The following is a 54571-nucleotide window of genomic DNA, read 5'->3' as shown; positions in this document are numbered from 1 at the left end:
CTGCCGAAGCCGAAGAACGTTACTATGCCATGCTGGACGCGCCAGCCATGGCCGCATAACTTAAACCAAACGGCCTCCGGCAAACCCGGCGCGGTTCACGCCTTAGTAATTTTCAATTGTTCCATCCGAAAACGCGACCCGCTCTATTTGCACATTCGCTATTGCTCTGCCGGTCGATATAGGGCCGATAAGTGCGTCGAAGTCACTTTCACTTGCAGGGTTCTTTTCCCAAAAATAGTATTTTGGGCTTTGAATGATTTTTCCGGCCGGAATTATAATATCCAAGTCCTTCTTCGTTACTATGATGTCCTGACCGAAAGCGTTGGTTATTCGAAGATTGAAGGTTAGCGCCACAACCTCCTTGTTCGAAAAGTTTGCAAATGTTGGGGTAAATCGAACGCGAGCGAAGGTTGTGATTCCTTCGTTGTCAATCGCAAATCTGCCCAGGGAGAAACTCACCGGTTGGGATGGCTTGATTGGCTGCTCAGCCTCGTTGGCGCTGCTTGGCGGCACTTCAACAGAATCAAAGCAGGCAAGGCGCCGCATGGGATCGCGCTCAGACCTACATGCTCTGAAATTACTCAGATAGTCGGCTTGAACGACCGAAGACCACAAACTGAAAAATGTCAACACAAGACCAAGGCAAATAGCTCTTTTCGGCATGCGGAATTCGTTACCTTCTAACGTCGAGCGACCACATTCAGCAAAGGCATATTTATACTCATATGAGGGTAAAAATAAACCTATTAATGGCAAAAAATGCATCGTGTGACGTAGACGGTCAGTATGATCACGTCACGTCAAATACGGGCCGCGAGAGCGCTCCTTGGTTGGTCCCAGCAGGACCTGGCAGATAAAGCTATCGTGTCACTGAATGCCGTGGTGCGCATCGAGACTGGAAAAGTGGACCCGCGAATAAGCACGCTCAATGCGATTGAGACCGCGCTTCGCAAGGCAGGCGTGGAATTCCTGACGGCAGGGACTAAGGGGGAAGGCGTTCGATTAGCTGCTGCCGATCATTCATAATTTGTTTGCTGGCATAGTTCGCAACTTCCATCTTCGGCAAAGTAGCTCATGCAACCTCCCCGCAGAAGAATTCGCTTAACGCCCGATGAGATGCGCGAGCGCGAATGCTGTGAAGCCGCCGTCTTGCTACAGCTTCCGGCCCTGAAGTGGACATTCCTCGTTGTGGAAGGGTGCGGCTGCTTCGCGCCCGCAATTCAGTCGCCCACTCTGACCGTTCGGACTCCTGAAAGCTGCCGGTCGGCTTGGCTGGCTGGAAAGACAACTAAGGGGTCGTTGTCGCCCGCCGCGGTCTCGCAGTCGCGTGCCGCGTAAGGAGATCGGTCATCGCGACGAATAACCCTTGAACTCCTCACCCGTCTTGATGTTGGGAAACTTGGTCACGCTCCGTTCGAACTTTTCGATTTGTTCGAACACCGGGCGATACACCCACCCCATGTCCAGCGATACCTCCCAGAGATTGAAGTGCTCGCCGGGATCACCGATCAGGTTAAACACCATAGGGACTTGGACGTCCGTGATGGGTTCATCGATGCCGTCGGACTTTCGGAAAACGACCTTGAAGTTCTTCCATTTCACCGACATTAGCCTGCCATCAAGACCGAAAAAGAGGACCGAATCCCTGCCTGAGGTTTCCTGCTTGCCCAGCACAAAGTCAGCGGCATTGATACCATCGATAGGACGGTCGGTGGGAACGCGGGCCGACTCCCCTGCCAGCCCTGCGAGGGTCGGCAGCCAGTCCTCGGCGGTCATCAGTTCCTGGCTTTGCCGCCCGGCTGCGATATGTCCCGGCCAGCGAACCATGGCGGCTACGCGGTAACTTCCTTCGAATGGCGGATTGAAGAAATCACCCCGCCACGGTCCATTCGAACCGCCATCAGATGCGCCCTTGAGGGGGCTCGTGGCGTTGTCGCTACTGAACTCGACGATTGTATTGTCCGCAATACCGGCAGCTTCGATCGCATCGAGAATCTGACCAACACGATGGTCCATCTCGGCCAAGCAATCCGCATACAGCCCACCGCCTGATTTCCCCGCAAAATCGGGGTGCACACCCATCGGAGGATGAATCTGCAAAAAGGCGACATACATGAAGAAGGGTTCTTTCGCCTTGGCTTCCTTATCGATGAAGGCCACCGCGTGCTCTGTAATCTTCTCATCGCCACGGTCCTTGGCTGGCTTGTCGAAGACACCGGCTGGCTGCGGCGGCGCGCCTTTTTTGCTTTCCCACCATTGAGGTTCCGGGTAACCAATGTCCCGAAAGAGCTTATAGGAGGAATAGCCGGCTTCGTCGGAGCTGTTCTTGATCCCGAACCACTCATCGAAGCCCTGGTCGGTAGGCAATCGGCCTTGCACCTCGCCCAGGTGCCACTTGCCGAAGGCGGCGGTTGCGTAGCCTGCATCCGAGAAGAGCTCTCCCAACGTATACTCCCACGGTGCGAGGCCAAAATCGCCTTCGCCGGGATACGGTACCCGCATCGTACCCGACCGCACTGGCAGCCGGCCGGTCATGATGGCTGACCGCGATGGCGTGCATTGCGCCTCGACGGTGTAGTTGTTGAAGCGCAGCCCATCCTTCGCAATGGAATCGATACGCGGCGTTGGGACGGTCCCGCCATACGCACTGAAATCGCCCCAGCCGGCGTTGTCCACCAGCACGAAGACGATGTTGGGTTTGGGCTGTTGGGCCACAGCAACGTCAGAAATTGTGAGTGAAAGTCCGACTAGCGTCATAGCCAAGAGCGCGCTCTTCATATGTCCCCTCCAGAGTTTTCCCTGCGTCGGTCGAGCTAAGCAAATCCAATGGCCGTCTGCCAAACTGTATGCGATTTCCGATTGAGATTAAAGGTATTTGAAACTCGAGGGGCGGTCATGGGTCGCAACTTTCTGACCTTGATCGCTGTGGCCGTGCGTGTTCGACAGGCGGGTAAAAAGGGGTTGTGGCTTGTGAGACACACATACTCCCGAAAACCGCGTAGTCACTTGAATATCACCAACGGCTCATGGACGAAATAGGCTGTTCGAGAGTTTACTTCGCATCTCTCGGCATGACCGAATTGTCTACCGAGAACTAAGACAGCGTAACGAAATAACGGGGGGATGGGAGATGCAGAGTTCTGTGATTAGGCTTGGCCTCGACACTTGGCGAGCGAGGCTGGGCGTTGGAGCGTTTTCGCTTCTGTTAGCATTGCCGCTTCAAGGCGCCCGTGCCGACGAAGCGGGAGTTTCGTTCTGGCTTCCCGGACAATTTGGCAGCTTGGCCGCAGCGCCCCAGACACCTGGTTGGTCGCTCGGGGCGGTGTATTTTCACACCTCGGTCCACGCCAGCGGTGGTGTTGCCGCCGCTAGGCAGATTGAGATCGGTGGTGTCCCAGCCACCGCTGGTGTTAGTCTCGACACGAAATTGCACTCGCGCGCCGACTTGTTGCTCCTGGCTCCAACTTACACTTTTGACACCCCTGTCTTGGGCGGACAATTGGCAGTCAGCATGAGTGGCATCTTCGGGAGAAACAGTACGAGCATCGACGGAACGCTAACGGCTGCAGTCGGACCGATCGTCGCTGGCCGTACAAGAGAAATTTCCGATGCGGTCACGTCCTTCGGTGATCTTTACCCGATGGCGACATTGAAGTGGCAGGACGGTGTCCACAACTGGATGGTCTATGGCACGGGCGACATTCCTGTTGGCGATTACGACTCGACGCGTCTCTCCAACCTCGGTCTTGGGCACGGAGCTATCGATAGCGGCGGCGGCTACACCTATCTCAATCAAAAGACGGGGCGTGAATTTTCTGCAGTCGCCGGCCTCACATACAATTTCAAGAATCCGGACACGCAATACCGGAGTGGGATTGATTTTCACGTCGACTGGGGTGCGTCGCAATTTCTTAACGAGCACGTTTTCGTCGGCCTCGTCGGATATGTCTACCAGCAGCTTACCCCCGATACCGGTCAACATCCAATTCTCGGGTCTTTCGAGTCGAGGGTTGTCGGAATTGGTCCCCAGATCGGATACATTTTCCCCATTGGAAAATCGCAAGGCTACTTGAACTTGAAAGGCTACACGGAATTCGATGCCGCAAACCGGCCATCGGGTTGGAACACGTGGCTGACATTCTCGATTTCAGGGGCTCCGACCGCTTCGAACTGACACGCGGACGAGCCGCCAGTTTTCATCGCTATGAGTCTGCAACGGGACAAAAGGCCTCGAGCTAGCCGCCGCCAGCACTGTGGAATTCGGTTAGGTTCGGCGCTGGCGGATTGGGATAATTTTTTGACTGTCTCCAAATATTCATCGACCAACAAAGGCAGGAAGTCCGCGGCGTTCATCGATACCGCGGTGGCGGGTCGCCGCGAGGTGGAGCGACTCAATACTCAGCGAGGAGAGTACCAGAGACTGGCTTTTTTTCTTCGTATCTCCTTACCCCAAGTTAGTTAGCGAGGCCTCATGATAAGCCGCTAGAGCCCCATGAAATTTTTAACAGAAATCGCAATTTCTGCAGCGGAAATCGGTGTCTGTTGTCTTTTTGACAGTATTCTTAAGAAGATACTGCGACAATACCAATGCTGGACAGAAGATGCCCCTCATCGACCTTTGCCGACACGTCGATCCGACTGCCACTTTTTGCGCTGCAGAACGGCAATTCATACTCCATTTGGGCGTATCAGCCCGTCGGAATCACCATATTGGGTTATGAGTTGGCCGGTTCTAACCACCCAATATATTCTTAATCATGTTATTCAAATAACATTCTACTGCGCTTTGGATGTTATCATCATATTCTCTGTCATACGTTCCCCCGGCATGCAATTTTTGTTCTCGCTTCATTCATGCATAAATTAGAAACATCTTATGGTTGAGCGGCAAATCAGAACTAACAGGGAACAATGAGCCTATGCTTATCCATTCATTTTGCCGTACAGGCGGCTACTACCAAAAGCTTATAAGTCCGCGCATGTGTTGCTTTCTGGAGCATTGAGGATCAAATGGCGGCGGCATATCCATAAATCGCCTAGTTTTTAACCGTCGACACCCATTTTCCGAGGTTTTTGTGTCCCTTGATGTCATCGCGCTCGTTCTCTTCGGCGCCCTGCTGCACGCGACCTGGAATGCGATCATCAAGGCCGGAACGGACAAGTCCTTGGATGCCGCGCTGGTTGCAGCGGGCGGAGCGGTCACAGCCCTGCCCTTCTTGGCGTTTCTGCCGCTGCCGGCTTCCGCCGCCTGGCCCTTCATCGGCGCATCGGCGATCCTGCAGTTCGCTTATTTCCAGTTGGTGGCTGCCGCTTATCGCGCCGGCGACATCGGCCTCGTATACCCGCTGATGCGCGGGGTCGCGCCGCTGATCATCGTTTCGACCAGCGGCTTGATCCTCAAAGAATCCTTGTCGGGCGGAACGCTGATCGGCACCTTGACCATTTGCGCCGGCATATTGACGCTCGCTTTCGAGGCGCGAAAGGGCGGCCGGCAGTCGATCATCCTGGCGCTTTCCAATGCCGTGGTCATCGCCAGCTACACCTATGTCGACGGCATCGGTGCCCGGATATCCGGCAACTCCATTTCCTATACGCTGTGGATGTCGCTCTTGCCGCCGGTACTGCTATTTGCGTGGGCGATCTCGCGGCGCGGCATAAATGCCGTTGTCGCCCATGTCCGCTACAACTGGTGGCGCGGACTGATCGGCGGCGGAGGATCCATCGCGTCCTATGGCCTTGCGCTATGGGCCATGACCAGGGCGCCCGTCGCCACGGTGGCGGCGCTGCGCGAAACCTCGATCCTGTTTGCGCTGGTGATTTCCGTGGTCGTTCTGAAGGAGCGATCGAGCATCTGGCGCTATGTAGCTGGCACCATTATCGCAGGGGGGTATTGGTTATTAAGCTGGCCTGAAGGCGAGAAATATGTGGTACAAGATTACCGTATATTTAACATATTGATTCTAAACATGAATTTTTCCAGCCGCAAAACCGTGCCTTATTGACCTTCTTACCTATTCCCTTTATAAACCGCGCCAGATCGCAGCCTTCCCGGGCTGCTTTCTTTTTGGCGCGCGTTTCGCTCGCCAAACCAAGCAACAAGAAACGCCCTGACGCCTTCGGGTCCAGGGTCCCAAAAGAGAGTATTCAACATGGCAACCTTCTCCCAGAAGCCTGCAGAGGTGGAGAAGAAGTGGGTTCTCATCGACGCCGAAGGGCTGGTCGTTGGCCGTCTCGCTTCTATCATCGCAATGCGTCTGCGCGGCAAGCATAAGGCTACCTTCACGCCGCACGTCGACGACGGCGACAACGTCATCGTCATCAATGCCGACAAGGTCGTCTTCACCGGCAAGAAGTATGAAGACAAGGTTTACTACTGGCACACCGGTTATGCCGGCGGCATCAAGGAGCGCACCGCTCGCCAGATCATCGAAGGCCGCTTCCCCGAGCGCGTCCTCGAGAAGGCTGTCGAACGCATGGTTCCGCGCGGCCCGCTCGGCCGTCGCCAGATGAAGAACCTGCGCGTCTACGCCGGCTCCAACCATCCCCATGAAGCACAGCAGCCGGTCGTTCTCGACGTGGCCAAGCTGAACAAGAAGAACGTAAGGAGCGCCTGATAATGGCTGATCTCTCTTCCCTGAAGGATCTCGGCACGACGTCGGAAGCCGCTGCTCCGGTTCACGTCCGCAAGGTCGATTCGCTCGGTCGCTCCTACGCGACCGGCAAGCGCAAGGACGCCGTCGCCCGCGTTTGGGTCAAGGCCGGCTCCGGCAAGATCATCGTCAACGGCAAGGACTACACGGCATATTTCGCCCGTCCGGTTCTTCAGATGATCCTGCGTCAGCCGATCGTCGCTGCTGCCCGTGACGGCCAGTTCGACATCGTTGCAACCGTTGCCGGCGGCGGTCTCTCCGGCCAGGCCGGTGCCGTTCGTCACGGCCTGTCCAAGGCTCTGACCTACTTCGAACCGGGTTTGCGCTCCGTCCTGAAGAAGGGTGGCTTCTTGACTCGCGACAGCCGCGTCGTCGAACGCAAAAAGTACGGCCGTGCCAAGGCACGTCGTTCGTTCCAGTTCTCCAAGCGTTAATCGCTTATCCGAGATCGGATTTTGGAAAGGCCGGGTTTTTTGCCCGGCCTTTTTATTTGTGCGGTTGTCAGAACGGCGCCGTCCTGACCCCCAAGGTTTCGGCCGAGGTTCACCATCGATGCCAAGATATGTCAGCGCCTTTTTGCCCTGTCGTCATATGATCGATTATAGGGATACCGGACAGGAACCACTCAGGGGCGAACATGAGATCTACGGGATTGGGCTTGATCTCTTTGCTGGCGTTTGCATCGCTCAGAGCAACCGCGGCTTTTTCAGCGGACGCCGCAACGACGAACGAGGCGGCACCGGCGCCTATGGAAAGCATGAAGGACTTCATGCAGGCCAATCCGGATTGCCAGCAATTTACCGACCAATGTTCGATCTGTGCGGTTGTCGACGGAAAGGCGCAATGTTCAACGCCGCAAATTGCCTGCCTGAAGCAAGCATATCAGTGCACGATCCCGCCAAGCAGATAGCCTCCAGTTGAACGCGCTTGCAATCCGTACCTCCAGTCCCCTATTTCTCTTCGTCACCAGGAGACACGCCATGACCGACGGTAGAGCATCGCCTTTCGCAGCAACACCGCAGCCGCCCTACTATATCGTCTCATTTTCTTCCATCCGTAACGAAGGCGATCATGGCTATGGCGCAATGGGAGAGAAAATGGAGACGTTGGCGAAGGCGCAGGACGGCTGCTTCGGTCTCGAGAGCGCCAGGCGCGCGGACGGTTTCGGCATCACTATTTCCTTCTGGCGTGATGAGGAAAGCATCCTGGCCTGGAAGAATGTCGTCTCTCATATGGCAGCCCAGCAGCTCGGCCGCGAACGTTGGTACGAACAATATCAAGTCCGGGTTGCTCGGGTCGAGCGGGCTTATGGTTTCCATGCGAGCGAAGGAGACTCCCTTGCCCAGCACGTCGATTGATCACGCCTTTACTGCCGCCAGCCTGACCTCGGCGGCCAGCGACCCGACATTTGCGGGTGCGCTCTCATTCATGCGCCGGCGTTTCACCAAGTCGCTCGAGGGCGTCGACGCCATCGTCTGGGGTATCCCTTTTGACGCCGCGACATCCAACAGGCCGGGAACACGGTTCGGGCCACAGGCGATCCGCCGCGCCTCCACGATCTTCGACAATGATCCGCAATATCCTTTCCATCGCGATCTCTTCGCTGAAATGGCCGTCATCGACTATGGCGATTGCCTGCTTGACTACGGCAATCATCAGGAAACGCCAGCGGCGATCGAACGGCAGGCAAACACGATCCTCGATGGCGGCGCCTTTATGCTGACGCTCGGTGGCGATCATTTCATCACCTGGCCATTGCTGAAGGCACACGCGGCAAAACATGGTCCCTTGGCTTTGGTGCAGTTCGATGCGCATCAGGACACCTGGTTCGACGACGGCAAGCGTATCGACCATGGCTCCTTCGTCGCCCGTGCAGCGCGCGACGGGCTGATCGATCCGGACCGCTCCATCCAGATCGGCATCCGCACGCATGCGCCCGAAGATTTCGGCATCCAGATTCTCTATGGTCATCAGGTCGAGGACATGAGTTCGGCAGAGATCGCTTCGACGATCATCTCCCATACCCGGGGGGCGCCCACCTACGTGACCTTCGATATCGACTGCCTCGATCCTGCCTATGCGCCAGGCACGGGGACGCCCGTGGCAGGCGGCCCCTCGAGCGCGAAAATCCTGTCGACGCTGCAGCGGCTTCATCAACTCGACATCAGGGGCGCGGATGTCGTCGAGGTATCGCCGGCCTATGACCATGCCGACATTACCGCCATTGCAGGGGCGACGGTGGCGATGTATATGCTCGGTCTCCACGCCGAACGGCGCGCGGCAGGTCGCTAAAGTATGGTCCCGAAGAGTGTGACGCAGTTTTCGCACAAGATCATGCTCACTCGAAGCCAGCCGTTATCATTTTGAATCAACTCCATGGCAAACTGAGTCCGGGAACACTCCGAACCGATTGAAAGAGCAGGAAAAATGGCACCGAAAATCTTCATCGATGGCGAAGCTGGAACGACGGGTCTGCAGATCCGTGAACGTTTGGCCGCGCGCCGCGATATCGAGATTTTGTCCATTCCGACCGAGAGCCGCAAGGATAAGGCGGTGCGCGCGGAGCTGCTCAATGCGGCAGACATCGCCATCCTCTGCTTGCCGGACGAGGCGGCGAAGGAAAGCGTTAGCCTGATCGTCAATGACACGACACGCGTGATCGACGCCTCGACGGCGTATCGCGTTGCCGAAGGCTGGGCCTATGGCTTTCCGGAGATGAGCAAGGACCAGGCGGCTGTCATTGCCAAGGCGAAGCGGGTGGCTAACCCCGGTTGCTGGCCGCAGGGGGCCATTGCCACGCTTCGTCCGCTCGTCGAGGCCGGGCTCGTCGCAGCAGACTATCCGGTCACCGTCCACGGAATTTCCGGTTACAGCGGCGGCGGACGGACGATGATCGAGGACTATCAGGCGAAAGGTGAAGACGCTCCGGAATATATGCCCTACGGCCTGACGTTCAATCACAAGCATCTGCCGGAGCTAAAGGCTTACGCCAAGCTTTCGCGCATCCCGCTGTTCCAGCCGATCGTTGGCAATTTCGCGCAGGGCATGGTTGTTAGCGTGCCGCTACAGCTTTCGGTGCTGTCGACAATCCCCAAGGGCGCTGAATTGCACGCGGCTATCGCCGATTATTATGCGGGGCAGAAGGGCGGCTTTGTCGAAGTCGCGCCGTTTGACAATCCCGAGCGAACGCCCGAGCTCAATCCGGAAATATACAACAACACCAATCGCATGCGGCTGCACGTCTTTGCCAACGACGACAAGGCGCAGGCCATGTTGGTCGCTGTCTACGACAACCTCGGCAAGGGCGCATCGGGAGCCGCAGTTCAGAACATGGACCTGATGCTAAGCGCCTGAGGTTTCAGCCCAATTGACATCTGCAAAATTGAAAGAGCCCAGCCGATCGCTCCATCAAAGTCGATCGGCTGGGCTCGATGAAGCGATTTCAGCGCACGGCAATTCAGGGCCATAACGGCTCACTGGCTGCAACGGTTTGAAACGGCGCAGTGGCGTCGATCCGGCCGGCCGCCCGCTTTCCTATGTATTTTATAGAACTTTATTAGCCATCATTAATTTTTTGTCACAAATCAGCCCATATCGCCTGTTTCGGCTTTTGGCGCCGCAATATTCGCGGTCATCAACATACCAGTTCCAAGATCGGGTCGGCGTAAAGGAATTGGTTACCATAATTCGGCATGCTTTCCGACAGCCGGCAAAGTGACGGCCGGACGCAGTTCTGCGTCCCGGCGTAGGCACTTTTGTGAGCCGGTGGGTGCGTATATAGTTTGGATAACGAGTATCATGGCGTTTGCGACCGAGACCTTCGGTAACATCAATTCCCGTTCCGGATATTCTTCGCGCCGGAAAAAATCTCCGGGGATCAGTAGCGGTACTGTCATCACCGGCATCGCAGTGGTGATGTTCGCATGGGTGGCCGCGACGCTGATCACCACGCAATCGATGGTCCTGTCCCTCCCCCGCACAGATATATCATCAGAGGATTTGCTGACGCCGAGAGCGTCTGCCTTCATCGTGCCGCAGGGGCGCAACCTGCATCCGGCGCGCCTTGCCAGTCAGACCGTGCCTATGGGCGGAAGAATACGGGTAAGCGGTATGTCCGTCGATGCGGACAAGCAAGAGGCCATCACACGTTCCAAAGCGATCCTAGCGCGCGCGCTCGTCAAGCAGCAATTGGCGAGCGCACTGTCACGGCAGGCCTCAGATCTCGCACGGGCTCAGACCGCTTCGGTAGTTGCCGAGAACGCCGCATCGATCTCGCCGGCAACGAACCAGGGCGATGTTGCGGCCCTCGCCCCGAAGAATGCCGCGAAGCCCCTCGTACAGAGCAATATCGCTGGCGCGGCAGCCTCGACCACGGCTCCCACCAGTTCCGTGCCGCAGCCGGCAGAGATTGCACAGAGCAAGCCGGCAATCCAGGCCACAGGGCCAAATACGGCTGCCCTGGATCATCCGGGCAAGGACAGTCTGCCGACTCCAGCTTCCGCAAGCGATGCATCGCCTACCGAGATGGCCTCGGCCGCTCCATTGGCCGGAACGCTCGACCGCGCGGTTGCGGAGAGCCTTGCGACGACCGCTTCCAGCGACCCCACGTCGCAGCCTTTCGACATCGTCCCGATGCCGCGTCCGGACCAAACGGCCGCCATGGATAGTGCCGCATCGTCGGACGCCGAAACCATCGATCTTGCAGAAGCAGAAGACGCGTCGACTGCCGAGGAACTACCTACCGTCGTGCCGCTGCCACGTCCGGCCCACGTCGTTGCAAGGGCCGCCGCCGCGGACAGCGCAAGCACGCCGGACGCTTCTGACACGTCGCCTGCGCAAGTTCTGGCCTATGCTAAGCCGGACGAAGAGGTCAAGCGGACGCGACAGTTCCTCAACCCGTTCGCCGCCCTTAGCCCGCGAGGCGCAACCGCCATCTACGATATCTCAGCCGGAACAGTGTACCTGCCGAGCGGTGAACGCCTCGAAGCACATTCCGGCCTCGGCTACATGCGTGACAATCCCCGCTATGTCGACCGCAAAAACACCGGCCCGACGCCGCCTGAAACTTATGACTTGACATATAGGGAAAGCCTGTTCCATGGCGTGCAGGCCCTGCGCCTGACACCCGCAAACGGCTCGCGAGTCTATGGCCGCGTCGGCTTGCTTGCTCACACGTACATGCTCAGAGGCGGCCGTGGCGAATCGAATGGCTGCGTGGTCTTTAGGGATTACCGCCGCTTCCTGGCAGCTTTCAAGCGCGGAGAAATCAAGCGTCTGCAGGTAGTGGCGCGTCTGTCATCAGCGTCGAGCAACAGCAATGTTGCGTCGCGCTGAGTTTTCGAAACAGGAAGGAGAGGCGATCATTCGCCTCAATTCCTCACAGCAATGACCGTCTGGTGCGGGTATTCGCCATAGAATCCGCGCCAGTTGGCGATAGCAAAGCCGAAGACAATGAGGGCGCCGGCTTGGTGGGTTAGCGCCAGATGCAGCGGCACCTGCAAGAGCAGCGTCGAAATGCCGAGAATCGCCTGGATTAGCACCAGCATGAACAATACCACCGAGCGACGGGCATGCGTCGTCTGCGCGGCTGCGCGCAACGAGATGATCATGTTGATCGCAACCACGGTGAAGAGCGCATAGGCGCCGAGGCGGTGGACATATTGCACCATCTTCGGATTCTCGAAGAAGTTGATCCAGGCCGGCGATTGCGCGAACAGCCCACCCGGCACCACGGCACCGTCCATCAGCGGCCAGGTATTATAGGAGAGGCCGGCGTCGAGGCCGGCAACCAGTGCGCCAAGATAGATCTGAAACAGCGCCATGAACGCGATGAGGCCGGCAAGCTTTGCCGAATAACGCGTCGGCGCCGGGTCGTTCGAATGCGGCGACAGCGCACGCATGAACCACATGCAGGCAGCAAAGATCAGGCAAGCGGTAACAAGGTGAGTGGCGAGACGATACTGGCTGACGTCGGTGCGCGCTTCGAGGCCGGACGAGACCATCCACCAGCCGATCGCGCCCTGCAGGCCACCGAGAACGAAAATGCCGCCGAGCGGCAGCCGCAGCTTCCGCTCGACGCGGCCGGTCAGAAGTAAGAACAGCAAGGGTAGGCCGAAAATGACGCCCATGGCGCGTGCCAGCAGCCGATGCGCCCATTCCCACCAGAAGATCCCTTTGAACTCATCGACCGTCATCTCCTTGTTCAACTGCTGGAACTGCGGGATCCGTTTGTAAAGGTCGAACTCTTCCTGCCATTCCTGCGCGTTGAGCGGCGGGATGACCCCATGGATCGGCTGCCATTCGGTGATCGACAGGCCGGAATTGGTCAGGCGCGTCGCCCCGCCGACGAGCACCAGGCCAAAGAGTGCCAGAAGTACACAGGCAAGCCAGATGCGGATGGCGCGGCGATTGCGGCCCTGGCGGGCCACTTCGTTCAAAATGGCCTGTTCCGAGGTGAAATTAGCGACAACCATGGGATCTCCCTTCAATCCGGCTGTTGATTTGCCTGATAGGGGCGTGCAAAACAAGTCCCGAGACTTTGCGGCATGCCGTCGCGGCACGCCGTCGAGAGAGGAGAGATCACCCTTGCCCCTTCGCCTGCGCAAATTCGTTGGCATGATCATGCTCGTGCTACTGGTCGTCATCTATGCGATCGTGGCGATGATCGTGGCGGTGCGCACTCTAGGCGATCAGCCGAGCTGGGTGCATTTCCTCTATTTCCTCTTCAGTGGCCTCATCTGGGTATTGCCGGCTATGGGGATCATCAAGTGGATGGCCGGACCTCGTCCGCAATAGAGGCCATCATATTCAAGTCATTTCGGATTTACGTTGAGATAACCTTGATCAACGCGAAATCTGCCGGGACACTTCGCCTTAAACGAAAAATAAGCCGCCTGGCGGGAAGACTGCATGCGAATGGTGTCCGATTGGAGACGCTTGAATGCAGGCGCAAAAGGTGCAAACACAGAAGCTCGACGTTGCGGGAATGCCCATTGCGGCCGGATTGCCCGGAGACACAGCTTCTACCGCTGCTGCGAAGTCCGTGGTGCGTGGCGGCATGAGCGTCGAAATCTTCGACAGCATGGCTCCGTTGGAGACCGAATGGCGGACGCTGGAGCGGGACGATCTTGCCTCCCTTCATCAGAGCTACGACTGGTGCGCCGCCTGGGCCGAGACCTTTCGGCATCCACTTGCCATCATCCGCGGCTCCTTCAATGGCCGCACCGCTTTTATCCTGCCGCTCGAAATCATCCGCATGCAGGGCATCCGGCACGCCGAATTCATCGGCGCGCGTCATAGCAACATCAATACCGGCCTGTTCTCCACCGAATATCTGAAAACCGCAGATAGTGGCCTGTCACCATCACAGCAGGCAGAGATCGCGCGGGCATTGCGGGGCAAGACTGACCTGATGGTCCTTCGCAACGTGCCGCTGGATTGGCGCGGCCGCAAAAGCCCCCTCGCCTCGATCCCCGCCGTCGAGAACCAGAACCGTGCTTTTCAATTGCCCTTCCTCGGTACGTTCGAAGCGACGCTGAAACAGGTGAACGCCAAGCGGCGGCGCAAGAAATTCAAACATCAGACCCGCATTCTTAATGACAAGGGCGGATATGACCATATCATCGCCGCGCCTGATCAGCGGGACGCGCTACTCGATCTGTTCTTCCAGCAGAAAGCGGTTCGCTTCGAAGCGGCTGGCCTGCCGGATGTGTTTCAGGATGCACCGACCCAAACGGCACTGCACCGGCTTCTGGCCCTTCGAAATGGCGAGGGGTCCTATGCCGCATTGGAGATGCACGCCTTGCGGTTGAAGGGCGAACATGAGGGGCACATTCCCGCAATCGCCGCCCTGTCACGCAAGGGCGATCACGTCATCTGCCAGTTTGCCTCGATCGACGAGGCATTGGTTCCTGAGGCCAGTCCCGGCGAACTGCTGTTCTGTCTGATGATCGAGCGGTTTCACCGCCAGGGCGTTGCCCTCTTCGATTTCGGCATTGGCGACCAGGGCTACAAACGTTCCTGGTGCCCAACGGAAACGACGCAGCACGACCTGATCCTGCCGATTTCGCGGATCGGCCATGTCGCGGCCTTCGCTCAGCGTGGGGTGACGCGCGCCAAAACGGCCATCAAGGCCCATCCAAGGCTTTATGGATTCCTTCAACGACTGCGGGCGCGGCAAGGCGGCAGCGACGCTTCCGCGGAAGAGGCCGAGAAGGATTGATCAGGCCGCGTGCTGACGGGCGTCGGGGCCTTGCTCCTCGCGCCAGCCGGACATCAATATGATATGCTCATAGCCGGCCTTCTGGAATTCCGACATTGCCGTGATGAACTGGTTCTCGTCCGGTTCCGGCATGGAGAGGATGATTTCCGTATCCTTACTGCGCGTCAGTCTTGCCACACCCGAGACATCGGCTGCACCGCATTCCACCAAGACGATATCATAGGCCGAGCCGAGCGCATCGAGGATTAGCGACAGGCGATCGGCGCCACGCATGGCGCGGGTGACGTCGCTGGTGCCCTGCGGCACGAGATGCGCATCGGAAAGACGGTCGGGATGAATAGTGTCCGCAAAGGCAGCCTCTCCGCAGAGCAGATCGGTTACACCGAAAAGACCGGCGGTTTCGGCCATTAGCCGTGACGGGCAGCCAGTTCCGGTCATATCGACCAGTACGATGCGGCGCCCGGCATCGGCGACGGTGCGAGCCAGCATCACGGTCGCCGTGGAACCACTGTCCCCAGTCGGTGATATGGCGATGGCAAGGCGAGAGTCGCGTTCAATCAGATAGTCGGCGACCGACTGGATGGAAAAATCCTCTTCCTCTTCCGTCGCCTCGACAGCCTCGTCTAGCCGATGCCCAAGATCAACTGCTCCTTCCATTTCTCGCACCAACGTCTCATCGGCGACGACGGAGAGCATGCTTGCCGGTACTTCGCCTTGGCGCGGCTCAGCGACAACTTTCGCGGGGACAGCTTCGATTACGGTCTGCGAATGAGCGTCCGTTTCCTCCCGGACCGTGATGTCACGCTCGACCGGGCCGACCGGACGCAAGGCGCGGCCGCTGAAGAGTTCGGCAAGCATGATGACGATGGAGGTCAGAACAAAGGTCGCGAGCGTGGCGACGACGACGATCGGTCCGATCTTCGGGAAATAAGGATCGACTGGCTCGACTGCCTTGGAGACCACGCGGGCATCAGCCGGGCTCGAATTCTTGTCGATGCGGGAAGCGGCCTCGCGATAGCGGGCGAGATACGTTTCCAGCAATTGCCGTTCAGCGGCCGCTTCGCGTTCCAGGGCATTGAGGCCGACTTCATTTTCTCCTGCCCGGGCGCTATCGGCTTTCAGCGTATTCGACTGCGCCACAAGCTGCTGCTCGCGTAGCTGTGCCACCTTGGCTTCATTCTCGATGCTGGCAAGGATCTTCTTTGTTTCGCGGTCGACCTGCTGGCGGATATCGGCAAGCTGGGCACGCAGGCTCTTCAGCTTGGGATGGCCATCCATAAGCGACGTCGAAAGATCCGAGATCTGCGATTCCAGATTAGACTCCGTCGCCTTTAGCCGCTGGATGGTCTGCGAGCCTGAAACGTCAGCGAGCGTATCGGTGGAGCGGCCGGTGGAGAGCGCGTTGCGCACGGCCTCAGCCCGTGCCTCTGCATTGGCCCTCTCGCCACGCACCTGCGCCAGTTGACCGGAAATATCGGCAAGTTGCTGCGCCGCGAAAGTATTGTTGTCGCTGGTCTGCAAGAGACCGTTAGCGGAGCGATAGTCGGCAACCTTCTTTTCGGCCTCGTTGACCTTCTCCCGCAGATTGGCGATCTCAGGCTCCAGCCAGCGCGTCGCCTCGGTGTTGGAATCGAGCTTGGCGCCGCTCTGCATCGACAGATAGACCTGAGCCATGGCGTTCGGGACGCTGGCAGCCAAATCCGGATCGCGGGACGTGAAGGTGATGCCGATGACGCGCGAGCTGTTGATCTGGTAGACCTGAAGCTGATTTGTGAAGGCGTCGAGCATCCGCTCTTCCGGCGCCTTGTCGAGCGAGCTCTTTTTCAGATGCAGCATCACGAGAATGTCGGAAAGGGCCGAGTTCTTGTTGGCGGCGGCGAATTCCGGACGCTCATAAAGTTTCAGGTTGGTAATGACCTGCTTGATGAGATCGGCCGATTGCAGGATCTGCACCTGGCTCGCGATGTTGAGTTCATCGAGCAGCGGACCGGAGCTGGCATCGTTCTGCGTCGTTGTCGCGAAAGCCGGCGCGCGCTGCTCGATCAGGATGCGGGTCTCACTGCGATATTCAGGTGAGACGACCTTGGCTACGGCAAACGCTAGACAAGCGCCCACGAGCGTGATGGCGATGACGCGCAGCCGCCGCTGCCAAACGGCCCGAAAAAGCTGTGCGAGGTCGATATCGACATCCTGCTGGCTGTTGTTGGCGCCGGGCATATACAAGAACTCCGTAATATAAAGCCAAAATTAAGCGTAAACGACTATGGTAACCCAAGCGTTAATAGTAGTTTCCCGGTATTATTTTCATCTTACCTAATAAAGAGTGGAGAATTTTCTCTGGTCTTTACCGGCCGTTAACCCTAACGGATCGATAACGACGTCAATGATTTTCCTCTCCTGTGAGCGCGAAATGCCCTTCGCAAAGCCAAAGATTGTCCTGGCACTCGGCATGGCTGCCGTGAGCGCCGCGCTCAGCGGCTGCAACACCTATCAGCCGGCGCCGAGAGCCTTCAGTGAAGCAACGATTCAGCCCTATACGTTGGACAGCGGCGACCGCCTGCGCATCACCGTCTTCGACCAGGAGGGATTGACGAATACCTATACGATCGATCAGGCCGGTTATATCGCCTTCCCATTGATCGGCCAGGTTCCTGCCCGCGGCCGTACGCTGCAGCAGCTTTCCGGCCAAATCGCCCAGAAGCTTCGCCAAGGCTATATCCGCGATCCCGACGTCACCATCGACATCGATCGCTACCGGTCGGTCTATATCATGGGCGAAGTTGGACAGCCCGGTCAGTATTCTTACGTGCCCGGACTGACAATACAGAACGCCATCGCAGTTGCCGGCGGGTTCACCAGCCGCGCGAACCAATCCAATGCCGACGTTACGCGCAAGATCAATGGTCATGTAATGACCGGGCGGGTCGGCATCTCCGATCCGGTCCTGGCGGGCGATACGATCTATGTCCGCGAACGGCTATTCTGACCGTTCCTGACCATGGCAAAACCGCTCCGCATCCTTCATTGCTTCAGATCTCCGGTCGGCGGGATATTCCGCCACGTCCGCGATCTGGCGGAGGAACAGAGCAAGGCAGGACATGAGGTAGGCATTCTCTGCGACAGCCTCACGGGTGGGGCGCATGAAGATTTACTGTTCGATGATGTCAGGCCTTTCCTCTCGCTCGGCGTAACGCGCCTGCCAATCCGGCGTCAGATCAGCCTGTCCGACGCCACGACGCTGTGGAGCAGCTATAAGAAAGTCAAAAGTTTGCGGCCGGATGTGCTGCATGGGCACGGCGCCAAGGGCGGCCTGCTTGCACGCATCCTCGGCTCAGCCCTGCGGGTGAACAAGTATCGCGTAGCCCGCCTTTACACCGCGCATGGCGGCAGCCTGCATTTCTCGCGCGCCTCGCCACAGGGCCTGCTGGTCCATACCCTGGAGCGGCTGCTGGAATTTTTCACCGATGGGTTGATCTTCATCTGTGAATTCGAGCGCCGAAGTTACGAAAGCAAGATCGGCAAACCGCGGACGCGCGCCGCGATGATCTATAACGGCATCAGCGAGCGCGATTTCCGAAGAGTACCCACACGATCGGACTCGGTGCACTTCGTCTATATCGGCATGCTGCGGGACCTAAAAGGTCCCGATCTGTTTGTGGACGCCTTCGCCAAGACCGAACGGCGGGTCGGTCGGCCCCTCTCAGCACTGATGATCGGCGACGGGCCGGACAAGGACAAATACCGCTCAATGATGACCCAGCGTGGCCTTGGCCACCGAATAGGGATGCTTCCGGCCATGCGCGTGCATGAAGCCTTTGCCATGTCGCAGAATGTCGTCGTCCCCTCGCGCGCCGAGGCAATGCCCTATATCGTACTCGAAGCCCTGGCCGCCGAAAAAACGGTGATCGCGGCGCGTGTCGGGGGTATCGCCGAAGCGCTAGGTGAGCATAGTCCTGCACTGGCCGAGGCAGGCAATGCCGACGACCTCGCGCGGATTATGGCAGTCGCGATAACCGAACCGAAATGGCGGCAGCAGACCATGCCTGATGCCGCTGCGATCCGATCAACATTTTCGGCCGGGCTCATGGCGAGAGATACTATAGAGTTATATTACGATATACTTGAATACAGCAACGAACATTAGAATACAAATAAGTGTTGTAAGCGTTTTTTAGCTCATATCTGCTAGGCCATCTCCGGTAACGACCGGATGAATTGCCATGAGCCATATTGAGAAGTCCGAGCAATTTGACTTGGACAATCTTCGCAAGCAGGTTTCGGAAATACGCACGCGCGGCGCTGAGGAACAAAGCGACGACCATCAAGCTGGCGACATCAACGCCTATGCCCGCCAGATCGCCGAACAGTTCCGCGAGGGCAATCAGACGCCGGCGATCATCCTCGGGCAATACCGGCTTTTCGAATTCCTGTCGTTGCTCGCGGTCGGGCTTGCGGTTCTTTTCTTCCAGACCACGCCCGGCGCCACCCCCTTCCTGACGGAAGCGGCCGTGACCATCGCGCTCGCCGGTCTCGCCATCGTCTTGTTGCAAGTGGCTGATGCCTACCAGATCCCGATATTGCGCGCACCACACCGTTCTCCGCACCGTATCCTGGCGTCATGGGCGGCCGCGTTTGCCATGATGAGCCTTGCCCTATTGCCACTCGATCTCGGCCATATCTATTCGATCCGAGTCCTGGGGATCTGGTTCGCCGCCGGCGCGGTCTTCCTCGCCGTCGCGCGCGCCGTGTTTGCCTACGGCATCCGCAACTGGGCGCGCAACGGCGTGATGGAAAGACGCGCCGTCATCGTCGGCGGTGGTGAACCGGCCAAGGAACTGATACGCGCGCTTGAAGATCAGGCCGACAACGACATCCGCATCTGTGGCATATTCGACGATCGCGGCGAAAAGCGTTCGCCCGTAATGGTCGCCGGTTACCCGAAACTCGGAACCGTCGCCGAACTGGTCGAATTCGCCCGGCTGACTCGCGTCGATATGCTGATCATCGCACTGCCGATCAGCGCCGAGGACCGCATTCTGCAGCTCCTCCGGAAGCTTTGGGTCCTACCCGTCGATATCCGCCTGGCGGCACATGCTAACAAGCTGCGCTTCCGCCCGCGCGCCTATTCGCATATCGGCGCGGTGCCGATGCTCGACATCTTCAACAAGCCGATCCGCGATTGGGATGGCGTCGCCAAGCGCGTCTTCGATGTCTTCTTCAGCCTGCTGGCGCTTTGTCTGCTCTGGCCGATCATGCTTGGCGCGGCGATCGCCGTGAAGATGACGTCCAAGGGGCCGATCCTCTTCATGCAAAAGCGCCACGGCTTCAACAACGAGATCATCAAAGTCTTCAAATTCCGCTCGATGTACACCAATATGAGCGACCCGACGGCCCGCAATGCCGTCACGAAGAACGATCCGCGTGTTACGCCGTTCGGACGTTTCATCCGCAAGACCTCGATCGACGAATTGCCTCAGCTCTTCAACGTGCTGCTCGGTAGTCTCTCGCTCGTCGGCCCGCGTCCGCATGCCGTGTTGGCGGCAAGCCATAATCGCGTTTATGCCGACGTGGTCGAAGGCTATTTCGCCCGTCATCGCGTCAAGCCCGGCGTCACCGGCTGGGCGCAGATCAACGGCTGGCGCGGCGAGATCGACAGCGACGACAAGATCAAGTTCCGCACGGCTTACGATCTCTACTACATCGAGAACTGGTCGCTGTTCTTCGATCTGAAGATCCTTTTTCTAACCCCCTTCCGTCTTCTCAACACGGAAAACGCCTATTGACCGCGATCGATCTCTCCTATCGGCGCGTCGACCGGCCTCAGCTCGCAGCAATGCGGCTGATCGGCACCGCTTGCGTCGCCTTTGGGGTCTTTCTGTCGGGCTTCGTCATCGCCGAACCAGCGCCTTATGAGCTGTGGGTCGCTTTTCTTATCGGCATCTGGTTCATCCTCGGGCTGAAGATCTCACGCAATGTCGCGCCGCTTCTGGCGCTGTTCCTGACGTTTAACGTCGGCGGCATGCTGTCGCTGACGCAGATGCGCGATTTCGGCGCAAACGCCCATCTCGACGGGCCGATATATGTCGCCGTCTCCACCTTCCTGGCGCTGAGTTCGGTCTTCTATGCCGCGATCATAGATGATAGCGAAAAGCGGTTGAAGCTGATCTTCAATACCTGGGTGATCGCTGCGCTGATCACGGCAAGCCTCGGCATACTCGGCTACTTCCACGCCTTTCCAGGCGCTGAAATATTCACCCGCTACGATCGCGCCATGGGAGCGTTCCAGGACCCCAACGTCTTTGGTCCCTACCTGGTGACACCGACCATCTACCTGATGCACGGCATCCTGATCGGTGACCTGAAGAAGGCGCCGATCAAGGGGATAGGACTGTTCCTTCTGGCCTTCGGTATCTTCCTCTCCTTCTCGCGCGCCGCCTGGGGATTGTTCTCCTTCGCTTCCGTGATGTTAATCTTCTGCATGCTGCTGAAACACCGCAGTAATGCTTTCCGGCTGCGCATCCTGGTGATGTCGCTGACGGCGATCATTCTCATGGTCATTCTCCTGATCGTCGCGCTGCAGTTCCATCAGGTGAGTGACCTGTTCTCGACGCGCACACAACTCGTGCAGGACTATGATGGCGGTCATCTAGGCCGCTTCGAACGTCATCGCATCGGCTTCATGCTGTCGATGGAAAGACCGCTCGGCATCGGTCCGCTCGTCTTCTCCACCCTCTTTCGCGAGGACGAGCACAATATCTGGCTGAAAACACTGACCACCTATGGCTGGCTCGGCTTTTTCTGCTGGGTCAGCATGATCTGCTGGACCATCTATATCGGCTTCCGCAACCTTTTGAAGGAACGGCCCTGGCAGCCTTACTTGATGATCGCTTGGATCGTCATTCTTGGCCATGTCGGCATCGGCAACGTCATTGATACCGACCATTGGCGTCATCTCTACATGCTGATCGGTATCGTCTGGGGCTGCGGAGCACTCGAGCAACAGTATCAGCGTAGCTTGGTCCGAAGGGAAGCAGCACCGTGAACATGAACGTCGGCATCAAACGCCTATCGCTGCTGCAAGTTCTCGAACCAAGCGGCGGCGGTTCCGGGCGGCATTTTCTCGACCTCTGCCGCGCCATGCAGCGTCGCGGCCATTCGGTGACGGCGATCTATTCGCCCGTGCGTGCGGAAGCGGCTTTCGTCGCTGAACTCGAGGGCATGGGCCTCGACAGCGTCATTCCCCTTGCCATGCGGCGCGCGCCGGGACCATGGGATGTCATCGCCTGGTGGCAAACTCGCAAGATCATTGCCCGGCATGGGCCATTCCATCTGATTCACGGCCACAGTTCCAAGGCCGGAGCGCTGACGCGGTTGAGATTGCCGGGTCCGCATATCCCCGTGATTTATACCCCGCATGCCTTCCGTACCATGGATCCGACGCTCGCTTCCAAAGGCCGGATGATCTATGGCGGCATCGAGAGACTGCTCGGCACGTGGCTATCCGACCGCCTGATCTGTGTGTCCCGCGATGAATATAATCACGCGCTGTCGCTTGGCATTCCGGAAGCTCGGCTGCGTATCGTCGTCAACGGCGTAAGTGCGCCGCCATCCGGTCAACGCGCCGCCATCCGTACACGCTATGGAATACCGCAGGACGCACTGCTTTTCGGTTTCGTCGGCCGGCTGACGCCGCAAAAGGCACCGGAGCGGCTCGTTGAGGCTTTTGCCCTCGTAGCCAAGAAGTTGCCACAAGCGCACCTGCTGATGATCGGCGTCGGCGAATTGGCCGAGACCGTCAGCAGCATGATCAAGGCCGCTGGCCTCGGCGGTCGCGCCCACCTCGATGGTGCTATTCCCGGCGCCACCGCCGTGGACGCCTTCGATGTCGTCGTCATGCCGAGCCGTTATGAGGCCATGTCCTATGTGATGCTGGAAGCTGCTGCCGGCGGTAAGCCGCTGCTTTTGACCGATGTCGGCGGCGCGGGCACGGTGATCGAGCCTGGCAAGAATGGCTTTATCATCGCCAACAGCGACGATTCCTCGGAACTAGTCGCAGCGATGACGCGCTTTGCCGACCCGCAATTACTGCGAAGCTTCACCGCCGAGGCGCGGCGGCGCAAAGATGGCTATACGCTCGCCGGCATGGCCGATGCTACCGAGGAAATCTACTTCGAATTACTTGGCTATCGCGCTCCTAACATCCTGAGAGCGCCCGAAAAATTGGTGCTACGCAGCGCTTCCTGAGAGATGCGGGAAGACTGCAGCGCCATTTCAAGTTCGCACATGTTTCCCATCCGAAAATCGGTTCCGATTTTGAGGTTTATGCGCTAAATTTGAGTCATGATCACATCAGCGCAATTACGTGGCGCACGCGCCATGCTCGGACTGACAACACAATCGCTTGCCACTGAGAGCAAGCTGCCCGTGACAACTATTGAAGCGCTCGAAACGGACGTCAGTTCGGTGGAAGCGAAAGCGCTTGTAGCGGTTCGTTCCGCTCTCGAAGCTCTTGGCATATCGTTCATTGCCAGCGGAAGCGACGAAGCCGGCGGCGCCGGCATCCGCTTCAAGCATTGGGCAGAAGACGGCGGCATCCGGCCGGAAAACCTGAACGCCACCAACGACGATTGAAATCCCCTGCCATTGAAGGCGAGGATTGCCCCACCCGGTCTAGGCTGGGTCTCGGGCTATGATTTGGCCAGCCCCCAACTCCGAGCCAATTCCGCCGGCGCGGAGATTGCGGCCGGCAAAATGAAGCGCTCTGTATCGTTGGCCGGCCCCCTGCCCGCAACGCCGGGACCAATCGGCAAGCCGTGGCCGAAGTCGTTCAGGGTCACCAACTCCAGCACCTTATCGCCATAGTCGTTACACCACTCGCGCCGCTCGCCGCCTTCGAACAGGCGCAACCGACCCTTGGTCTGCGGACGCTCGTGTATGGCCAGCCACTGCGCCACCGACGCTTCGGCATTGCCAAACGACACGACGTCGTCATCGGTCCCGTGCCAGATGGAGATTGCCGGAAACCGGGGCGCATCCGGCGAAACCTCGCGGACGAGTTCCGCCCATTTTTCGGCCGGGCGAACAGCTGCTCTCTTCATCACATCCAGCGCGGCCATGGCATCGCGGGCGGCGCCGAAAGGCAAGCCGCCGATGACGGCGCCGGCTGCAAACAGCTCCGGATAGGTGGCAAGCAGCGCCGAAGCCATGGCGCCGCCAGCCGACAGGCCCATCACGAATATCCTGCCGTCGTCGATTTTGTGTATCTGCCTGCTAAAATCGATCATCTCGCGAATTGACCCCAGTTCGCCGCGGTCACGCGTCACCAGGCTCGGGCGGAACCAATTGAAACAGAGATTGGCATTGTTGGAATGCTTCTGAACGGCGTAGAGCACGGCGAAACCATGTTGGCGCGCCAAGGCGGTCCAACCGCTGGCGCGATCGAAATCCTCGGCATTCTGATGACAGCCGTGCAAGACAACAACAAGGGGCATCGGACCTTCGACGCCTGGCGGCACGTATTCCAACATGCGCAGGTCGCCAGGATTACGCCCGAACCACAAGACCTCGGTGAGACGCTGCGGCACTAGCTGCGTCGATACGCGCCGGCGGGCCGGCTGTGATTGCGGCCGCGTCATGGGAAATTTGAGCTGTGGCAACTCGACCGAATCGACGAGCAAACGGCGAAGCCGGCTCGGAACTTTGAAATTCATCATGGACCTTTCAAATTATCCGCGCCCGCCGTTGTTGATTTTGTTTGGTGGGCCACGGCCGCACATCAACCCGCAGGGGTAAGCAATCGAGCAATCGATTTTGTTTGTGCGATGCAGCAAATATAAGGCAGAGAAAAGGATTCGAACAGGCACAAAGCATCATTGCTGCTATGTGAAATCGGCTTAAATCGATTAGCGGGCTGACGGCGGCAAGCGTCAGAGATAGGCTCTCGCAAGCGCGAGAAGCTTTGCGTCTTCCTTTACGCCGTGACGATAGAGCTGAATGATCAGGGCGCCGAGACGCTCGGCTTCAGAGCTGCGGAAATTGATGCCGCGATCCTCGCAGACAGCATCCAACACTTTTTCCAAACGATCCAAATCGTCCGAAAAAAGGGGTAAATCCTGAGGATGGATGGAGGTTTCCAACATAGGCGCCGCCTCGACCGTCGGGCAGACGCAAACACACTCGCCGGTGCCCGCATTTAAACCGACGAAACATAAAGTGACTATGCGCTTTGCTTGGGGGCTTGGCAAGAACGGTTTTGTGGGTGCGGTGTTTAATGTTGAAGCAGTGCTGTTTCCGAGGGATTCATGCACAATCTTCACGACCCTACAATTTTAAGTTACGCAATCACCAAGCCTTTATCAGAGCCTGGCATGAGAGGCCGCAGAAACGAAGACCTCCTGATGAAGAAGCATATGATCTCGGCGGCACTGCTCCTGCTCGGCGCAGCGGCGCCGGCCTTTTCACAGTCACTTTCGGCACTGCCGTTGCGCAATCCCCATCAGCTTCTCGACGGCTATATTTCCGTACAATCCGGGATTTCGCTCTCCATCCCGATTGTTGAAGGCAATGATGAAAAACAGCAGCAGGATGCGATCAAATCCTTCTATCGGATAGCCCGCAAGCAATTGCACTGTACTTCTCGACACCATCGCGGATGAGTGCCAGGTCAACGGCCTCTCGAGTAACACCGATGTCATCAATATCGATGGCCGCGGAGCGAAGCTGACGCTGCGCGGCCAGGTGACAATGGCGGTCAAGCTGAAACCTGCGGCTGCCGCCACGAGGTGAACAAGTGTCCGGCGCGATGCCGGCAACCGGAAAGCCAACGGATCGGTAAGAAATCTTGGCGATAATTCCCTCGTAAATCGAGGAATGAAGCCATGGCAAAAGCGAAACGGCGCACGCGGCGCAAGCCACAGTCCAAAGCGGGCAATTCGATGTGGCTATGGGGCATAGTCGGTCTGGCGGCCGTGGCGGGTATTTTCGCCCATGAGCATCGAAGGGATATGCCGTCATTTCAGGCCTACACCGGCTCCATCGGCGCTCGGAATGTGCCGCAGGAGGCGCCGTTTCCAACTGCCAAGCCGAAGATAAGAACGGCGGCGGCCGTTCCCGAACGGCCAGCTTCTACGCTGCCGGTTCCCCCAAGAATCATCCCCATTGCCGTGCCGGCGGACCGAACGCTGACGGCTGCGCCGCCCGAGAGCGCCGGGCGATTCGGCCTATGCGGCGGCGAAAGCGGAATGAACTGTGTCGTCGATGGCAACACTTTCTGGCAGAATGGAATCAAAATTCGACTGGCAGACATCGACGTGCCAGATGCCGAGCCGTCGCACTGTGCCAACGAACGGCAAAAGGCCACCGCCGCAAAACTGCGGTTGCAAGCCCTTCTCAACGACGACACTTTCGTGCTCTCCGCCAGCGGGCGCGGTGACGACCAGCATGGCGGCGTGTATCGCATCGCCATGCGCGCTGGTCGCTCCATCGGAGATCGGTTGGTGGCTGAAGGGTTGGCCCGCCACTGGACGGGGCAGACGGCGTCGTGGTGCGGCTGAGTGACTGATCGAGGCCCAAACAACAGGCATCCGTCAATTGCCCTGCGAAACTTGCCGAGAATAGACATGGCAGCGCCGTTTGTTCCATTTTTATTCCGGCGATCGCATTTTCCACTTGCATCCTGAATGCCGAAACCATAAACGAAACAAGCCTTTTCGGCAGGTCGGGGCGTAGCGCAGCCCGGTAGCGCACTTGACTGGGGGTCAAGGGGTCGCTGGTTCGAGTCCAGTCGCCCCGACCATTAAAATCAATCACTTAGCCCCCAGATAAGTGATTTGGCTAAGAATATTACAGCCGGTAGTGAGTCATCATAAATCGTGTGAGATCTTCTCGATCGAGAGGTGGGTAGTAGTTCGCGCTGCGTCGAGACACGCGAGTGGTTGGCCGAAGCCACGTATGAACTTCTCGTTTCGAACTTACGCAAGACCGGGAGCGACCGAACATAGTGTTCGATTCGACTGACACGGCACATCCGGGCATGCGAAAAAGCGAGAGTGGGCGGCCAGATCGTGTTGGGCACTTAGACCTGACCGCCGGGGCACCGCGAGGGCTGCGGCAGTTCCTACATTGCCAGACGAAAATTATGCGAGCCTTAGGAAACTCAACTTCCACGGGCCGCCAGAGAAAAAAGTCCTGCCGACAACTAATAGTGTCGTCGAGAACATGACTCAGAAAACTGGCTCCTCATTGGGTAAGACATCCCCAACGCTCCACCACGTTTTCGGGCACCGGAACATTTGGTGCAGCCAAAGGTTTATGCTGTGGAGGAATATTACCATGAGCAACGATTCCAATGGACCTGGCCCAGACCTGAGAACGACACCGCTTTCGCGTCGCCCTCCTTGGGCGCAGTGGCTGGTTATCTTGGCAGCGATCGTCCTGGCTGCGCTAACGTGGAGCCTCTGGCCTCGCACAAGCCCGACAAACACAAGAGCTCCACCGGCTGAGACCACCACGACGCAGCCGCCAGCAACGGCAACGCCGCCTGCGGCGGCACCAGCACAGCAAGCACCTGCGCAGTAGTAAGGAAAGGCCGCTGGCATTGGGGGGTTTTAGATGGAGGCGCAGCGTCTGAAGTCCCTTGATGTTCATGAGTGTCATCACAATATTTTAGGTATGATTGACATTCAGCCACCACTTGTCGCGCAAACCGACCCTGATCGTTATTCTTGGTGCCAATTCGCACTGCATTCTGCTTTTGCGGAAGTAGCCAAGCGCGCCGTTAAAGCGGGGTGGGACGAGCGTGAAGTTGCCGCGGCTCTCGTCGATCTGGCCGATCGTCACATGCTGGATCTCATCACGACGGGTGAACTTGAGGCCATAATAGAGGCGATCAAAAAACAATCCTGATAGAGCCCAAGGGCGAAGACAACTTATGGCAGCGTTCACGAGGATCAACCTCCCGTCGCCGAAGCTCCTCACGACGACAAAATCCGCCAATGTTAGGAACGGCGGGGCTCGTTGACCGCCGGTCGGCTCACCGGCATTGGCGCCGAGGCCCGTGGCTCGGCTGGTACGTGTTGTCCGATGCGCGGTAGGATTGATGGCGGTCGGCGCAGGCCTGCGCGTGGTTGTCGTAATAGCCTTCTGTGCGCTGTCTGTTGAAGAGCGTGCCGGTCACGAAGGACTTGAACAACACGCCGCTGTCAGAGTCATCGTCGTAGTAGCCGTCGAAGCCATGGTTGTTGTTGTGTCCGCCGCGAATACGGTTGTGGTTGTGGCCGTGATCGTGGACCTGGATGATGTCGGATTTCTCCGGTACCGTCAGCGTAGGCATGGTGAAGGCACCCGCAGGCATGGTGGCGCCTGCCGCCAACAATAGACCAATACCCGCCGCAGCCGTCGACCTGATGATCGTTCGCATGTGTCACTCCTTCCAATTGCAATGGCGACGGATCCAAGCACATCTGCGTGAAAACCTTGCCGCCAACCGCTCCGGCATTACGTTTATATAGTGGCTTCTAGCCACACTCACAGATGCTTTTCCGTCTTTCTTCGAAGGCGGTTTTTTTGTTGAATAAGAAGTGATTAGAAAGTTACGGCGATGAAGCCACTTATTGCCTTTTTGCTATGCGCGCCGCTGCTTGCCGCATGCACGACAACCGAACAATCTCTGCAGCCGATTCCCGGCAGCATCACCTATGGCGGCCAACCGCGAATGAAGCTGACGCAATCGCCCCCGGGCACGCGGTTGTCGCACCATTTCACCAATCAGTGGGGCCAGGATGTCTATGAAACCTATATTGTCCAGTCCGATCGCAGCCTGAAGCTCGTCAGCAGGGAAGAGATGACCCGACCGTTCTAGGCGGGTTCAACTTTAGCAAATCACGGTCGAACAGGCGCTTCGTGCTTCCCGAAGGCCGAACAACAAAAACTCCGAGTTTCATTTTTGAATCAAGCTGATTGCCCGACTTACCAACAGCGATAGCAACGATGATAATAGGGACGGCCGTAATAGCCGTGGTGATAGTGATTGTCACTGACCGCGGCGCCGACGAGGACGCCGCCGACGATACCGGCAGCTATAGCTGCGGCAGCCTGATTTTCCGCCTGCTGCGCCTGAGCACGGTTTGCCTGGTAGGTGGTACCGACGCAGCGGCCGTAACGTTGCGTACCCGGACGCAAGCATTGCGCCTGGCAGGTCATTTCGCACTGGCAGCGGATTGCTCCGGCGTCTGGCAGCTAGATAAAATGATCGATATGGCGAAGAGACTTATCGTCATGAAAACATGTATGCGCATATTCTTCTCCGGCAATTTAAAGTAATATTTCACACAGCGAAATACAGCCACAAGTAAGTGCGCGCAAGCCTCCACTATCCAACTGGTTAATTGGATGACACTATCGCTCCGGTATTTTTCCATTGAATCCCGACGCCGTCGGCCGAGGGCGGATTGGACCAACCGTGCTATTAAAATGACTTTAAAAACAAAGAGTCCGGCGCCATGGCCGGGCCCCTCTCCCACTTTCGAATCGCATATCGTGGCCGCATGAAATGGGCGCGCTTCGCGAGATCATGCACCAGCAATCGAAGATCGGTCTGATCAGAAATTCCGCTCGAAACGAAGGATGCCGGCGACCGTATCATCATTGATGAAGTCATAGTGCATGTAGGTCAATTCCGGTTCGATGAGCAGATCCTTGACCGGATTGAACTTGACGTTGGTCGTGGCCTCGAAAATCTTCGAGTCGGTGTAGGCAAGCTGCAGGTTCCACTTCAACTTATCATTGATCGGTGCACCAACGCCGCCCCATACGGCCCAGTCGCCCCAGCCGCACTTCGCCCCATGGACGACGCCGTCTGAGGTCGTGCAGGCGGATTCATCTTGATAGGAGCCGGCATACTGGTTGAGCTTGTCGCCATCCGTGTTCCAGCCGCCCATCAAGAAAGCTTCCACGCCGCCAAACTTGGCATCGATGCGGGCTTTGATGGCACCTTCCTCGACGATGGAGTCATAGCCACCGACGACCTTGAAGCCGAGTGTGTCGGTCTTATAGCCGAAGCCGGCGACGACGTTCGGTGCGTAATGGTTTGCCTTCGAGGTAACCCAGGCGCCGCCGTAACTGTCGGAATCCGTTGTGGAGTTGGTGTCTTCCAGCGAGATGACGCCGCTAAAGCCGGTGCCGTTATCATATTTGTAGGTCAACTGATTGAGTTCGTACGGACCGTCATAGATCGCGTCATCGTTGATGACATCGCCAGCATAACCTGCATAGAGATTATACTGCGAGTCGAGCTTGCCCACGGTAAAGCCGCCAAGGCTGATGTTGGCAAACAGCAGTTTCGAAGCTGTGTCCCCTCCATCATTCCATTCCCAGCGGAAGATAACGTTGGTCTTCAGGGCGCCATATTCCGTGTCGGTCGCAGTATCGACCTTGAGCTCGGTGCGGTCATGCCAGAGCGTGCCGACCCTGCTCTTCGGATTGTAGGCATCGTACCATTGGCCTTCCGTGCGGACCTTGCCGCCGATCTTGAGGCAGGTTTCCGTGCCCGGAATAAAGAAATAACCGGTACCGTAGGCATCGCAGATGCGCACATATTGCAGCGGCTCGGGTTCGGCCGCGACGATAGCGTCCGCTGCATGAGCGCTGGTCACCACTGCCATCGCAGTGGCGGAGCCGAGAAGAAGGCTCTTGATATTCATGGTGTCTCCATTCGAATGTCCACCAGGGATGAGCTCTGCGGCGAATAATGTCGGGCCGCGCCATAACCTGATATGCGCCCCCCTCGCGATGAGGGTGAAGCAACGAAGCTTCGCCATGGAAGCTGAACCCGGCACCGCGACGTTGCAAGTTAATAAGCAAAGCACACTAATCGTCACATTAATGTAGAATCTTATAAGTGATAAAAATGCTACGCGCATTTGCTCAGACCGTTAGCATTTACTCACTTTGAGCGCTCAAAAGTGTCCGCTCTTCGTCGGGACCTATTTTAGTTGTATTGAATGACCGCGATAAATAAATACAATCCGCGGGCCGGGATTGTGATGTCTGTGGCTACCGGACTGCGGTGCAGGCGACTAAATCAGCAGGAAACGCCCATGTTTTTCAGAATCTTAAGCGTATTTCTCCTCACCGTCGGCGTGGTCACGACTGCAATAGCAGCGTCGTCCAGCGGTCATGGAGCTGGCGGTGATCGTGGCGGCTGGGGCGACAGTCCGGGCGCGGAAGACTATGGCAACTATCGCAACACCATTGTCGGTGACGGGAACGTCAGCGACACAGAGGAAAAAGACCCAAACGCGTGCTGGACACTGCCCCGCTCTGCTGACGGTAAATCGATCGTCGCGCCGAGCCAGGCAGGCCCCGTCGTTCCACGCAAATGTAACTGATTTCCAAGAAGGGTCGGGAAGGAAACAGAAGAGTTCTTCAGGGCGCGGTTGTTGCCTTACCGCACCTGATCGAGCAGTCGCTTGCATTCCAGCAGATCATAGAGTGTCTCCTGCAGCAGGGCCCGATCCTCCTTGCCGACACTCGATTTACCGATCGAAACATCAGGAACCTCGTCTTCACCGCTGACGAAATTAAAGAAGCGGCGGCTGATCGGCGCTTTGGGACGGCCGACTATTTGATCGTCATCGGGAGAGCCGACGCGTGGCTCGGCCACAGCCGTCTCTTGCGCGGCAGAGGCGAGTGCCTCGACACTCGCGAGATCGCCATGGCCGACAGCGATGACAAATTTGTTGCCATTGGTTTTCAGAAGCTTCTGAACACCCTTGATCGTATAGCCGTGGTCATAGAGCAGATGGCGGATACCGTTCAGCAGGTCGACATCTTCCGGACGATAGTAGCGCCGGCCGCCGCCGCGCTTCATCGGCTTGATCTGTGGGAAACGGGTTTCCCAAAAACGCAGGACATGCTGCGGCAGATCAAGGTCTTCCGCGACTTCGCTGATCGTGCGAAATGCATCCGGGCTCTTGTCCATCGTCATACTCCCACAGCATGAGCCCAGCGCCATTCAGGCCGGACCATGCGAAACCGGATATCCGCACCGCGGTTCATCGCGATACGACTCATCACATTTCAACGGTTTGCCGGGAGAAATTCAAGTCGTCTCTTCAGCTCTTTCACAAGCAGGCCGAAAAATAACCGCGAAAGACCTGGAAAATGACGTACCAGCGCGGGTGCCGCTGCCGCAGCCGATGTCTGTCAAGCGTCGATCAGGAAACGGGGTTTACCGGCCGGGCTTTTGCCTTGCGGCTGGCATGGGCCTTCAGAATGCGCGTCTTCAAGACATTGGACGCTTTGAACGTCATGACCCGACGCGGAGAAATAGGCACTTCCTCGCCAGTCTTCGGATTACGACCAATGCGTTCATTCTTATCGCGCACCTGAAACGTCGCGAAGGAGGAGAGTTTCACTGTCTCGCCACGCACGATGGCGTTGCAAATTTCATCGATCACCGTTTCGACGAGTTCCGCCGACTCTGTCCGGGAGAGGCCGACTTTCCGAAATACCGACTCCGCCAAGTCCGCGCGCGTCACTGTCTTGCCCGTCATAGTTCCCCGCCCATATTGCTACGTAATTTTATCCAAGCTGCAAGAGACTATTGCCCTTGCACCAAACGGTCAAGCTCTTGTTAGGAATCGGATTTTAGAGACGCGGCCTACCAGCGCAACAAGACGGCGCCCCAGGTGAAGCCGCCACCCATGGCTTCCAGCATCACCAGATCACCCTTCTTGATTCGGCCGTCGCCTGCCGCTACGGCAAGCGCGAGCGGGATCGACGCCGCTGAAGTATTGCCATGAAGGTCCACAGTTACCACAACCTTCTCGGGAGCAATTCCGAGCTTTTTTGCCGAGCCGTCAATGATGCGGCGGTTCGCCTGATGCGGCACCAACCAGTCGAGATCGTCGGCCTTCACCCCGGCTGCATCGAAGGTCGCCTGGATGACATCGGTGATCATGCCCACGGCATGTTTGAATACTTCCCGGCCCGCCATGTGCAGCACGCCGACCGTTCCTGTCGTGGAAGGGCCCCCGTCAACATAGAGTTTGTCCTTATGGGCCCCATCGGAGCGCAGGCTCGCCGTCAGCACGCCGCGGTCGGTGCTCGCGCCGGTACCCTCGCCTGCCTCCAGGATGAGCGCGCCGGCGCCGTCGCCGAAGAGAACGCAAGTCGTGCGGTCCGTCCAGTCGAGGATGCGAGAGAATGTTTCGGCGCCGATGATGAGCGCGCGCTTAGCGATACCACCGCGAATATAGGCGTCCGCTGTCGTCACCGCATAGACGAAGCCAGAGCAGACGGCCTGGACATCGAACGCGAAGCCATGATGCATGCCGAGACGGTTCTGGATGTTCACCGCGGTCGCTGGAAAGGTGTTGTCCGGCGTGGAGGTGGCGACGATGATCAGGTCGATATCGTTAGCTGTCAGGCCGGCATTGGTAAGTGCTGCCCGCGCCGCCTGCTCACCGAGCGAGGCGGTGGTTTCGCCTTCGCCCGCAATATAACGCTGGCGAATGCCAGTGCGCTGCATAATCCAATCGTCACTGGTGTCGACGACTTGCTCCATCTCGCGATTGGTCATGGCGCGCTTGGGGAGCGCCGACCCAAATCCGCGAACAACTGAACGGATCATTCTTGTTTTACCCCGTCGCTCCCGCCGCTTCCGGTCCGATCGGCGGCTGCCGTTTGGCATGATATTTTTTCAGATCGTTTTCGATTTTTTGAGTGAGGCCGTTTTTGGCCATGTCATAGCCGACATCGATGGCAGCCGCAAAGGCCTCGGCATTGGCGCCGCCATGACTCTTGATGACGATACCGTTGAGACCAAGGAAAACACCACCATTGACCTTGCTCGGATCGAGTTTCTCACGCAACAGGTCGAAGGCGCCCTTGGCGAAGATGTAACCGACGCGCGCGAGCAGCGTGCGCGTCATTGCGGCGCGCAAATAAGCGCCGATCTGCTTTGCCGTGCCCTCGGCCGCCTTCAGCGCGATATTGCCGGAAAAGCCCTCCGTCACCACCACATCGACCGTGCCCTTTCCGATATCGTCGCCCTCGACGAAACCGGAATATTCGAGCGATTCAAGGTTGGCTTCGCGGATCAGTCGGCCGGCTTCCTTGACGTCTTCCTGGCCCTTAATTTCTTCGACACCGACATTCAGGAGGCCGATGGTCGGCCGTTCGATCTCGAAGAGCGCGCGCGCCATAGCGCCGCCCATCAAGGCGAAATCGAGCAATTGCTGCGAATCAGCGCCAATCGTTGCGCCGACATCGAGCACGATGCTTTCGCCCCGCAATGTCGGCCAGATCGCGGCGATTGCAGGACGTTCGATGTTGGCCATGGTGCGCAGGCAGAACTTCGCCATAGCCATCAGCGCACCAGTATTGCCGGCCGAAACGACGACATCGGCGTCGCCAGTTTTGACCGCTTCAATCGAACGCCACATGCTGGATATGTAGCGGCCGCGGCGCAGCGCCTGGCTCGGCTTTTCATCCATGCTGATGGCGACATCGCACTCGTGAAAGACGGATTTTTCGCGGAGTTTCGGATATTTGGCGAGGACCGTTTCGCAGCGATCCTTCTGTCCATACATGATGAATGTGATATCGGGATGCCTATCCAGCGCCTTGGCCGCGCCAGGAATAACAACCTCAGGGCCGAAGTCGCCACCCATTAGGTCAAGAGAAATTCTGATCACGCGTCCCTAGTCCTTTTTGTCCGCCGCGCCTGGCGAAATTGGCGTCAAAATACCGGTTTCTCCCCGCGTTACAACTGAATTATCTTCAATTACCAGGGGGGTCTATTCCTTTTTCCAGTCTTTCAAGACCGCGAATGGTGAGGGTTTCTTGTCATCTTCGCCGCTGTCTTCGATGTGATCTTCGAACTCTATACCAGGCTTGCGAGGGTAAGGATCGATGGCAAGAGCGGCATATTCAATCACGACAGTGCCGGCATCGATCGTGTCGCCAGTGAAGGTTTCCGGAAGATCCGGACCGTCGGGATCGAGCACCATTTCGCCGGCATCCAAGGAGGGCGCACGCGCTAGCTTCGAATCCTCCGGAATGAAAATATGTTCGAAATCCTCGTCGATCTCCGATTCGACCGGATCGAGCGTGACGACACAGGCCTGGACGATCTTCGCGCGAACATTACCCTTGACGCGGACACCATCGCGTTTCCAGCGGCAAATCTTCAGGTCCGCTTCCAGTTTTTCCACGGAAAGCACATCCCAAAGCTTGGCCAGGCCCGTAAGCTCGCGACCTTCCGCTTCGAGATGCACATCCACCGGGTTGGCGGAGATATGGCCGACTTTCACCGGGTAGGAAAAGCGCGTTTCATCGGAGTAAGGTCTTTTCATTTTTGTCTCCTAAGGTGCGTCTGCGTCGACTTGAGGCACTGCCTCGTCAATCTGCGGCGGCTGCGGGAGCGTTGCCGAGCCCGTGGCGATTTCTGCTTCCGTGATCCCCGCAAGATGCGCCTCTGCCGTCATCATCCAATCCGCAAGAGCGACCATCGAAGGGGCGCTTTCGCCTGCCTTCGGATAGATATTGCGCCGAAGAGCAGCCGCCAGCGCGTCAGGGTCGTTGCCGTCCATCGCCGCGGCATAGCTTTCCAGCCGCCCGTAAAACATACCGGCCAGCTTCTTCATCCGTTTCGGTACGCTATTGTCGCCGATGCCGAGTTCGCGGATGGAATAATCGATATCCTCAAAAAAGGCATCGACGATTTCCTGCGCCAGCTCCTGTCCACTGGTCTCGGACGAGCGCGTCCGGCGGAAAAACAAGATCATCACCAGCGACAGCAGCTCGAAACGACCCATCACCGTGTCCGGCACGTCATAGTCCGTATAGAATGCCGGCTGGCGCGCCATCGTGGTCAGGGTGTTATATTGCCTGACGACGATGATCTGGTTGTGGTTTCTTTTGCGGAAGAGCCCAAAAATCATGAAAATTCCCGGAATTGGCTCATTCAGAGCGCCCCGTTGCGCTCCGCCTTGTTGCATCCACTTGAAAGCTGGTTTACCGAAGCAGGCGCGAATTGCAATGCCGTTTGTGCCCACTTCAAGGTCCCGCCCCAAGCCGTCGTCACGCCGTGCATGATTGGTGATGAAGAGTGCCGAACAACATTGTTGGGGCCTTCCGCAATCGCGGAAAGGCCACAATGATGTGCACAGCAAGGTCACATCGGCCGCTCGGCCATCGGTTTGATTCATTAGGGGAGATGAGATGTCGTTGACGAGACGGTATTTCAAGTCTGACAGAACTTTCATCAGTAGTGCCGCAATCGCTCTGGTGATTGCGACCGCGGGGCTCACGGGCTGCCAGACCGGCGAGGTCATGAACAACGGCTACATCTTCGACCAGCAATCGCTCAATCTCGTGCCTGTCGGCTCGAGTCGCGAGCAGGTGCTGCTTTCGCTCGGCACGCCGTCGACCACGGCGACCTTCGACGGCGAAGTCTTTTATTATATTTCCCAGAAGCGCACGCGCTCCATGGCTTTCATGAAGCCGAAGCTTGTCGATCAGAACATTCTTGCGATCTATTTCGACAAGGACGGCGTAGTGAAGCAGCAAGCCAACTACACGCTGAAGGACGGCAAGGTCTTCGATATGATCAGCCGCACGACGCCGACTGGCGGCCGCGACCTGACCTTCCTGCAACAGATTCTGCAGGGTGGCGGCAACGGTGTCAACGGTGCGAAGAACTTCCTCAACAACCTGAATCCCGGCCAATAAGTCGGATATACCGCATCAAAAACCCGCGAAGCTCAGGCTTCGCGGGTTTTTTTAATTTGTGCGGCGCTTGCCTTATCCGGCAAGAACTGCAAGCAGCAGCAGCGCCACGATATTGGTGATCTTGATCGCCGGATTAACGGCGGGGCCAGCCGTGTCCTTATAGGGATCGCCGACGGTGTCACCGGTCACGGAGGCCTTGTGCGCCTCCGAGCCCTTCAGGTGACGCGCGCCGTCCTTGTCGACGAAGCCGTCTTCGAAGCTCTTCTTGGCATTGTCCCATGCGCCGCCGCCCGACGTCATCGAAATGGCGACGAACAGGCCGTTGATGATGACGCCCAGCAACGAGGCACCGAGCGCGGCAAAAGCCGAAGCTTTCGAGCCCGAAATCAGCAGCACGCCGAAATAGACGACGATCGGCGCCAGCACGGGCAGCAGGGACGGAATGATCATCTCGCGAATGGCGGCCTTGGTCAGAAGGTCGACGGCCCGGCCATAATCGGGACGCTCGGTGCCCTTCATAATGCCCGGCCTTTCACGGAACTGCTTGCGCACCTCTTCGACGATCGCGCCAGCCGCCCGGCCGACGGCCGTCATGGCAATGCCGCCGAAAAGATAGGGAATAAGGCCACCAAACAACAGGCCAGCGACGACATAGGGGTTGGAGAGATCGAAGGAGATCGTGCCCACATTCGTGAAATAAGGGAACTGATCACCATGGGCCGCGAAATATTTCAGATCGTTCGCGTAGGCGGCAAACAGCACCAGTGCGCCGAGACCGGCCGAGCCGATGGCATAGCCTTTCGTGACCGCCTTGGTGGTATTGCCGACCGCATCCAGCGCGTCAGTCGATTTGCGCACTTCCGGCGGAAGATGCGACATTTCAGCGATGCCGCCGGCATTGTCGGTGACCGGACCGAAGGCGTCGAGCGCAACGATCATGCCAGCTAGGCCGAGCATGGCGGTGACCGCAATGCCGGTGCCGAACAGGCCGCCAAGCTGATAGGTGGCCAGAATGCCTCCGACGATGACGATCGCCGGCAGGGCGGTCGATTCGAGCGAAACGGCAAGGCCCTGGATAACGTTGGTGCCATGGCCGGTGACCGAGGCCTGGGCAATGGAATTGACCGGGCGCTTGTTTGTGCCGGTATAATATTCGGTGATCACGACGATCAGCGCCGTGACAATCAGGCCGACAATGCCGCAGATGAACAGCTTCGCGCCGGTGACATCGAAACCTGCGACGGCACCGATCGAACCCCAGCCGATGGTCAGCGACGTGGCGGCTGCAAGGCCGATGATCGACAGAATGCCGGTGGCAATCAGGCCCTTGTAGAGCGCGCCCATGATGGAGCCGTTCGTCCCGAGTTTGACGAAGAAGGTGCCGATGATCGATGTGATGATGCAGGCGCCGCAGACCGCCAGCGGGTAGACCATGGCTGACGCGAGAACCGGCGTTCCGGCGAAGAAGATCGCGGCGAGAACCATAGTGGCAACGACGGAGACCGCATAGGTTTCGAAGAGGTCGGCGGCCATGCCGGCGCAGTCGCCGACATTGTCGCCGACATTATCGGCGATGGTCGCGGGATTGCGCGGATCATCTTCCGGAATACCGGCTTCCACCTTGCCGACGAGGTCGCCGCCGACGTCGGCGCCCTTAGTGAAGATACCGCCGCCGAGACGAGCAAAGATCGAAATCAGCGATGCTCCGAAACCCAGAGCCACCAGCGGGTCTATGACCTCGCGCGAGCCCGGTTCATGACCGGCAATGCCGGTCAGAACATAGAAATAAATGGAGACGCCGAGCAGGGCGAGGCCGGCGACAAGCATGCCGGTGATGGCGCCCGACTTGAAAGCGATGTCGAGGCCGGCCGATAGGCTGTGCGACGAGGCCTGCGCGGTGCGGACATTGGCGCGAACGGAGACGTGCATGCCGATGAACCCGGCGGAGCCCGACAGAACAGCGCCGATCAGGAAGCCGATGGCGGCTTCGCGCGACAGGAGCAGCCAGGCCAGGATGAAAACGATGACGCCGACTATGGCAATGGTTCTGTATTGACGCGCCAGGTAGGCTTGCGCGCCTTCCCGAATATAACCTGCAATTTCCTGCATGCGTGCATTGCCCTGATCGGCGGCAAGCACCGACCGGGTTGCCCAGACGGCGTAAATCACCGAGAGCAGTCCGCACGCGATAACACCTAAAAGAATCGACATTTCGCTTTTTCCCTCCAAAAAAGCCGGCGGTTCACTCCCTCGTCCGGCCGCCTGCAGCAACAGCCAGCCCCTCCTCCAAGGGTCGGCAAATGCGCAGGGCGAGATTGCGTTTGGGAAAACGTCGCGTCAAGACCATCCACGGGTAAAACAACCAATGGAAGTTCAAAAGAATATTGGTCGCTGAAATCAGGCGCGAGCGAAAGAAACGAAAGCGGCAGGGATCGAGCACCGGCCTGACGTCGGGGCTTATTTCTTGGCTTCGCCACGCACCTGCTTGGCGATTCGGTCGAGCACGGCGTTGACCAGCTTCGGCTCATCCTCCTCAAAGAAGGCATGAGCGATCTCGACATATTCGGTGACGATGACCGGGACCGGCACGTCTTTGCGGTCGAGAAGCTCGAAAGTGCCGGCGCGCAGGATTGCGCGCACGGTGCTGTCCAGGCGCGACAGCGCCCAATCATCCTGCAGAGCAGAACCGATCAGCGGATCGAGCCGGGTCTGCTCGCGCACGACACCGGAGACAATGGAGCGGAACCAGGATGCGTCGGCCTTCAGATAAGTTTCGCCGTCCAGCTCCTGCCCAAGACGGTGTGCCTCGTATTCTGCCACCACCTCCAGCACGCCAGTTCCGCCAATATCCATCTGATAGAGCGCCTGAACAGCGGCCAGACGCGCTGCGCCTCGCTGGTTCGCGGTCTTTGCCGGCCGCTCGTTATCCTGATTTCCCATGAACTTATGCACCCAACTTCTGTTTCAGCGCGATCATCGTCAGCGCTGCGCGGGCGGCAAAGCCACCCTTGTCCTTGTCCGAACGGCGCGCGCGCACCCAGGCCTGATCGTCGTTTTCGACGGTCAGGATTCCGTTGCCGATCGCCAGAGATTCGCTGACGGTCAGATCCATCAGCGCACGCGAGGATTCGTTGGCGACGATGTCGAAATGATAGGTCTCGCCGCGAATGACCATGCCAAGGGCGACATAGCCGTCATATTCGGTGCCGCCGTTATCGGCGCCATCGAGCGCCATGGCGATGGCGGCCGGAATCTCCAGCGCGCCCGGCACGGTGACGACATCATAGGTCGCGCCTGCCTCTTCGAGCGCGGTCTTGGCGCCATCGAGAAGAGCGTCGGCCATGTCATCGTAGAAGCGGGCTTCGACGATGAGGATGTGGGCATTGGTAGAGCTGGACATTCGTCACCTGCTGGGTAAGAGGGCGGGCAGCACCTTGATAAGGGCGGGTCAAACCACGGCGGGCCGCGCTTGGCAAGTGTTTTTCGGATGCCTTGGCTGATTCTGATCCGGATTTGGGGAACATTGAAGCGTGCCAGAAATTGTATCTTCCACCAGCTCACTCGCTTCGCTAATAATTTCGAACAGGCAGGGAGGAACCTGATGACAGAGAAAACTAGACACGCTGTCAACCTTGGCGAGCTGCAGCTCGATCATTGGCAGCAGGGGAATTTTTTTGCGGGCAGCGATGTCTCCTTCGGCTCGCTGCTGGGGCTGAAGGATCTCGGCATCAGCTACAACGAAGTGCCGCCCGGCAAATCCGGCTGTCCATTTCACAACCATCACGTCGAAGAGGAACTCTTCGTCATTCTCGAGGGTGAGGGTGAATATCGCTTCGGGAGCGAGCGTATTCTGGTCGCGAAAGGCGATGTGTTGGGAGCACCCGCCGGCGGCCAAGAAACCGCCCATCAGCTCATAAATATCAGCCCGGGCGTACTGATCTATCTTGTCATCTCGACCAAAGCCCGAACAGAAATTGTCGAATATCCCGACTCCGGCAAGTTCATGGCGAAGACCAATCGCGCCGGCGAGACGCCGCGGCGATTCAGCTTCATTGGGCGCGAGGACGGCGCCATGGATTATTGGGACGGCGAAACCGGAGCCTGAAACGGATGAGCATGAATGTAGAAACGGTTTGCCGGAAGGAAGTTGCTCCTGCCATGACCATGGTTCCGACATTGATGACCGAGCGCCTCATTCTTCGCGCTCATCGCCTCGAGGATTTCGAGGAATATGCAGCCTTTTGGACGCGGGAAGACCTTGTCCGTTACATCGGCGGCGAACCGTCGACGCGCGAACAAGCCTGGTCGCGCCTGTTGCGTTATGCCGGCATGTGGCATTACCTCGGCTTTGGTTTCTTTGCCGTCGAAGAGCGTGCTAGCAGCCGCTTCATCGGCGAAGTCGGCTTTCTCGACCTGCACCGCGACATGAATCCGACCACCGAGGGTACATTGGAGGCGGGCTGGTGGATCACGTCATCGCTGCACGGCAAGGGTTATGCGACGGAGGCCATCAGAGCGGCAATCGCCTGGGCCGACGACACGTTTCCGGGACGGCGTATGACGTGCATCATCGATCCGGAAAATACATCGTCGCTGCGAGTCGCGCAAAAGGTCGGCTTCCACCGGATCGGCGAAGTGATCTACAAAGACGAACCCAATGTCATGTTCGAACGGTAGCTGCGCGGAGAAGCGCCAACACAAAAACGCCGCCATCGAATCGATGGCGGCGGACAAGAAGGCCGGTTGGCACCTACGATCAGCTTTCGCGCGCGGCAGGAAACTCCGCCAGCCTCGCAGCATAGCGAGCCATGGTGTCGACTTCGAAATTGACGAAATCGCCAGCCTTGCGTTCACCCCAGGTGGTGACCTCCAGCGTATGACGGATCAGGAGCACATCGAAGTCCGTGCCGTCGACGGCGTTTACCGTTAGCGATGTGCCGTCGAGCGCGATCGAGCCCTTGGGAGCAACGAATTTTGCGAGATGCGCCGGCGCGCGCAGGCGAAAGCGGGTGGCGTCGCCTTCCGCAGTCACCGAAAGGATCTCCGCCTTGCCGTCGACATGGCCGGAGACAATGTGGCCGCCGAGCTCATCGCCGACCTTCAGCGAGCGCTCGAGATTGATATTGCTGCCAGCCTCCCAAGTGCCGATCGTGGTCAGCCGCAGCGCTTCTTCCCAAGCTTCCACTTCAAACCAGCGGCCGTTGCTGCCGGCTTCCGGCAACCCCGTTACAGTCAGGCAAATGCCCGAATGGGAGATCGAGGCCCCCATATCAATCGTTGCCGGATCGTAATTGGTGGCGACGCGCAGCTTGATGCCTTCCTTGAGCGGAGAGACCGATTCGACTTTGCCGATGTCGGTGACAATTCCGGTAAACATTAAAAACCTCTTTCGAATTCGTCGCAACGATCATCGCCAAACCGGCTCGCGCGGATATGTCTGAAACTGGCTGGGATATTGGTCTTCGTCACGGGTGATTCAATGCCACCCTCGCCAATCGTATCCGGCCCCTGGAACAGAAGGATACGGTCAACAAGATCGGCAGCGACAAAACGCTGCGCCGTCCTTGCTCCGCCTTCAACCAACAGAGAAGAAATGCCGCGCGTTGCCAGCGCTTCAAGCAATTCTCCCGGTTCGCTGGAATTGGATTGCAGCACTTCGGCGCCGGCGGCGTCCAGCGCGGCGCGGCGGCCCATGAGGGCCTTGTCGGTATTTTCATCGAAGGGCGGCGGATGGCCGCCGACGACCATGAGCCCGTATCGTTGTGCCGTTTTCACAAGGTTGCTACCGAGCGGCAGCTGAAGCTGGTCGTCGATGACGATGCGCAATGGCGTGCGGCTTTCCAGCCCCGGCAGACGGCAGGTCAATTCCGGATCGTCTGCTATTGCAGTACCTATGCCGACAAGAATGGCGTCGCTTTCGGCACGCAGGACCTGTACCTGGGCACGGGCAATATCGCCGGTGATGCGTATCTGTCCCTCGCCTGTTTTGCCGATCATCCCATCTGCGGAAACAGCAAGTTTGAGAGTCACATAGGGTCGGTTTCTTATCTGACGCATGAGATAGCCGGAAAGCGAGCGTCTGCCGTCTTCCTCAAGAATACCGGCATCGACTTCGATCCCCGCATCACGCAGCATCGCGATGCCGCGACCAGAAACACGCCGATCGGGATCGGTGACGCTGATGACGACGCGGGCGACACCATAGGCAATGAGTGCCTCCGCGCAGGGGGGTGTCTTGCCGTAATGGGAGCAGGGCTCGAGCGTGACGTAGGCGGTCGCTCCCCTCGCCGCCTCGCCGGCCTCAGCCAGGGCCTGCGGCTCGGCATGCGGCCTGCCGTCAAGCGCTGTAACAGCGCGGCCGAGGACAGCACCGTCCTTGACGATCAGGCAACCGACGGATGGATTGGTGGAGGTGAGACCCAAATGCCAGCGCGACAGGCGGATCGCCGCGGCCATGAAACGTCGGTCCTCAGGCCGGGGCGCCATGGTCAGGTGTCCAGGGGATCGCGGGCGATCTTGGCGTTGATCTCAGTAATCACCTGCTCGAAATCCTCCGCATGCGAGAAATCGCGATAGACGGAAGCATAGCGCACGAAGGCGACGTCATCGAGGCTCTTCAAAGCTTCCAGCACCTGCAGGCCGATCTGCTCCGAGCTGATTTCCGTTTCGCCGGAGCTTTCCAGACGGCGGACGATGCCGGAGACGGCACGCTCGATGCGATCGCGGTCGACCGGGCGTTTGCGCAAGGCGATCTCGAAGGAGCGTACCAGCTTGTCCCTGTCGAAGGGCACCTTGCGGCCGGTCTTCTTGATGACCATCAATTCGCGCAGCTGCACGCGCTCGAAGGTGGTGAAACGGCCGCCGCAATCCGGACAGATGCGCCGCCGGCGGATGGAGGTGTTATCCTCCGCCGGGCGTGAATCCTTGACCTGGGTATCTTCCGAACCGCAATAGGGGCAGCGCATGCGCTCTCCTCAACCCATGTAGCCGTACATGGGGAAGCGGCCGGTGAGTTTGACCACCTTTGCGCGCACTGCGGCCTCGACGGCGGCATTGCCTTCATCGGAATTGGCGACTTTCAGACCGTCAAGCACTTCGATGATGAGATTGCCGATCTCGCGGAATTCAGCTTCCGTGAATCCGCGCGTCGTGCCGGCCGGCGTTCCGAGACGGACGCCCGAGGTCACGAAGGGCTTTTCCGGATCGAACGGGATGCCGTTCTTGTTGCAGGTCACGTAAGCGCGGCCGAGAGCGGCCTCGGCACGCTTGCCGGTGGCATTCTTCTTGCGCAGGTCGACCAGCATCAGGTGATTGTCGGTGCCGCCGGAAACGACGTCGAGCCCGCCGGCGATCAGCGTTTCCGCAAGCGCCTTGGCATTCTTGACGACCTGGGCGGCATAGTCCTTGAACTCCGGCTGCAGCGCTTCGCCGAGAGCGACGGCCTTGGCAGCGATGACGTGCATCAGCGGGCCACCCTGGAGGCCGGGGAAGACGGCCGAATTGAATTTCTTCGCCAAATCCTCTTCATTGGTGAGGATCATGCCGCCGCGCGGGCCACGCAGCGACTTGTGGGTCGTGGTCGTTGCCACATGGCAATGCGGGAACGGCGACGGATGCTGGCCACCGGCAACGAGGCCGGCAATATGGGCCATATCGACCATCAGGTAAGCACCAACGCTATCGGCAATCTCGCGGAAGCGCTTCCAGTCCCAGATACGGGAATAGGCCGTGCCGCCGGCGATAATGAGCTTCGGCCGGTGCTCTTCGGCTTTGCGCTGAACCGCATCCATGTCGAGCAGGTTGTCGCCGTCGCGCACGCCGTAGGAAACGACGTTGAACCACTTGCCGGACATGTTGACCGGGGAACCATGCGTCAGGTGACCGCCCGAATTCAGATCGAGACCCATGAACGTGTCGCCCGGCTGCAGCAGTGCCAGGAAGACCGCCTGGTTCATCTGCGAGCCGGAATTCGGCTGGACGTTGGCAAAGTTGACGCCGAACAGCTTCTTGGCGCGCTCGATGGCGAGCTCTTCGGCGATATCGACGAACTGGCAGCCGCCGTAATAGCGCTTGCCCGGATAGCCCTCGGCATATTTGTTCGTCATGATCGAGCCCTGCGCTTCCAATACAGCGCGGGAAACGATGTTTTCCGAGGCGATCAGCTCGATCTCGTGCCGCTGACGACCCAATTCCTTATTGATCGCGCCAAAAATCTCCGGATCGGTATCGGCAAGCGAGCGATTGAAGAAGGGTTCGGTGGAAGCATTGGTCATCGTGGAAGCTCCTGAACGGGCCGGAACGGCAATGGAGACGGTATTAACGTCAGGGTCGCGTGAGAGCAATACGATGAGCGACATTTGCTGGGCATTCTACGATGAGCGCCTTCGCCAAGCGAAAAAGCCGCATCCGAAGACGCGGCTTTCCGGGAATATCGTGGCTATCGTGCCCGATTATTGAACCGGCTTCTCCATGCCTTGTGTCGTATCCAGCGCCAGCTCGGAATTGCCGTCGAGCTGATAGATATCGTCACGGAATTGAACGATGCCGTCAGCAGCGCCCCATGCGGAGATGTAGACGAAGTAGACCGGAACTTCCGTCGCCAGGGTGATCGGCGTATTGACGCGGCTGGCAATGACCTGCTCGATGTGCTGGCGCGGCCAGCCCGGCGTTTCGGCAAGCAGCCAATTCGTAAGGTCGCGGACGTTCTGCACGCGAACGCAGCCAGAGCTGTCGAAGCGCATCAGCTTGTTGAACAGGCCCTGCTCGGGCGTGTCGTGCATATATTCGTTGTTGGGGTTGTGGAAGTTGATCTTGGTGGACGCCATGGCGTTGTTCTTGCCCGGGTCCTGGCGGAACATCAGGTCCGGCGCCTTGTCCGAATTCCAGTCGATCGTTTCCGGGGCAACTTCCTGGCCCTTGTTGTCGAACAGGCGGATATTGTTCTTCGTCAGATAGGTTGGATCCTTGCGCATCAGCGGCACGATGTCCTTGACGATGATCGAGCGCGGTGCCGTCCAGTACGGGTTGAGAATGACCTCGTAGATCTTTGAATTGATGAGGTGCGTCGGGCGGGAAATGCGGCCGACAATCGCCTCGTGACGCAGCGCCACCTGGCCATCCTGCACGGCTTCGACGTAGGTCGCCGGGACGTTGACCATAACGTGACGGCGGCCGAGATCAGCCGGGAAAGTCTGCAGGCGAATGAGGTTGGTGTTCAATTGCTGCAGGCGGACATCGGCGGGGATATTCATTGCCTTCAGTGTGAATTCGCCAAGAACACCATCCGGTGGCAAGCCGTGGCGAGCCTGGAAGCGCTTGACGGCGCCGTCGACATAAGAATCGAAAGCGGAGGACATGCCGGCTTCCTTGGGCAGATCGCCCGTTATCATCAGATGCTGACGAAGCGCCTGTACGGAGCCGTCACTGACGCCGAGCTGAAGCTGCTGGTCGCCGGGAGTGATCTGCGGCCAGCCGCCATTGGCAACGATGCCCTGGTACTCGGCGATCGCCTGCTGGATGTTTGGTACAGAATCAGGTCCGAGGATCGGCGTGTTGGAAATAACCGCTGCGGCGGTACGCGCGGCGGCCTTCGCATCGAACTGATCGTCCCAGTTGCCGCGGGCGCGGTTGTTGATCAGCGCACTGAGAGGCGTCTGGTCCTGTGCAAGAGCCGGGGCTGCTAGAGCGGCCACGCCAAGAGTTGCCGCAGACCGCAGGAAGGAGCGGCGCGAGAAAGGTTCAATTCCGTTTTTCTTCGACATGTCCCTACCGTTCGACGCTGCGACCAAATTTATACGCAGCCAAGAGAGAAAGCAGTGAATACAGCTACTCGCGCCAAGTAACGCAGCTCACTATCAATCCGTTGCCTTAGAGCACCACTAAAACTTCGCTCCGGACCATCACAACATTGCGAGCCCAAAGCGCTAAGGCATGAAGATCAAGACTTGAAAAGCGCCGTTTGCCGTTCGTTTCCGCTGTCATAGCAATATGGCCAATTCGTGTCACCCGGCATGAAACTTGCTTTGGCCTACCGTAGCGGAAGAACACCATTTTGCGTTGCTAAAATACCACCAGCTGGCCGAGGTTAATAGCGCCCGATGCTTCGGCGTCAATGGTACAGATGCTGCAGAGACTGTTGTGCACTACAAGGTGGCAACGGGACGTGGCAAAAAGCGCACATAGGCTGGTCCCGACAAAGCATAAGCCGGACACGCAGGGAGCGTATCCAGCTTATCTTACTGGAGTGTCTCTTAATAAATCCGCCGCCGATATTTACAGGCGATACAGTATCTGGTCGTTCCAGAAGCGGTCGAGGCGCTGCAGGAGCTTGTTCATTTGGGTGAACTCGTCCGTGCCGATGCCGCCGACCTTGTCGATGGAGGCGATGTGGCGCTCGTAGAGCTTGGCGACGGTTTCGGCGATGTCCTGGCCGGTTTCCGTCAGGCTGATGCGAACCGAGCGACGGTCGATGCGCGAACGCTGATGGTTGATGAAGCCGAGGTCGACCAGCTTCTTGACGTTGTAGGAAACGTTGGAGCCGAGATAGAAGCCGCGGGAGCGCAGCTCTCCGGCGGTCAGCTCGGAATTGCCGATATTGAAAAGGAGCAGCGCCTGGACCGCGTTGACGTCGTCGCGACCTTGGCGGTCAAACTCGTCCTTGATAACATCAAGGAGACGGCGGTGAAGACGCTCCACCAGGTGGAGGGATTCCATATAAAGACCACGGATGTCATCGATCTGCTGGTCCCGAGCATTCGCAACTGCCTGCGACTTGATTTTCGTGTTCATCATGACTTGGCCTCACTGTTTTGTTTGGCGGTGTCGTTTTCTTCCCGCCTTGAGTGAGACCCTATCGAATACACATAAAATTCTACTTAAACTGCAGGCTTAACAGCACCTTACCAGGAAGTCTTGGTGTCTCAGGGTAAATCAACCATTACCTGTTGGCGGCGCCGGCGCTTCTCCTGCCACAGCAAAATACGGAAAATACAGTAGAGCACGGCGACGCAGCCGTGCAGGATCACGATCAACGGATTGGAGCCGAAGATCTGCGGCCAGAGCCCGTACATCAACGCCTGACCGCCTGCGGCCAGCACCCAGATGACCGGCCCCCAGGAGACCGTCAGCCACAGGCCGAGGGCTGCGACCGGGAACACGACGGCGAGGCCAGCGCCCGCCACTTTCCAGGGCAGATTAAGTAGATCGAAACGGGCATGACCTTCCAGCGAATAGCCGACCAACATCGACCAATATTGCAGGCCGAGCCAGAAACAGGCGATCGCGATCAGCCGCAAGAACAGCACAAACAGGATGTCGGTCAGCGTGTTCTTGGGTAAGGTCGAAGAATCAGGTTCCATGTGCGAACAATACGTAGGAGGCCACTGGCTCGCCAGAGCTATAATGGCTGCGGCCTTTCGCCGGGTTTTGTTTCCTGGGGACAGCGTGATACGTACGCTGCTTGCAAATTGAGGCCATAGATAGACCAAAAAGGATGGCGGGACCATGGAAGACAAGACGCACCTTGTTGACGAGATCACAGGGCATCGGCGCATGCGGCGCAACCGCAAGGCCGATTGGACGCGCCGCCTTGTGCAGGAAAACCGGCTAACCGTCGACGACCTGATTTGGCCGATCTTCCTGATCCCCGGGAGCGGCATCGCCGAGCCCATCCGAGCCATGCCCGGCGTCTTCAGACTGACGGTCGACAAGGCCGTGGAGGCCGCAAAAGAGGCTGCCGACCTCGGCATCCCGGCACTCGCCACCTTCCCGAATATCGAAATGGAACTGCGCGACGAAACCGGCTCGAACAGCCTCGAGAAGAACAACCTCATCAACCTCGCCAGCGCAGCCATCAAGAAGGCCGTGCCGAATATCGGCGTCATCACCGACGTCGCCCTCGATCCCTTCACTAGCCATGGCCATGACGGTATCCTGCGCGGCAACGAAATCGTCAACGACGAGACCGTCGAGCAAGTGGCGCTCGCCGCCGTTTACCAGGCGGATGCCGGCGCCGATATCATTGCGCCTTCGGAAATGATGGATGGGCGCATCGGCGCCATCCGCCATGCGCTCGACGCCGCAGGTCACCAGGGCGTCGGAATCATGAGCTATGCTACTAAGTTCAGCTCGGCCTTCTACGGCCCCTATCGCGAGGCGATTTCGACCGGCGGCCTGCTGAAGGGCGACAAGAAGACCTATTATATCGACCCGGCCAACGGCACCGAAGCAGTGCGAGACGCCGCCCTCGACGTTGAGGAAGGCGCTGACATGCTGATGGTCAAGCCCGGCCTGCCCTATCTCGACATCTGTTGGCGGCTGAAAGAGGCCTTCGGCCTTCCGACTTTCGCCTATCAGGTTTCTGGCGAATACTCGATGATCAAGGCCGCAGCCGCCAATGGCTGGATCGATGGCGAACGGGTGATGCTGGAAACGCTGCTCGCCTTCAAGCGCGCCGGCTGCGATGGCATTCTCACCTATTTTGCGCCGGAAGTGGCGAGACTGCTAGCAAAGAGGTAATCACGGGCCACAAGCTTATTGCATTTGCCGGACCTCTCACCATATGTTCGGCAAATGTTTCCCTCTTGCGCAGCGCGTCCTGAATGCGCAAAAGCCGCAATGGAATTTTAACCTGCGCATAAGCTTTTTCTGAAATCGCAACGATTGAAGGGGCATGCGCGAAGGAGGAAGACAATGAGCCTGAATCCTAGCCCGCTTTATGCAGCACCGGACGACTGGCGCGCCTATAGTGGCGTGCTGAGTCGGCGCATCTTCGCCTTCATCCTCGATTATGTCATCGTCGGCCTGCTCTGCATCCCAGCAGCGGTCCTGTTGTTCTTCGTTTCTATCCTGACGTTTGGACTGGGTTTCGTGCTCTACCCCGCCCTGTGCATCATCGTCGCCGGTCTCTATTTCGGCTGGACGCTCGGCGGAACGCATCAAGCCTCGCTCGGTATGCGGGCCATGGGCATCGCCATGGTGCGTCTGGATGGCCGGCCGATGGATTTCCTTACCGCGATCGTGCATCTGGCGTTGTTTTGGATCCTGAACTCAGTCCTGACGCCACTCATTCTGTTGGCGGGCCTGTTCATCGAACGCAGCCGTCTGGTACATGACCTGTTGCTTGGCACGGTTATCATCCGAACGGCCTAAATTACGCCGATATCCGCCCAATATACCGTATCCGAACGGTTCGGTCGTCCGGGCCGACCGTCATGCACGAAAGAACGTTTTGCTTCTGAACAAGCCGGGAAACTGTGACCTTACACGAAGGACATAGTTGACGTTTTCTAAACTTGGGCCATGCTTGTGGAAGTGAGAAGTCGAATGCCGAACGAAAGGTCAATCAGCGGCAGATGAACACGCAGTCGACGCCATCCCCGCAGTTTTATCTGACGGCACCGGCTGCCTGCCCGTACCTGCCGCGCGAGATGGAGCGCAAGGTCTTCACCCATCTCGTCGGCCCACGCGCGGCGGAGATGAACGACATTCTGACCCAAGGCGGCTTCCGCCGCTCGCAGAACATCGCCTACCGCCCCGCCTGCGAATCCTGCCGTGCCTGTATTTCAGTTCGCATTCTCTCTCAGGACTTCGTGCCCAGCCGCTCGATGAAACGCGTCTTGTCGGCCAATAGCGATATCATTGCCACCGAATTTCCGGCCCAGCCGTCTAGCGAACAATATTCCCTCTTCCGCCGCTATCTTGATGATCGCCATCAGCAAGGCGGCATGTCTGACATGACCGTGCTCGATTATGCGATCATGGTCGAAGATACTCACGTCAACACCCGCATCATCGAATATCGCCGGCGCGAGGAAGGCTCCGGGCTCGAGCAGCGGCCGAGGGGCGAGCTGCTGGCGGCTGCGTTGACCGACGTTATGAGCGACGGACTGTCGATGGTCTATTCCTATTTCAATCCCGATCTCGACCATCGCTCGCTTGGCACCTTCATGATCCTCGATCACATCAAGCGGACCAAGGCGCTCGGCCTGCCACATGTCTATCTCGGCTATTGGGTCAAGGGCTCGCGCAAGATGGACTACAAGACAAGGTTCCAGCCGCAAGAGCATCTTACGCCGCGCGGCTGGGAACGCTTCGATCCCGCGGATGCCGTCGAAGACAACTCTCACTGAATGGTCTCCCATCTTTCGGATCACAGAAAAGGCTTGCTGCTGACCACGATCGGCGGTCTCGCGCTGTCGCTAGATATCCCGCTCATTCGGCTTTCGAGCGGCGACGTCTGGTCCGTACTCACGGCGCGCAGCCTTGCGACGATCGTCGTATCGCTAGCTGCTCTTGTCGTCATCCGCCGCGTCACCGGGTCGCTGCGCGGCGTCCTGCCGGGCTGGATCGGGCTTCCCGTCGGCCTCTTCTACGGCATGACGACCATTACCTTTCTCCTTGCCATCTATTATACGACGGCGGCGAATGTGGTGTTCATCATTGCGCTCAATCCGATGTTTGCCGCGCTGCTCTCCTGGATTTTCCTCAAGGAGCGCCCCGCTCTTTCCACCATCGTCACCATGATCGCGATGATCTGCGGCGTCGGCTTGATCGTACAGGGTCGCATGGAGGGCGGCCATTTCCTCGGCGACGCGCTGTCGGTGCTCGCTTCTTTTTTCATCGCCTGCGCCATCACAATCGCCCGAGCCTCGCGCAGGGATATGGGCTTCGCGTCCCTATTGTCCGCGGTTATCCCAGCCGCGGTCGGGCTCTACCATGTCATCCGGTCAAGCATCGCCATCGATCATCCCGCCTGGATCCTGCTCGACGGCGTAGTCCTGATGCCCCTCTCCTTCTGGTGTCTTGCCACCGGCACACGCTTTCTCTCGGCGCCGGAAGTGGCGATGTTCTACCTGCTGGAAACGATCCTCGCGCCGATATGGGTCTGGCTAATCTTCGCCGAAGCGCCAAGCGACATGACGCTTACCGGCGGGCTGGTGCTGATCCTGGCGCTCGCAGCGCATTCGCTATGGCAGGCGCGGGTCAGGGCGAGAATGGCGCCAGCGGGGTGAGGCGTGTTTCGACCGTAATAGCCCTATGTTATAACGCCGTTATTACATAAGAAACAGAACCATGAACGTCGTCATCCGCAAGAATGGCAATTGCGAACGCGTGTTTATTCCGAAGGAAGTTCTGCAAAGACTCGGTTTGAAAAACGGCGATGCTTTGGAAATCCGCGAAGTGAACGGCAACATCGAACTGGTTCCCGAGCGTGCTGACCTCGCCGAACAATTGCGGGCGGTAAGGCTTGGGATGCAAAAATATCGTGCACCCCTGCGTGAGCTCGCAAAATGAATGAGTACAAATGGAAGTCGCCATCGCTCGTCCACGGATCAAAGCTGCCTATGGCAAGAATGATCTATTCGCTCTTGCTGCGGCCTACCTTTATGGCCTCGTGCGTAACCATCCATTTTCCGATGGGAATAAAAGATCGGGATATCTGGCAGCTTTTACATTTCTCTACATCAACGGCTCCCATATTGAAGCAAACGATGGGATGATCGTAACCCTTGTTCGAGGCGTTGCTGCCGGAGAAATCGACGAAACGGGAGACGCACTTCCTCGGAGACTTTTCCCTACCGCTAATCGACTGACCTCACGAGTTTCGACCCACCACCCGGCCCTCCGCCAGGGCTCAGGATGTTCGTCGCTCGAAACGCCGAACTGGGGCGTCTCACCCCGAAAATCTGCCGCTTCTGGGGAAGCCCTTCGGCACCGTGCGGCCGGCTGCAGCGCGGTCGCCGAGCCATTCTACCAGCTCGTCCTTGGTCTTGGTGAAGGTACGGCCGGCACTGTCTTCCCAGGTCAGGCCGTCGGCGATTGCGAAGCACTTGACATCGCTGACGCCGCCATCCTTGTAGCGCTGCAGGCGCACGCCCTTGCCGCGCGACATTTCCGGAATCTGTTCCAGCGGGAAAACCGCCATCTTGCGGTTTTCGCCGACGACGGCGACGTGATCGCCCGAGACCGGCACGAGCAGCTTGGTCTCATCCGGCGTCGTCAGGTTCATGATCTGCTTGCCTTTGCGGGTGTTAGCCACCAACTCCGCTTCCGGCACGATAAAGCCGTTGCCGGCGGTCGACACGACAAGCTGCTTGCGCTGAGGATCGTGGACGAAGGCGGTCAGCACGTCCTGGTCATTTTCCATGTCGACCATGATACGCAGCGGCTCGCCATGACCACGGCCGCCGGGCAGCTTGTCGCCGCCGAGTGTATAAGCCTTGCCGCCGGTCGTGAAGATCAGGATCTTGTCGGTCGTTTGCGCCGGGAATGCCACTTTCAGGGCGTCGCCCTCCTTGAAGGTGAGCGTCGAGGTGTCGGAGATGTGGCCCTTCAGCGCGCGGATCCAGCCCTTTTCCGAGACGACAACGGTGATCGGTTCCTTCTCGATCATCGCCTGCTGAATCGCCGCGTCGTCGGCCTCAGGCGCTTCGGCAAATTGCGTGCGGCGGCGGCCGAGTTCGGTCGCCTTGGCGAATTTCTTCTTTACCTCGCCGATTTCCCAGGCGACCGTCTGCCACTGTTTGTCGTCGGAGGCGAGCAAGGCCTCGATATCGGCCTTCTCCTGGGTGAGGCCATCGAATTCCTTGCGGATTTCGAATTCTTCGAGCTTGCGCAAGGAGCGCAGCCGCATGTTGAGGATCGCCTCGACCTGGTTGTCGGTCAGCCCGAACCGCTCCATCATGACGGGTTTCGGCTCGTCTTCCTCGCGGATGATGGCGATAACCTCATCGATGTTGAGGTAGGCGATTAGGAAGCCGCCAAGGATTTCCAGGCGCTTTTCGATGGCGGCAAGGCGGAAGCGCGAACGACGCAGCAAAACTTCGCGGCGATGGTCCAGCCACTCCTTCAGCACGTCGTTCAGCGCCATGACCTTCGGGATGCGCCCCATGGACAGGACGTTCATGTTGAGCGGGAAACGGCTTTCCAGCTCCGTTAACTTGAACATCGATTCCATCAAGATCATCGGATCGACGGTGCGGCTCTTCGGTGTCAGCACGACGCGGATGTCCTCGGCGGATTCATCGCGAACGTCCTCGAGCAGCGGCAGCTTGCGCGCCAAAAGCAGCTCGGCGATCTTTTCGATCAACCGCGACTTCTGCACCTGGAACGGAATTTCGGTAATGACAATCTGATAGCCACCGCGACCGAGATCTTCGGTTTCCCATTTAGCACGTATGCGAAAACCGCCGCGGCCGGTCTTATAGCTTTCGATGATGCTAGCGCGATCGTCGATGATGATGCCGCCGGTCGGGAAATCAGGGCCGGGAATGAATTCCACCAGCTTGTCGACCGTCGCGTCGCGATTGCGGATCAGGTGCAGCGCCGCGTCGCAGAGTTCGTGGGCGTTGTGCGGCGGGATGGAGGTCGCCATGCCGACAGCGATACCCGAGGAGCCGTTGGCGAGCAGGTTCGGAAAAGCGCCAGGCAAAACGACGGGCTCGGAATTCGACTCGTCATAGGTATCGCGGAAATCCACGGCATCCTGGTCGATGCCTTCGAGCAGCAGTTCCGAAACCGCCGTCATCTTGGATTCGGTGTAGCGCATGGCGGCAGGACTATCGCCGTCAATATTGCCGAAATTGCCCTGGCCGTTGACCAGTGTGTAGCGTTGCGAGAAATCCTGCGCCAGGCGAGCCAAGGCATCATAGATCGATTGGTCGCCATGCGGGTGATAGTTACCCATCACCTCGCCGACGATCTTGGCGCATTTGCGGAAGGCGGCATTGGGGCGCAGGCCCATCTCGCTCATCGCGTAAACGATGCGCCGGTGAACCGGCTTCAGGCCGTCGCGAACATCCGGCAGGGCGCGATGCATGATGGTCGACAAGGCATAGGCCAGGTAACGCTCTTCGAGCGCAGCCTTCAAATCGACCGGATGGATGCTGTCGTCGTCGCCGCCACCAGGCGGTAAAAGATTTTGTCCCATGGCTCTTGACTATCGGAGATGCCGACTCTCGGCAAG

At 58.3% G+C, this 54571-nt stretch carries 57 protein-coding genes, 1 tRNA gene and 1 pseudogene; 32 read left to right on the top strand and 27 right to left on the bottom strand.

Features of this window, described 5'->3' with window-relative positions; translation table 11 throughout:
- Window positions 1–102: 102 nt before the first annotated feature.
- Entirely contained in the window at window positions 103–765 is a 663-nt protein-coding gene (locus PY650_RS02925) for a hypothetical protein (RefSeq protein WP_285877560.1), read from the bottom strand.
- Window positions 766–786: 21 nt separating this feature from the next.
- On the opposite strand from PY650_RS02925, the gene PY650_RS02920 reads away from it, so the two are divergent.
- Complete coding sequence (locus PY650_RS02920; RefSeq protein ID WP_285877559.1) at window positions 787–1026, top strand: helix-turn-helix domain-containing protein; 240 nt, start codon at window positions 787–789, stop codon at window positions 1024–1026.
- Between the two features lie 321 nt (window positions 1027–1347).
- Here PY650_RS02920 and PY650_RS02915 read toward each other — a convergent pair whose 3' ends face one another.
- Window positions 1348–2778 (bottom strand): arylsulfatase, encoded by a 1431-nt coding sequence (locus tag PY650_RS02915; protein WP_285877558.1) that lies wholly within the window; start codon window positions 2776–2778, stop codon window positions 1348–1350.
- A gap of 352 nt (window positions 2779–3130) precedes the next feature.
- On the opposite strand from PY650_RS02915, the gene PY650_RS02910 reads away from it, so the two are divergent.
- The 4 genes from PY650_RS02910 (at window position 3131) to rpsI (ending at window position 7084) form a co-directional block, all read left to right on the top strand.
- A complete protein-coding gene (locus PY650_RS02910) occupies window positions 3131–4174 on the top strand; it encodes a SphA family protein (RefSeq protein ID WP_285877557.1) in 1044 nt (347 codons plus the stop codon).
- Between the two features lie 901 nt (window positions 4175–5075).
- Window positions 5076–6002, top strand: coding sequence for an EamA family transporter (locus PY650_RS02905; RefSeq protein WP_432761477.1), 927 nt, complete (start codon window positions 5076–5078; stop codon window positions 6000–6002).
- Window positions 6003–6149: 147 nt separating this feature from the next.
- The gene (gene rplM / locus PY650_RS02900; protein ID WP_028753977.1) at window positions 6150–6614 is read left to right on the top strand and encodes a 50S ribosomal protein L13; all 465 of its coding nucleotides are present in this window, start codon (window positions 6150–6152) and stop codon (window positions 6612–6614) included.
- Between the two features lie 2 nt (window positions 6615–6616).
- The gene (gene rpsI / locus PY650_RS02895) at window positions 6617–7084 is read left to right on the top strand and encodes a 30S ribosomal protein S9 (RefSeq protein ID WP_285877556.1); all 468 of its coding nucleotides are present in this window, start codon (window positions 6617–6619) and stop codon (window positions 7082–7084) included.
- A gap of 109 nt (window positions 7085–7193) precedes the next feature.
- Here the strand turns inward: rpsI and PY650_RS02890 are convergent, their stop codons facing one another.
- Window positions 7194–7421, bottom strand: a complete 228-nt coding sequence (locus tag PY650_RS02890; RefSeq protein WP_285877555.1) for a hypothetical protein — start codon at window positions 7419–7421, stop codon at window positions 7194–7196.
- Between the two features lie 209 nt (window positions 7422–7630).
- Between PY650_RS02890 and PY650_RS02885 the strand changes: the two genes are divergently transcribed.
- The 4 genes from PY650_RS02885 to PY650_RS02870 all read left to right on the top strand — a co-directional run bounded on the left by PY650_RS02885 (window position 7631) and on the right by PY650_RS02870 (window position 11984).
- Window positions 7631–8008, top strand: a complete 378-nt coding sequence (locus tag PY650_RS02885) for an antibiotic biosynthesis monooxygenase family protein (RefSeq protein ID WP_285877554.1) — start codon at window positions 7631–7633, stop codon at window positions 8006–8008.
- Entirely contained in the window at window positions 7989–8942 is a 954-nt protein-coding gene (gene speB, locus PY650_RS02880; protein ID WP_285877553.1) for an agmatinase, read from the top strand. The genes PY650_RS02885 and speB overlap by 20 nt, the downstream gene beginning before the upstream one ends.
- 135 nt (window positions 8943–9077) lie before the next feature.
- Complete coding sequence (gene argC / locus PY650_RS02875) at window positions 9078–10004, top strand: N-acetyl-gamma-glutamyl-phosphate reductase (protein WP_285877552.1); 927 nt, start codon at window positions 9078–9080, stop codon at window positions 10002–10004.
- 444 nt (window positions 10005–10448) lie between these two features.
- Window positions 10449–11984, top strand: coding sequence for a tlde1 domain-containing protein (locus tag PY650_RS02870; RefSeq protein ID WP_285877551.1), 1536 nt, complete (start codon window positions 10449–10451; stop codon window positions 11982–11984).
- 35 nt (window positions 11985–12019) lie between these two features.
- Here PY650_RS02870 and PY650_RS02865 read toward each other — a convergent pair whose 3' ends face one another.
- Entirely contained in the window at window positions 12020–13123 is a 1104-nt protein-coding gene (locus PY650_RS02865) for a COX15/CtaA family protein (RefSeq protein WP_285877550.1), read from the bottom strand.
- Between the two features lie 112 nt (window positions 13124–13235).
- Between PY650_RS02865 and PY650_RS02860 the strand changes: the two genes are divergently transcribed.
- Together PY650_RS02860 and PY650_RS02855 are read left to right on the top strand one after the other, a co-directional pair.
- Window positions 13236–13445 carry a DUF2842 domain-containing protein gene (locus tag PY650_RS02860; RefSeq protein WP_285877549.1) on the top strand — a complete coding sequence of 70 codons (210 nt, stop codon included), beginning with the start codon at window positions 13236–13238 and terminating at the stop codon, window positions 13443–13445.
- 160 nt (window positions 13446–13605) lie between these two features.
- A complete protein-coding gene (locus PY650_RS02855; protein ID WP_432761480.1) occupies window positions 13606–14871 on the top strand; it encodes a GNAT family N-acetyltransferase in 1266 nt (421 codons plus the stop codon).
- On the opposite strand, the gene PY650_RS02850 is transcribed toward PY650_RS02855, so the two are convergent.
- Window positions 14872–17088 (bottom strand): GumC family protein, encoded by a 2217-nt coding sequence (locus PY650_RS02850; RefSeq protein ID WP_285877547.1) that lies wholly within the window; start codon window positions 17086–17088, stop codon window positions 14872–14874. It lies immediately after the preceding gene.
- Window positions 17089–17281: 193 nt separating this feature from the next.
- Between PY650_RS02850 and PY650_RS02845 the strand changes: the two genes are divergently transcribed.
- From PY650_RS02845 to PY650_RS02820, 6 genes are all read left to right on the top strand, one after another.
- Window positions 17282–17857, top strand: coding sequence for a polysaccharide biosynthesis/export family protein (locus tag PY650_RS02845; protein ID WP_285877546.1), 576 nt, complete (start codon window positions 17282–17284; stop codon window positions 17855–17857).
- Between the two features lie 12 nt (window positions 17858–17869).
- Window positions 17870–19015 (top strand): glycosyltransferase, encoded by a 1146-nt coding sequence (locus tag PY650_RS02840; protein WP_432761476.1) that lies wholly within the window; start codon window positions 17870–17872, stop codon window positions 19013–19015.
- 76 nt (window positions 19016–19091) lie between these two features.
- Window positions 19092–20654, top strand: coding sequence for an undecaprenyl-phosphate glucose phosphotransferase (locus tag PY650_RS02835; protein ID WP_285877545.1), 1563 nt, complete (start codon window positions 19092–19094; stop codon window positions 20652–20654).
- Window positions 20651–21913 carry an O-antigen ligase family protein gene (locus PY650_RS02830; protein WP_285877544.1) on the top strand — a complete coding sequence of 421 codons (1263 nt, stop codon included), beginning with the start codon at window positions 20651–20653 and terminating at the stop codon, window positions 21911–21913. Before PY650_RS02835 ends, PY650_RS02830 begins: the two co-directional genes overlap by 4 nt.
- Before the next feature lie 2 nt (window positions 21914–21915).
- Window positions 21916–23115: a glycosyltransferase family 4 protein gene (locus PY650_RS02825; RefSeq protein WP_285877571.1), complete on the top strand. Its 1200-nt coding sequence runs from the start codon at window positions 21916–21918 to the stop codon at window positions 23113–23115.
- 96 nt (window positions 23116–23211) lie between these two features.
- The gene (locus PY650_RS02820) at window positions 23212–23502 is read left to right on the top strand and encodes a helix-turn-helix domain-containing protein (protein WP_285877543.1); all 291 of its coding nucleotides are present in this window, start codon (window positions 23212–23214) and stop codon (window positions 23500–23502) included.
- Window positions 23503–23558: 56 nt separating this feature from the next.
- Here the strand turns inward: PY650_RS02820 and PY650_RS02815 are convergent, their stop codons facing one another.
- Window positions 23559–24584, bottom strand: coding sequence for an extracellular catalytic domain type 1 short-chain-length polyhydroxyalkanoate depolymerase (locus PY650_RS02815; protein WP_285877542.1), 1026 nt, complete (start codon window positions 24582–24584; stop codon window positions 23559–23561).
- 213 nt (window positions 24585–24797) lie between these two features.
- The gene (locus PY650_RS02810; protein WP_285877570.1) at window positions 24798–25010 is read right to left on the bottom strand and encodes a hypothetical protein; all 213 of its coding nucleotides are present in this window, start codon (window positions 25008–25010) and stop codon (window positions 24798–24800) included.
- Between the two features lie 162 nt (window positions 25011–25172).
- On the opposite strand from PY650_RS02810, the gene PY650_RS02805 reads away from it, so the two are divergent.
- The 4 genes from PY650_RS02805 (at window position 25173) to PY650_RS02790 (ending at window position 27774) form a co-directional block, all read left to right on the top strand.
- Window positions 25173–25526, top strand: a complete 354-nt coding sequence (locus PY650_RS02805) for a hypothetical protein (protein WP_285877541.1) — start codon at window positions 25173–25175, stop codon at window positions 25524–25526.
- A 222-nt stretch (window positions 25527–25748) separates the two neighbouring features.
- Window positions 25749–26423: a thermonuclease family protein gene (locus PY650_RS02800; protein ID WP_285877540.1), complete on the top strand. Its 675-nt coding sequence runs from the start codon at window positions 25749–25751 to the stop codon at window positions 26421–26423.
- Window positions 26424–26588: 165 nt separating this feature from the next.
- Window positions 26589–26665 (top strand) — tRNA-Pro (locus PY650_RS02795).
- An 815-nt stretch (window positions 26666–27480) separates the two neighbouring features.
- Window positions 27481–27774: a hypothetical protein gene (locus tag PY650_RS02790; protein WP_285877539.1), complete on the top strand. Its 294-nt coding sequence runs from the start codon at window positions 27481–27483 to the stop codon at window positions 27772–27774.
- 127 nt (window positions 27775–27901) lie between these two features.
- On the opposite strand, the gene PY650_RS02785 is transcribed toward PY650_RS02790, so the two are convergent.
- A complete protein-coding gene (locus PY650_RS02785) occupies window positions 27902–28288 on the bottom strand; it encodes a BA14K family protein (RefSeq protein WP_285877538.1) in 387 nt (128 codons plus the stop codon).
- A gap of 180 nt (window positions 28289–28468) precedes the next feature.
- On the opposite strand from PY650_RS02785, the gene PY650_RS02780 reads away from it, so the two are divergent.
- Complete coding sequence (locus tag PY650_RS02780; protein ID WP_285877537.1) at window positions 28469–28729, top strand: hypothetical protein; 261 nt, start codon at window positions 28469–28471, stop codon at window positions 28727–28729.
- 107 nt (window positions 28730–28836) lie between these two features.
- On the opposite strand, the gene PY650_RS02775 is transcribed toward PY650_RS02780, so the two are convergent.
- Both PY650_RS02775 and PY650_RS02770 read right to left on the bottom strand, forming a co-directional pair.
- Window positions 28837–29049, bottom strand: a complete 213-nt coding sequence (locus PY650_RS02775) for a hypothetical protein (protein ID WP_285877536.1) — start codon at window positions 29047–29049, stop codon at window positions 28837–28839.
- Window positions 29050–29468: 419 nt separating this feature from the next.
- Window positions 29469–30569 carry a porin gene (locus PY650_RS02770; protein WP_285877535.1) on the bottom strand — a complete coding sequence of 367 codons (1101 nt, stop codon included), beginning with the start codon at window positions 30567–30569 and terminating at the stop codon, window positions 29469–29471.
- Between the two features lie 396 nt (window positions 30570–30965).
- Between PY650_RS02770 and PY650_RS02765 the strand changes: the two genes are divergently transcribed.
- Window positions 30966–31256, top strand: a complete 291-nt coding sequence (locus PY650_RS02765) for a hypothetical protein (protein ID WP_285877534.1) — start codon at window positions 30966–30968, stop codon at window positions 31254–31256.
- A 56-nt stretch (window positions 31257–31312) separates the two neighbouring features.
- Here PY650_RS02765 and PY650_RS02760 read toward each other — a convergent pair whose 3' ends face one another.
- The 6 genes from PY650_RS02760 to PY650_RS02735 form a co-directional block, all read right to left on the bottom strand.
- Entirely contained in the window at window positions 31313–31855 is a 543-nt protein-coding gene (locus PY650_RS02760) for a MerR family transcriptional regulator (protein WP_285877533.1), read from the bottom strand.
- A 229-nt stretch (window positions 31856–32084) separates the two neighbouring features.
- Window positions 32085–32423 carry an integration host factor subunit alpha gene (locus tag PY650_RS02755; protein ID WP_107107687.1) on the bottom strand — a complete coding sequence of 113 codons (339 nt, stop codon included), beginning with the start codon at window positions 32421–32423 and terminating at the stop codon, window positions 32085–32087.
- Window positions 32424–32530: 107 nt separating this feature from the next.
- A complete protein-coding gene (locus tag PY650_RS02750) occupies window positions 32531–33502 on the bottom strand; it encodes a beta-ketoacyl-ACP synthase III (protein ID WP_285877532.1) in 972 nt (323 codons plus the stop codon).
- Window positions 33503–33509: 7 nt separating this feature from the next.
- Window positions 33510–34568, bottom strand: a complete 1059-nt coding sequence (plsX, locus tag PY650_RS02745) for a phosphate acyltransferase PlsX (protein WP_285877531.1) — start codon at window positions 34566–34568, stop codon at window positions 33510–33512.
- Between the two features lie 102 nt (window positions 34569–34670).
- Entirely contained in the window at window positions 34671–35228 is a 558-nt protein-coding gene (locus PY650_RS02740) for a YceD family protein (RefSeq protein WP_285877530.1), read from the bottom strand.
- A 9-nt stretch (window positions 35229–35237) separates the two neighbouring features.
- Window positions 35238–35873, bottom strand: a complete 636-nt coding sequence (locus PY650_RS02735; RefSeq protein WP_285877569.1) for a ubiquinol-cytochrome C chaperone family protein — start codon at window positions 35871–35873, stop codon at window positions 35238–35240.
- A gap of 223 nt (window positions 35874–36096) precedes the next feature.
- Here PY650_RS02735 and PY650_RS02730 point away from each other — a divergent pair, with 223 nt between their 5' ends.
- Window positions 36097–36606 (top strand): outer membrane protein assembly factor BamE, encoded by a 510-nt coding sequence (locus PY650_RS02730; protein WP_285877529.1) that lies wholly within the window; start codon window positions 36097–36099, stop codon window positions 36604–36606.
- Between the two features lie 72 nt (window positions 36607–36678).
- Here the strand turns inward: PY650_RS02730 and PY650_RS02725 are convergent, their stop codons facing one another.
- The 3 genes from PY650_RS02725 to PY650_RS02715 form a co-directional block, all read right to left on the bottom strand.
- Window positions 36679–38817, bottom strand: a complete 2139-nt coding sequence (locus PY650_RS02725) for a sodium-translocating pyrophosphatase (protein ID WP_285877528.1) — start codon at window positions 38815–38817, stop codon at window positions 36679–36681.
- Between the two features lie 246 nt (window positions 38818–39063).
- Window positions 39064–39546: a transcription antitermination factor NusB gene (gene nusB / locus PY650_RS02720; RefSeq protein ID WP_285868906.1), complete on the bottom strand. Its 483-nt coding sequence runs from the start codon at window positions 39544–39546 to the stop codon at window positions 39064–39066.
- A 4-nt stretch (window positions 39547–39550) separates the two neighbouring features.
- A complete protein-coding gene (locus tag PY650_RS02715) occupies window positions 39551–40006 on the bottom strand; it encodes a 6,7-dimethyl-8-ribityllumazine synthase (protein ID WP_285877527.1) in 456 nt (151 codons plus the stop codon).
- A gap of 201 nt (window positions 40007–40207) precedes the next feature.
- Between PY650_RS02715 and PY650_RS02710 the strand changes: the two genes are divergently transcribed.
- On the top strand, window positions 40208–40711 hold the full coding sequence (locus PY650_RS02710; RefSeq protein ID WP_285877526.1) for a cupin domain-containing protein: 504 nt from the start codon (window positions 40208–40210) through the stop codon (window positions 40709–40711).
- 53 nt (window positions 40712–40764) lie between these two features.
- Entirely contained in the window at window positions 40765–41283 is a 519-nt protein-coding gene (locus PY650_RS02705; protein ID WP_285877568.1) for a GNAT family N-acetyltransferase, read from the top strand.
- 79 nt (window positions 41284–41362) lie between these two features.
- Here PY650_RS02705 and PY650_RS02700 read toward each other — a convergent pair whose 3' ends face one another.
- From PY650_RS02700 to PY650_RS02670, 7 genes are all read right to left on the bottom strand, one after another.
- The gene (locus PY650_RS02700) at window positions 41363–41983 is read right to left on the bottom strand and encodes a riboflavin synthase (RefSeq protein WP_285877525.1); all 621 of its coding nucleotides are present in this window, start codon (window positions 41981–41983) and stop codon (window positions 41363–41365) included.
- The gene (ribD, locus tag PY650_RS02695; RefSeq protein WP_285877524.1) at window positions 41983–43092 is read right to left on the bottom strand and encodes a bifunctional diaminohydroxyphosphoribosylaminopyrimidine deaminase/5-amino-6-(5-phosphoribosylamino)uracil reductase RibD; all 1110 of its coding nucleotides are present in this window, start codon (window positions 43090–43092) and stop codon (window positions 41983–41985) included. Before ribD ends, PY650_RS02700 begins: the two co-directional genes overlap by 1 nt.
- 2 nt (window positions 43093–43094) lie before the next feature.
- Window positions 43095–43571: a transcriptional regulator NrdR gene (gene nrdR / locus PY650_RS02690; protein WP_120703770.1), complete on the bottom strand. Its 477-nt coding sequence runs from the start codon at window positions 43569–43571 to the stop codon at window positions 43095–43097.
- Window positions 43572–43580: 9 nt separating this feature from the next.
- Window positions 43581–44879 (bottom strand): serine hydroxymethyltransferase, encoded by a 1299-nt coding sequence (glyA, locus tag PY650_RS02685; RefSeq protein WP_285877523.1) that lies wholly within the window; start codon window positions 44877–44879, stop codon window positions 43581–43583.
- Between the two features lie 177 nt (window positions 44880–45056).
- Entirely contained in the window at window positions 45057–46367 is a 1311-nt protein-coding gene (locus PY650_RS02680) for a L,D-transpeptidase family protein (protein ID WP_285877522.1), read from the bottom strand.
- Window positions 46368–46878: 511 nt separating this feature from the next.
- Window positions 46879–47394 (bottom strand): transcriptional regulator LdtR, encoded by a 516-nt coding sequence (ldtR, locus tag PY650_RS02675; RefSeq protein WP_285877567.1) that lies wholly within the window; start codon window positions 47392–47394, stop codon window positions 46879–46881.
- 131 nt (window positions 47395–47525) lie between these two features.
- Window positions 47526–47963 (bottom strand): DUF6163 family protein, encoded by a 438-nt coding sequence (locus PY650_RS02670; RefSeq protein WP_285868913.1) that lies wholly within the window; start codon window positions 47961–47963, stop codon window positions 47526–47528.
- Window positions 47964–48108: 145 nt separating this feature from the next.
- On the opposite strand from PY650_RS02670, the gene hemB reads away from it, so the two are divergent.
- The 6 genes and pseudogenes from hemB (at window position 48109) to PY650_RS02640 (ending at window position 52199) form a co-directional block, all read left to right on the top strand.
- On the top strand, window positions 48109–49122 hold the full coding sequence (hemB, locus tag PY650_RS02665; RefSeq protein WP_285877521.1) for a porphobilinogen synthase: 1014 nt from the start codon (window positions 48109–48111) through the stop codon (window positions 49120–49122).
- A gap of 174 nt (window positions 49123–49296) precedes the next feature.
- Window positions 49297–49755, top strand: coding sequence for an RDD family protein (locus tag PY650_RS02660; protein ID WP_285877520.1), 459 nt, complete (start codon window positions 49297–49299; stop codon window positions 49753–49755).
- A gap of 203 nt (window positions 49756–49958) precedes the next feature.
- Window positions 49959–50735, top strand: coding sequence for an arginyltransferase (locus PY650_RS02655; protein ID WP_285877519.1), 777 nt, complete (start codon window positions 49959–49961; stop codon window positions 50733–50735).
- Window positions 50736–51617 (top strand): DMT family transporter, encoded by an 882-nt coding sequence (locus tag PY650_RS02650; protein ID WP_285877518.1) that lies wholly within the window; start codon window positions 50736–50738, stop codon window positions 51615–51617.
- A 61-nt stretch (window positions 51618–51678) separates the two neighbouring features.
- Window positions 51679–51900, top strand: a complete 222-nt coding sequence (locus PY650_RS02645) for an AbrB/MazE/SpoVT family DNA-binding domain-containing protein (protein ID WP_285877517.1) — start codon at window positions 51679–51681, stop codon at window positions 51898–51900.
- A gap of 10 nt (window positions 51901–51910) precedes the next feature.
- A pseudogene (locus PY650_RS02640) lies at window positions 51911–52199 on the top strand (type II toxin-antitoxin system death-on-curing family toxin).
- Window positions 52200–52279: 80 nt separating this feature from the next.
- Here PY650_RS02640 and parC read toward each other — a convergent pair.
- A complete protein-coding gene (gene parC / locus PY650_RS02635) occupies window positions 52280–54535 on the bottom strand; it encodes a DNA topoisomerase IV subunit A (RefSeq protein WP_285877516.1) in 2256 nt (751 codons plus the stop codon).
- Between the last annotated feature and the right edge of the window lie 36 nt (window positions 54536–54571).

Source organism: Martinezella calliandrae, from assembly GCF_030272695.1.
Classification (GTDB): domain Bacteria; phylum Pseudomonadota; class Alphaproteobacteria; order Rhizobiales; family Rhizobiaceae; genus Rhizobium; species Rhizobium calliandrae.
This window is presented reverse-complemented; position numbering and strand designations above follow the sequence as displayed.

Excerpts from the sequence above, each read along its gene's own strand:
- PY650_RS02660 (WP_285877520.1), top strand. The coding sequence starts at position 49,297 with ATGAGCCTGAATCCTAGCCCGCTTTATGCAGCACCGGACGACTGGCGC.
- PY650_RS02670 (WP_285868913.1), bottom strand. The coding sequence starts at position 47,963 with ATGGAACCTGATTCTTCGACCTTACCCAAGAACACGCTGACCGACATC.
- PY650_RS02835 (WP_285877545.1), top strand. The coding sequence starts at position 19,092 with ATGAGCCATATTGAGAAGTCCGAGCAATTTGACTTGGACAATCTTCGC.
- rplM (WP_028753977.1), top strand. The coding sequence starts at position 6,150 with ATGGCAACCTTCTCCCAGAAGCCTGCAGAGGTGGAGAAGAAGTGGGTT.
- nusB (WP_285868906.1), bottom strand. The coding sequence starts at position 39,546 with ATGGGAAATCAGGATAACGAGCGGCCGGCAAAGACCGCGAACCAGCGA.
- PY650_RS02915 (WP_285877558.1), bottom strand. The coding sequence starts at position 2,778 with ATGAAGAGCGCGCTCTTGGCTATGACGCTAGTCGGACTTTCACTCACA.
- PY650_RS02645 (WP_285877517.1), top strand. The coding sequence starts at position 51,679 with ATGAACGTCGTCATCCGCAAGAATGGCAATTGCGAACGCGTGTTTATT.
- PY650_RS02750 (WP_285877532.1), bottom strand. The coding sequence starts at position 33,502 with ATGATCCGTTCAGTTGTTCGCGGATTTGGGTCGGCGCTCCCCAAGCGC.
- PY650_RS02910 (WP_285877557.1), top strand. The coding sequence starts at position 3,131 with ATGCAGAGTTCTGTGATTAGGCTTGGCCTCGACACTTGGCGAGCGAGG.
- PY650_RS02870 (WP_285877551.1), top strand. The coding sequence starts at position 10,449 with ATGGCGTTTGCGACCGAGACCTTCGGTAACATCAATTCCCGTTCCGGA.
- PY650_RS02890 (WP_285877555.1), bottom strand. The coding sequence starts at position 7,421 with ATGAAGTCCTTCATGCTTTCCATAGGCGCCGGTGCCGCCTCGTTCGTC.
- rpsI (WP_285877556.1), top strand. The coding sequence starts at position 6,617 with ATGGCTGATCTCTCTTCCCTGAAGGATCTCGGCACGACGTCGGAAGCC.
- PY650_RS02920 (WP_285877559.1), top strand. The coding sequence starts at position 787 with ATGATCACGTCACGTCAAATACGGGCCGCGAGAGCGCTCCTTGGTTGG.
- PY650_RS02715 (WP_285877527.1), bottom strand. The coding sequence starts at position 40,006 with ATGTCCAGCTCTACCAATGCCCACATCCTCATCGTCGAAGCCCGCTTC.
- PY650_RS02865 (WP_285877550.1), bottom strand. The coding sequence starts at position 13,123 with ATGGTTGTCGCTAATTTCACCTCGGAACAGGCCATTTTGAACGAAGTG.
- PY650_RS02755 (WP_107107687.1), bottom strand. The coding sequence starts at position 32,423 with ATGACGGGCAAGACAGTGACGCGCGCGGACTTGGCGGAGTCGGTATTT.
- PY650_RS02845 (WP_285877546.1), top strand. The coding sequence starts at position 17,282 with ATGCCCTTCGCAAAGCCAAAGATTGTCCTGGCACTCGGCATGGCTGCC.
- PY650_RS02800 (WP_285877540.1), top strand. The coding sequence starts at position 25,749 with ATGGCAAAAGCGAAACGGCGCACGCGGCGCAAGCCACAGTCCAAAGCG.
- PY650_RS02710 (WP_285877526.1), top strand. The coding sequence starts at position 40,208 with ATGACAGAGAAAACTAGACACGCTGTCAACCTTGGCGAGCTGCAGCTC.
- PY650_RS02740 (WP_285877530.1), bottom strand. The coding sequence starts at position 35,228 with ATGAAAAGACCTTACTCCGATGAAACGCGCTTTTCCTACCCGGTGAAA.
- PY650_RS02730 (WP_285877529.1), top strand. The coding sequence starts at position 36,097 with ATGTCGTTGACGAGACGGTATTTCAAGTCTGACAGAACTTTCATCAGT.
- PY650_RS02760 (WP_285877533.1), bottom strand. The coding sequence starts at position 31,855 with ATGACGATGGACAAGAGCCCGGATGCATTTCGCACGATCAGCGAAGTC.
- PY650_RS02790 (WP_285877539.1), top strand. The coding sequence starts at position 27,481 with ATGGAGGCGCAGCGTCTGAAGTCCCTTGATGTTCATGAGTGTCATCAC.
- PY650_RS02655 (WP_285877519.1), top strand. The coding sequence starts at position 49,959 with ATGAACACGCAGTCGACGCCATCCCCGCAGTTTTATCTGACGGCACCG.
- ldtR (WP_285877567.1), bottom strand. The coding sequence starts at position 47,394 with ATGAACACGAAAATCAAGTCGCAGGCAGTTGCGAATGCTCGGGACCAG.
- PY650_RS02700 (WP_285877525.1), bottom strand. The coding sequence starts at position 41,983 with ATGTTTACCGGAATTGTCACCGACATCGGCAAAGTCGAATCGGTCTCT.
- hemB (WP_285877521.1), top strand. The coding sequence starts at position 48,109 with ATGGAAGACAAGACGCACCTTGTTGACGAGATCACAGGGCATCGGCGC.
- nrdR (WP_120703770.1), bottom strand. The coding sequence starts at position 43,571 with ATGCGCTGCCCCTATTGCGGTTCGGAAGATACCCAGGTCAAGGATTCA.
- PY650_RS02820 (WP_285877543.1), top strand. The coding sequence starts at position 23,212 with ATGATCACATCAGCGCAATTACGTGGCGCACGCGCCATGCTCGGACTG.
- PY650_RS02770 (WP_285877535.1), bottom strand. The coding sequence starts at position 30,569 with ATGAATATCAAGAGCCTTCTTCTCGGCTCCGCCACTGCGATGGCAGTG.
- PY650_RS02765 (WP_285877534.1), top strand. The coding sequence starts at position 30,966 with ATGTTTTTCAGAATCTTAAGCGTATTTCTCCTCACCGTCGGCGTGGTC.
- PY650_RS02850 (WP_285877547.1), bottom strand. The coding sequence starts at position 17,088 with ATGCCCGGCGCCAACAACAGCCAGCAGGATGTCGATATCGACCTCGCA.
- PY650_RS02650 (WP_285877518.1), top strand. The coding sequence starts at position 50,736 with ATGGTCTCCCATCTTTCGGATCACAGAAAAGGCTTGCTGCTGACCACG.
- PY650_RS02885 (WP_285877554.1), top strand. The coding sequence starts at position 7,631 with ATGACCGACGGTAGAGCATCGCCTTTCGCAGCAACACCGCAGCCGCCC.
- PY650_RS02925 (WP_285877560.1), bottom strand. The coding sequence starts at position 765 with ATGCATTTTTTGCCATTAATAGGTTTATTTTTACCCTCATATGAGTAT.
- PY650_RS02840 (WP_432761476.1), top strand. The coding sequence starts at position 17,870 with ATGGCAAAACCGCTCCGCATCCTTCATTGCTTCAGATCTCCGGTCGGC.
- PY650_RS02780 (WP_285877537.1), top strand. The coding sequence starts at position 28,469 with ATGAAGCCACTTATTGCCTTTTTGCTATGCGCGCCGCTGCTTGCCGCA.
- PY650_RS02680 (WP_285877522.1), bottom strand. The coding sequence starts at position 46,367 with ATGTCGAAGAAAAACGGAATTGAACCTTTCTCGCGCCGCTCCTTCCTG.
- PY650_RS02810 (WP_285877570.1), bottom strand. The coding sequence starts at position 25,010 with ATGTTGGAAACCTCCATCCATCCTCAGGATTTACCCCTTTTTTCGGAC.
- PY650_RS02815 (WP_285877542.1), bottom strand. The coding sequence starts at position 24,584 with ATGATGAATTTCAAAGTTCCGAGCCGGCTTCGCCGTTTGCTCGTCGAT.
- PY650_RS02825 (WP_285877571.1), top strand. The coding sequence starts at position 21,916 with ATGAACGTCGGCATCAAACGCCTATCGCTGCTGCAAGTTCTCGAACCA.
- PY650_RS02725 (WP_285877528.1), bottom strand. The coding sequence starts at position 38,817 with ATGTCGATTCTTTTAGGTGTTATCGCGTGCGGACTGCTCTCGGTGATT.
- PY650_RS02805 (WP_285877541.1), top strand. The coding sequence starts at position 25,173 with ATGCACAATCTTCACGACCCTACAATTTTAAGTTACGCAATCACCAAG.
- glyA (WP_285877523.1), bottom strand. The coding sequence starts at position 44,879 with ATGACCAATGCTTCCACCGAACCCTTCTTCAATCGCTCGCTTGCCGAT.
- argC (WP_285877552.1), top strand. The coding sequence starts at position 9,078 with ATGGCACCGAAAATCTTCATCGATGGCGAAGCTGGAACGACGGGTCTG.
- PY650_RS02735 (WP_285877569.1), bottom strand. The coding sequence starts at position 35,873 with ATGCAACAAGGCGGAGCGCAACGGGGCGCTCTGAATGAGCCAATTCCG.
- parC (WP_285877516.1), bottom strand. The coding sequence starts at position 54,535 with ATGGGACAAAATCTTTTACCGCCTGGTGGCGGCGACGACGACAGCATC.
- PY650_RS02785 (WP_285877538.1), bottom strand. The coding sequence starts at position 28,288 with ATGCGAACGATCATCAGGTCGACGGCTGCGGCGGGTATTGGTCTATTG.
- ribD (WP_285877524.1), bottom strand. The coding sequence starts at position 43,092 with ATGGCGCCCCGGCCTGAGGACCGACGTTTCATGGCCGCGGCGATCCGC.
- PY650_RS02705 (WP_285877568.1), top strand. The coding sequence starts at position 40,765 with ATGACCATGGTTCCGACATTGATGACCGAGCGCCTCATTCTTCGCGCT.